Below are 55,588 nucleotides of genomic sequence, written 5' to 3'. Positions count from 1 at the left end.
TCGACGTACAGGCCGCACACTTCGGAGGCGCGGGCGCCGCAGACATAGGCGGTCTCGAACAGCACCCGATCCCGCAGCCGGTCCAGCGGCAGGTCCTTGCGCGCTGCGCCGGAGGAAGGAGCCGGCGGTCGGAAAGAGACCTTGGAATGGAATCCGGCGTTAAGGCGGTTCCCGCAGGTCAGTGACTCCCTGCCGGCCAAATCTTCCCGACGTGGTTAACGCCGGATTCCGCGGTCGAGGGAGCCGGCAACGTCGCGATTCGGCGCGCACAGCGGCAAGCACGCGCTGGTAGATGACCGGTTTGACCCTGACGCAGGGTCAGGGTTGCACCCTTTAGGGCATGAACACCTCACTCGAAGTCCCGTTGGGGCGGCGCTACCAGGTCGGCGCACGGCAGCTTTTCCTGCACAGGTCGGGCACCAGAGGCCCGGCGGTGGTGTTCCTGCCCGGGGCGAGCGCCCTGGGCCTGGACTACCTCAACCTGCACGACCGGATCAGCGCGTTCACCACCAGCGTGCTGTACGACCGGGCCGGCACCGGCTGAGCGACCCGGTCGAGCTGCCGCGTCCTCTGGCCGAGGTCGCCTCCGAGTTGCGGCTGCTGCTCCAGGTGGCGGACGTGGCACCGCCGTACGTCCTGGCGGCGCACTCGCTCGGCGGCGCGTACGCCCGGCGTTTCCTGCAGTTGTTCCCCGACGAGGTGGCCGGAGTGGTCTACCTGGACTCCTTCGCCCACGAGGAGTGGGACATCCACCACACTGACGAACGCCTGCGGCTCAAGCCGCAGCCGGTCCCCGGCGCCCTGATGGTGCGCCTGATCACGCTGCTGTCTCGCGGCCTGTACCGGAAGATGTTCGCCGCCTGGCCAGGTGAGCTCCGTGATGCGCTCATCGCGCGGCACCTCACCGTCGACGCGCAGCGGGCCGGTGCGCTCGAACGCAGCAACCAGCACCAGTGGGGCGAGGAGCTCAAAGGCGCCGGACCGGTGCCCGGCAAGCCGGCGGTCGTGCTCACCGCGCCGGGCATCGACGCCGCCCTGAGACTCACGATGCCCAAACGGCTCCTGCAGGAGATGACCGAGGGCAAGATCCGCATGCACCAGGCCATGGCCGCGTCCGTCGCCCACAGTGAGCACCGGATTCTCGCGGGAGCCAAGCACAGTACGATCGGCACCGACTGCCCGGACGAGGTCGTGCAGGCCATTTTCGACCTGTGGCGGCGGGTGCGCTGAAAGGGGGCGGCGTTGTTCACCAATGGGCTCACGATCGGCCAGCTGGCGGCGCATGCGGGCGTCACCGTTCGCACCGTCCGCCACTACCACCAACTCGGCCTGCTGCCAGAGCCCGAGCGTGACGTCTCCGGATACCGGCGCTACCAAGCCCAGGCCGTGGTGGATCTGATCCGGATCAAAACCCTCGCCGACACGGGCGTGCCACTCGCCCGCATCGACCAGTTGCTCCAGGCGGGGGAAGAGCAGTTCGCCGCGGCCGTCGACGAGATCGACCGCGCGGTGGCGGCCAGGATCAAAGAATTGCGGCGGCACCGCGCCCGGCTGGCCACGCTCGTCGCCGGGGATCGGCTGTTCCTGCCGCCCGAGGTGATCGAGATCCTCCAGCGGCAGCGTGCGCTGGGCTTCAGCGAGCGCCTGATCCTGGTCGAACGCGACTCCTGGATCATGGTGGCCGCGCTGGCCCCGCAGTCGATTCCCCAATGGGTGGCCACCAAGAACGCCGCCCTCGACGACCCCGAGTTCGTCCAGCTCTACCTGGCGTGTGACCAGGCGATGGACTGGGCGCCCAATGACCCACGCCTGGGTGAGCTCGCCGACGCGATCGTCGCCTGGAACGCTCGCCACCCCCGCGACAACGATCTCGCCGAGAGCACGGCCGCCCTGCTGAGCTCGAACACCGTTGAGTCCTCGCCCGTCTGGGCGCGCCTGCAGCAACTGGTGGCCGCCAGAATGGCTTGACCTTGACGCTGCGTCAGGGGTCCAGCATCGAGGCCATGAAGAAGACCATGATCGCGGCCGGCCTGGCCGCCATGACGCTGGCCGCCACCCAGACCCCTGTGGCCGCCGCCACCTACGACCGAGCAACACTGCAGGCAGACGTGGACGCCATCCACGCCATGAAGGTTCCCGGCGTCCTCGCTGCCGCGCACACCGGCCGGGGACCGCTGACCGCTCGCAGCGGCCTGGCGGACCTGACCGCCAAACGCCCGGTCCCGTACGGCGGCTATTTCCGGATGGGCAGCACCAGCAAGACCTTCACCGCCACCGTCGTGCTTCAGCTTGCCGGCGAGGGACGGCTCTCGTTGGACGACACGGTCGAGAAGTGGCTGCCCGGCGTGGTCCAGGGAAACGGCAACGACGGCTCCAAGATCACCGTACGGCATCTGCTGCAGCAGACCAGCGGCCTGGCCGAGTATGTCCTCGACCTGCCGGGCTGGACCGCGAAGGATTATCGAGAGCACCGGTTCGACTCCTACACGCCGGAACAGCTCGTGGGCATCGCCATGCGGCACAAGCCCAGTTGGGTGCCACGATCAGGCGAGCAGCGCTGGGGCTACTCCAACACCAACTACGTCCTGGCCGGGATGATCATCAAGAAAGTCGCCGGCCGCGCATGGTCCCAGGAGGTCCGGGAGCGGATCATCCGCCCCCTCGGCCTGCGCCACACCTTCTCACCCGGCACGAACCCGCACCTGCCGAAACCGCACGCCAGCGGCTACACCGAGTTTCCCGACAGCACCGAGCCGGTGAACACCACCGACCTCAACGTCACCTTCGCCGGGGCCGCAGGCGACCTGATCACCACGGCCTCGGATCTCACCCGCTTCTGGAAAGCGCTGCTGGGCGGCAAGCTCCTCAAACCGGCGCAACTCACCGCCATGAAGCAGACAGTCCCCGCGCCCGGCTGGAACTACATCTATCCCGGCGCACGCTACGGCCTGGGAATCGCGCAATTCCAGTCGAGCTGCGGCAGCACGTACTGGGGACACCCGGGCAACGCCCCGGGGTATGCGACCCGCAGTTCCTTCACTGAGGACGGCCGTCGCGGAATGGTGGTGTTCATGACGCTCTTCATCCCCAACGAACGCGCGATCGAGGTGGACAAGCGCGTCAACGAAGGCGTCGATCACCTGATGTGCGACACCAGAACGGAATCCGGCGCGAGCCGCGTTCGGACGGGTGCCACCCCGACCGGTGGCACCCGCGGAAGAGGAGACGGCTGGAGTGATGACTGATGGTGGTCTGATTCCGGGTGCCGCGCGCCCTCATCTGGTGGAAGGCCTGCCGTTGCTGCGCCCTGACGAGCTGCCGTAAACCCGATTCCCGTAGACGCCGTCCTCGTCCAAGACGGCGGACGACGCGTCCTGGGGCAGCGCCGCCGCTCCGAGCGGCCGCAGGCCCTCCTGGACCGACAACTGCTTGCCCAGGCTGCGGCGGTAGCTGGAATCCATCGGATCCAGCATGCTGAGCAGGTGCAAGGTCTTGTCGATGCGGCCGTACTCGGCGAACGCCTGCCCCAGCGGAGTCGGATGACCTTGGCGGGCGAACATACGCAGCAGGTCGTAGGCACGGACCTGGCTGGTCACCAGCGACCCGGTCACCCGGAGCATGTCCGGCCATTGCGTGAGCACCTTCCTGGTGTTCACCTTGTTCCGGGCGATAGCCTCCAGCACCCCGTATTCACCGCTGCTGCCGTCGGGCAGCTCGGCGCGCCAGAACCGCTGGTCGCCCAGATCGGCGAAGCGGGGCGCGAACCGGTAGCCGAGCATGGAGAAGATCCCGAACACCATGTCCGAACCGCTGGCCTGGTCCGTCGTGACCACCTCGGGTTTCGGCCCGGCGTCCAGGTTGATCAGGCAGTCCAGGATGTAGAGCGAATCGCGGGGCGTGCCCGGCACCACCATCTGGACGATCCCCGCCACTTGATCATTTACTGCGTTGAGCCAGGTGATACCGCGTTTGTAGCCGTAGTACCTAGGTGAGGGCCCGGCGTTGATGGTCTTGACCGGGACGACGAACCGCAGCCCGTCCACCGAGGCCGGCAGCCCGCCGCCCCACGCCGCCACGATCGGCACCTGGGCCTGGTGCTCGATCAGGATCGCGTTGGCCGCGGCATGCGTTTCGCCGCGCACATAGTTCTGGTCCACGTGCGAGAGCCGGCCCCGGGTCAGCGCCTCGTCCCCGGCCTTGATCACAGGCGTCGATCCGACGTTGCACGCCTCGCTGATCAGCAGCGCCACCAGAGTCCTGCGCAGGTCGTTCATGCGGGTGGAGATGTCGGCCAGGTGCACGTAGGCGTCCAGGAAGGAGGTCCAGGCGTGCACCTCCAGCAGCAGCTCGGGCAGGTCGATGCGGGGCAGCATGGCCTGGCAGGCGGCCCGTAGCCACGCCGGCGACTCGCTCTCGCAGAGCGCGCCGAGTTTCTCCACCGACAGCCGGGCCCGCCCGCCGCCGGCCGGGGTCACCACCGAGACCAGCGCGTCCTCGCCCGCCTCCTCCAGCCGGGCGGCCATCTGCCGCCAGGCCGCGTCCAGGGCCATGACCTTGCCGTTCGGATGCTTCTGGACGGGGTCGGTGAGCGACAGGGAGGCCAGCACATCCTCGGCGATCGCCTCCCACTGCGCCCGGCGGCAGGTCCGGGTTGGCATACACCGTCCGCTTCCACGACGCGGTCACCAGCGCGGCGTCGATCTCCTTGGGCAGCAGCGGCTTCTTGCTCACCTGCCGCCCGCGACAACTCCGGCAACCGGCGCACCGCGGCCAGCACGCGCCGCCCGCCCGGTGCCGCCGACAGGGCCTTCGACTCGCCCAGCAGCCGCAGGAATGGGCGCACCGTGTGGTACTTCTCCACCAGCGCGGCCCGCATCGCCGCCTCGGCCGCTCCATCCTCCTCTGGGACCAGCTCCTCCACCACCTGTAGCGCCGCCCGGACCTGCTCCTTGCCGACGCCGGCGATCTCGGCCACCGCGGTCCACATCGCCGCCACATCGAGGTCGGCGCCCTCCTGGTCGACCAGGTCGAGCCGGCCGACCAGCACGCGGCCGGCCTTGGCCACCAGCTTGGAGGCCCGCTCCAGCCGAGGCAGCATCCGCAGGCGTTCGTCGGCGGACTTGCGGCGGGCCGGGCTGATCAACCCGGTGGCCATCAGCAGCGCGAACAGATCCAAAGCGTCGTCGATCGCCTCGGCCTCCAGGCTCCGGGTGACCGCCAGCAGCGTCGCCGTGCGGCGCGGCTCGACCAGCCGGTCCAGCGCCGGCGCCTTGCTGCCCGCCCCGTACTTGGCCAGGGTCTTCATCCGCCGCACGGGCACCTTCGACACGTTGACCCGGCCCAGTCCGAAGCCGGCCAGGTTGTCCACCCGCTGCAGCGCCCGCACCATTTCCGTGCCCGACGTGCGCTTGGGCGCCTGCGGCAGCTTCTCCAGCTCCGAGACCCGCGACCCTGGCGGCACCACCAGCAGACCCGACAACGCCACCGGCCCCTCGGCGTGCGTCCACGCCCGACCGTGCAGGAAGGCCCGGAACTGGCGCGTCAGCTGCCGCCCGCTCCAGCTGTCGGTGTCATCGAAGGTGTGGTAGCCGTAGGCGTCCCGGATCATCCACGCGTGCTCGTACGTCGTCTTGGCCCGCTCGGCGTACTTCTTGACCTGCGACACATCGCCTATCTCCAACTGCTCGGCCAGGTAGTCCACCACCGGCCACGGCACCGCCAGCGGGTCCTCCAGGAATAGCCCCTTGTATCGAACTGTCCCGATCTGGATGGCAACGCCCAGCCGGTGAGAATCGGCCCTCGACTGGGCGATCACATTCCGGTCGAAGCCGTCCAGGAAGAAGAACTTGTCCAGGTCCGACAGCGATGGCATCTCGGTAAATGCCCCGTAGGCCGCCCTCTGCTCGTCAGACAGAAACTCCGCAGGCATAGCTCGCACGGTACGGACAGAACGCCAACAAGCAACTCAGAGTGATCTGTGCGTTACAGATGAGAATATCTCACTCTTCCGCAGTTCATGATCGTTCTCAGCGCCAACGGCCGTCCGCTCGTTCCTCAACCCCGTGACCACCCGCCGGGGCCGCCTATGTGGCCGGAGAGGCCAGAACCTGCCGGCTGGTGCCCGAGGTCCGCACTGACCATCAGGCCTCGTCGTCCAGGCGGCGGATGTGGATCGGGGTGTCCCACGTGATCGAGGTGTCCTCCGGGTGCCGGTCGTTCAGGTACGCCCGGCGCAGCAGCGCCTCCGTACGGTGATTGCCGTCGAGCACGACCCGGCCCCTGACCGTGATGTACATGTCGTCGCCCGGCTTGAACACCGCTTCGAGCAGCTTGTGGTCCGGCAGGCGCGAGTAGTGGTCGGTCTTCCCCCGGCTCAGCGCGCTGCGGTCGAGGTCGGGACAGCTGAGGTCCTTCAGCTGGCGCACGGTCGCGTTCGGCGCGACGGGCGACTTGCCGCGCCGCGCCGCCGCGGCCTCCCGGGGCGCACGAGCCTCGAGGAGCGGCCGCAGCCGGTCGCGCACCTTCTGGGCGAGCGTACGGCCGAAGAGGCGTTCGAGGGCGCGGCGGAAGGCCGCGACGGCCCGCTGCACGATGACCCGGCGCTCGGCCACCTGCCGGTACGCGGCCACCATCGCCGCGCCGCCCGCGATCGCAGCCGCCGCCACGGCGGCCACCACGTACGCGGCGGAGGCGGCCAGGAAGACCTTCAGGTGCTCGACGACTGTGGCGGCCTGCTCGTGGCCTTCCGCGAGCAGGCGTGACAGGGTGGCGAGCGTGGCGAGGTGCCCGCCCTCGTGGTGGTAGTCGGCCGTGTAGGCCCGCATCGCCGCAATGTCGTCGCCGTCACCGGCCGCGGCGGCCGTCGCCGCTCCCGCCGTCATGACTGGGACGGCCTGCGTGTCGAGCGTGTCGGCGAACGCCCGGTACGCGGCGGCGACCTCGCGCAAGGCGTGCTCGTCCTCGTCCGGCCAGGGCACACCGAGCAGCCGAAGCCCGGCCTCAAGCCCCGGCCCGGCCGTCAGCACCACCGGGGCCGCCCTGCCCAGGCCGTACCTCGCCCCGCCAAGCCCAAGCGCAGGCGCGCTCCCCAGGCCGTATCTCGCCACCTCGCCAAGGCCGAGCGCGCTCGCGCTCCCCAGGCCCCATCCCGTCGCCTCGCCAAGGCTGAGTGTGGTCGCCCTCCCCGGGCCGTATCTCGTCGCCTCGCCGAGGTCGAGCGCGGTCGCCCTCCCCGGACCGTGCCCGGAACCCCGCTACCGGTCACGCTTGGGAACCGCCGCGGCGTCGGCATCGACGGCCTCCACCGCCATCCCCCGCATGGCCACGCCCGTCCCTGCCAGGTTGTCCCCCAGGTGCGCGCACGCCTCCCCCATGAGGTCCCGTACGGCGGCCATCGCCGTGCCGACCGCCCCCGAACCCCACGGTTCCAACCCTTCGGTCCCGGCCCGCAGCGCAGCGGCCGCCCCCGCCATGATCCCCGCGGCCTCCTCCACCCGGCGTGCCCCATCCTCCAGAGCCGCCGGCTGAATCCGCCACTCGCGCCCCACGTCGGCTCCCCGTCCCTCGTCCGTCACCGCCGCCGGAACCGTAGCGCGCGGATATCCGGACAAGGCCCCTCTTCAACGAAGCTGAAAATGTATAAACAAAGGTCAGAAGCCGTTCACCGTCCCGATTGCGCGACGTTCACGAATCACCGAATGGGGACGTGGCACCAGACCACGCGTTCCTCTCGCTCGGTGAGGTACGTGCCCCACGTCCCCTCGCAGATCGCGGCGACGGTGGCGATACCCATGCCTCCGGGCCGCCTCATATGCGGGATCCAGTCATTCCAGTCGTCCGGGAGCGGCAAGCATTCCGGCTCCGACATGGGATTGCCTGGATCGGTGACGACGAGGCGGACGCAAGACGCCGCTCCGTCGAGACCTTCGTCCAGACCTTCGTCCAGACGGAGGCGTACCCAGTCGCGACCAGGACCCTTGAGCGCGTGCCTGACAGCGTTGGTGACCAGCTCCGAGGCGACGAGCTCGGCGTCGTACAGCGCGGAATGCGCCGATCCCAGCCAGGCTCTCACGGCCAGCCTGGCGCGGTGGGGTGCGTACTGATCCTGCCGCAGCATGGTACACCGCAATCGCCGAGGCACTGTCGCGCCTTGCCGCATGGAAATCACCTCGAAGCACACAAGAGCAGTCGGAAGGTGGAGGGCTACACATGCCTAAAACTCTGTAGCCACTGCACAGCATGGCGTCATGCGGTTACGTTGTGTTTCGAAAAGGCGGCTCCACTTTCCGTCAACCACCGGTGAAGTGTGTGTGGGCCTTGTAGGGACGTGCGGAGACAGAGGCGAAGGGTCGTGATATGACCGTAAACGGGGAAGAACCTGGCCTACGCGCACGAGCGGAGTATGGCGCGCGGATGCGGAAGTTTCGGACACGTCAAGGGCTGTCGCAGGAACGCCTTGCCGCAGCTCCCGGGGTCACCTACAGCGAGAGCCAGATAGGGGCCGTCGAACGCGGTAAGCGCACGCCGAGCGAGGCTTTCACGGAGGAGATCGAGCGCGTTCTCGGGCTTAACGGGGAGCTGAAGGAACTGCTGCCCGAAATCCACAACGACTTCGGCCCCAAGTGGTTCAGGCCCTGGCCCGGCATCGAGGCCGCCGCCCACACCATCCGCACGTCCGAGCCATTGGTGATCCCCGGACTCCTCCAGACAGAGAGGTATGCCGAACAAGTCCTTCTGGGCGAACCTGGGACCACAAGGGATCAGGTGCAGAAGGCGGTCAAGGTTCGGCTCAAGCGTCAGGCCGTGTTCAACCAGCCGAAGGCACCCATGTATTCAACTCTCATCGACGAGAGCGTCCTTTCTCGGCCGATTGGCGGGGCAGAGGTGATGCGCGAGCAGCTCGCACATCTCCTCACCGTCATGAAACATCCGTGCATCACAGTCAGGATCGTGCCCCTGGCCGCAGGGCTCACCACCGGGTTGCTGGGCGCGTTCGAGATCGCGCAGGCGGATGGCTCACCTGACACCGCCTACTTGGAAAGCTCCCTGGCGGGAGAGGTGATCACGCACATCGACAAGGTCCGGGCCCTTGGCGTGCGCTGGGATGCATTGAGCAGCATGGCCCATCCGGTGAACGTCAGCGAGCAGGTCATTCGCGAGGTGATGGAGAGGTATGGAGACTGACAACGAACTCGTAACCGCCGCGTGGCGCAAGGCCAAGGCATCAGGAAGCAACGGCGGCAGCTGCGTCGAAGTTGCCCCCCTCAGCAGTGGACGCGTCGCCGTGCGAGACAGCAAGGACCGCAGCGGCCCCGCCCTGATCTTCACCGCATCAGAGTGGGCCGCCTTCAAGGACGGCATGGCCAAGGGCGAATTCGACTTCTAGCCGAAAGCACGGAGGAGGGGCCGAAATCCCTTCCAAGCCCCTCCTCTTTTCTCCTGCACACCAAGATCCCTACACCGAGATGATGGAAGCCTCCACACACGCCCGGAGGGATGTGTGACTACGACGGATGACCGTAACGTCGCAGGTGGGAAGACGTAGAAAGGTCTCTGTCGTGAGAGTTTCCGCAATCAAAGAAGAGGGCGCTCCGAAAAATCGCCCGCCGCGCCCCGAAGAGAAACCCCACCTCACTGAACCACAGACGCCGAATCGGGACGCTGATGGTCACGCGCGTCAGCGAGGGCCATCGACGGAGCGGCCCGACGGCGCCCGGATATCGCGGAATCTGCGGGAAAGCCTGCGGTTCCTCGCCGAACACGACCCTCGCTAGTTCGCAAGCCGACCCAGGCCGACCAGCACGGGGGTTGCTCGGGGCGGGCGCCAAAGGCCCGCTTAGGGGTAACGGCGTGAGCGGGTGCCGCCTCTCCTCGGACCAGCAGGCGCGTGACGGGGAGCTGTGACGCATGAGCTGCTGAGGGCACCTCATACTGACCCGTCCCGCCATACCTTCCGCCAGCCTTCTGGCGCATTCTCGATACTTTCCGTGTTCATCGTGTGACAATGAGTGCCATGCCGTCCCCCCGACATGACGCCCTCATCGAGCTGTTCCACGACAGCCCCCAACTGGCGGTGGACATCCTGCGCGATGTTCTGGAGGTCGAACTGCCCGCCACTCCAGTGGTCCGGCTGGAGAGCACGACCTTCAACACCCGCCCCTCCGACGACATCGAAGCCGACGTGGTCATCATCCTGGGCCCACCACAGACCCCCATGCACGCCATCATCGTGGAGATCCAGCAGGACAAGTCCAAAAAACCCCAGCAACTCGCCCGCTACGCCGCCGCACTCTGGCTGCTGCTCAACTGCGACGTCACGGTCCTGCTCATCTCTCCCGACCGCAACGCGGCCGCCTACTACGCACAGCCGATCGACTCGGGCCTCACCGGCTACCGCCTGCAAGCCCAGGTGCTGGGCCCGGACAGCATCCCGGTCATCACCGACCCCCAGCAGGCCGCCGCACAGATGGGGCTTTCGACCATGGCGGTCATGGTCCACGGTCGCGACCGCAAAGTGGTCGAAGCTTTCACCACGGCACTGGCAGAGCTGCCCAATGAACACGCTCCGAAGTACTATGAATACGCTTACAGCATGTCCGGACCGGATGTGCGACGCCTCCTGGAGGAGATCATGACGTCCACCACCTGGCCCGTCTACAGCCCCTTCGCCCGCGAACACTTCGGAAAGGGCAAAGCTGAAGGCAAAGCTGAAGGCAAAGCCGAAGAGGCAGCCAGGATGGTCCTGCTGTTTCTGATCGCCCGCGGCCTCGACGTCCCGGATGACACGCGGGCACGGATCACCGCCTGCACCGACCTTGCCCAACTGGAGACATGGGCCACCCGGGCGGCGACCGCCCACACCCTCCAGGACCTGTTCAACGACATCGACGAACAGCGCGATTAAGCGCGCGAACCACATCCGCGACCGCACCCTGGAAGGCCACGAGTCCGCCCGCAGGAACGGCAAGGCCATCGGCGGCGCCACCGTCACCGACCCCGCCATGCTGTCCATGGCCCTGCACCTGCGCGAGCAGGACATGAGTCTGCGCGAGATCGCCGCCCGGCTCGTCATCACCCAGGGCGCGAAGAAGGGCCGGCATCCCTCGCCCGCCACGGTCCTGCGCATGCTGCGCGACCACGACGAATACCATCCCACTCAGGCGCCCACGCAGGCGCCGGCGGCTGCGCTGTGAATGTGTCCTGTCCCAATTCCACACCGCCCCCGACGCTTCGCTCGAGCTGACGCTCGATCAACCACACGACTCCTATGACATGGACGAGTACGGCCAGGTCACCGTCGGTCCCGCCCCAGACAATTTCCTGATGAGCCGATTCATCGGCCAGCCGATCCGAGCCGTTCACCGCATCATCGACCACCGGATCGAGACGGAGATCGGCCTCCGGCTCGAACTCGATCACGGCGAGGTGCGCATCCTCAACCTGGGCGACGAACTGGTCATCACCGACACCGCCCTGCCGGACGCGCTCGAAGCCGCCCTCCGCTGACACTCCCGCGCGACATTCAGCGCGCTGAACGCACGAGGCGAACAGGCGTTGAGATGCCGAACCCACGTGAGTTCCCGCTCCCGGTGAGCTGTGTGATCGCACGGAGACAGGCGATGGACAAGCAGACGGAGATCCACTGGGTGCTGCCGAACTTCGCCGACCTGTGCGGCACATTGCTCTTTTCCTCGTACTTGGCCTGCCTCATGTACGACAATCGGCTCAAATGCCCCTGCCACCCTGGACTTATACACGTAGCTTTGTCAGACGGTCGGTGGCCTCGTGTGGGGTCAGGTCGGCGCCCCGTTCATAGGCGCTGTCGTAGTCGGTACGGCCGAGCGACTCCGCGAGCATCTCCGAGAGGCAGCGCAGTTCGGTGTCGCCGTGGTCGAAGGCGCCGCGGATGGCCTGACTCAGGCCGAGCGCGGTGGCCGCGCCTGCCGGATCGCCCTCCAGCAACAGTAGCCTGGCCAGGAGTTGAGCAGCCAAGGGGGCATCCATGATCGCCTGCGCCGCCTCGACAGCGCGGGGCATCAGTTCGCGGGCGCGTACGGCGTCGCCAGCGGTGAGGAGGTTGGCTACCCGAGCGAGGAGCAGCCGAGGGTCGATGGCCTCCGCCGACTGGGGCAGCTTGCGCAGGAGCGCCTCCATCCGGTCGAGCGCTTGATCGGCGCGTTCGACCTCTCCGGAGCGGCGGTGCAGTTCTGCCTGGACGCCGAGCACCTCGATCTCCAGCGCCGGCTGGCCACGCCGCCAGGCCGCTCGTTCGGCGGTGTCGATGTCGCGCCTCGCGCCGGCCAGGTCGCCGGCGCGCATGCGTTCCGTGGCGAGCCCGAGCCGGGTGGAGACCTCGTCCTGCGAGCCGAGGTCGGTGGCGATCGCGAGGCTGTGCTCGTAGGCGGTGATCGCCTGGTCGTGGTCTCCGGCGATGGCGTGGATCTGGGCCAGGCCGTACAGCGCCTTCGCCGTCCACCACCGATCGCCCGTCTCCTCGAACAGGCGCAGTGCCGTGGTCATCGCGGTCGCGGAGCTCTCCCGGTCGCCCTGTTCGCGATGGCGCATGGCTTCGATCATGAAGGTGCAGGCGATCGCCCAGCGGTCCGGGCCGCTGCGCACCCGGGCGATCTCTCGATCGAGCAGCTCGTCCAGCCCGAGTATCGCCGCCATCACCAGCACTATCGTCAGCAGCATCGGATAGCGGCGCAGCGCGCCCGTGCGCGCGCAGTCGCCGATGAGCGCGCGGAGCCGCTCGTGGTCAGTGATCGGCCCGCCCTCGACGCCCACCAGGTGGATCGCGGTGAACGCGGCGCGGGCGTCCGCGGGCAGCGCGTCGCCGAACTCGGTGACCTTGGCGATGTAGGTCTCGGCCCGGGCGTCGTAGCGGAGCATGACCCAGTACCAGTACAGCGGTCCGAGCATCCGGGCCGCGGTCTCGGCGTCGTCTCCGTCGATGGCCGTTTGCAGGGCGTACATCAGGTTGTCGTACTCGGCCTGGAACAGCCGCAGCGACTCCGCCTGCTTGTCCGAGCGCAGCAGCGGCTCGTGTTCGTCGGCCAGGTCCGCGAAGTACCGGGTGAGCCCACGCAGGACGGCGTCGGTCTCTCCTGCGAGTCGGAGCTTCCCCGCCGCGTGTGCCCGGATGGTTTCCAGCATCCGGTAGCCGTCGCCGGCCCGCTCCACGATGGATTTGTCGACCAGGGAGTCCAGGAGGTAGACGACCTCGTCCGCGGGAAGCGTCTCATCCGCGCAGACCGCTTCGATCACAGCGATACCCGTCTGCGCCGGAAATATCGATATCCGGGCGGCCAGTGTGCGCTCTTGTGAGGTGAGGAGATCCCAGCTCCACTCGATGACCGCATGCAGCGTCTGCTGGCGGGGCTGGGCGGTCCGGTTACCGGTGCTGAGCAGCCGGAAGCGGTCATCCAGCCGCCGGGCGATCTGCTCGGCGCTCATGGTCCGCAGGCGTGCCGCAGCCAGTTCCAGGGCGAGCGGCAGCCCGTCCAGCCGGCGCACGATGTCCACGACCGGCCGCGCGGTCGACGCGTCCAGTGCGAAGCCGGGTCGTACGGCTCCCGCCCGGTCGAGGAACAGCCGCACCGCGGCCGATGCGGAGGCACGATCGTGATCCGCGTGCGCCGGGGGGAGGACGAGGGGCCCCAGGCGGCACAGCGCCTCACCCATGACGTCCAGCGGTTCCCGGCTCGTGGCCAGGATGGTCAGGTCCGGCTGGCGCTCCAGCAACTGCCCGGCGAACTCCGCGACGGCTCCGGAGATCTGTTCGCAGTTGTCCAGAACCAGCACGCCTTCACCACCGGCGAGCAGGTTGACCACCCGCTCCAGTAGCGTGCCGGCCGGCTGGGCTCCGGCGAGGCTGATCGTGCTCAGCACCGCCTCCACCAGCCCGTCGGCCGTGTTCACCGCGGCCAGGGAGACCAGCCAGGCCCGGCCTCGCTGATGGACCCGATGCCGGCTCACGGCCTCCACGGCCAGCCGGGTCTTGCCCACTCCTCCGGGGCCCACGACGGTGACCAGCCGGGAGGACTCCAGCAACCCGGCCAGCAACCTCAGCTCCTCCTGCCTGCCGACGAAGCTGGTCAGCTGGGCGGGTAGACGTCCTGGCACTGCGTGCGGCCGAGCCTGTCGCGCCTGGGGGTACTTCCGTTCACCCCGCAGTACGGCGAGGTGCGTCTCGCGGAGGTCCTCGGAGGGGTCGACGCCCAGTTCCTCGGCGAGGGTGCCGCGGACCTGGTCGAACACGGCCAGCGCGTCGGACTGGCGGCCTGCCGCGTGCAACGCTCGCATGCGCAATCCGGCCAGCCGTTCGCGCAGCGGGTGACCGGCGGCCATCGCCGCCATATCGGCCAGGATCTCGTCGTGGTGGCCCAGTCGCAGCTCCGCCTCGAAACGGTCTTCCATGGCCGCGACCCGTAGCTCGTCCAGCCGCGCGCCGGCCGTGGCGGCGAAGGGGGTGTCACGCACGTCGGCCAGCGCGTCTCCCCTCCACAGCGTCAGCGCCTCGTCCAGCAGCGAGGCCGCTCGCCGCACGTCACCCGCGGCCAGTTCGCGACCGCCCCGCTTCGCCTTCTCCTCGAACCGACAGGCGTCGACGTCCTCGGCGCATACGTGCAGGCGGTACCCGCCGGCCGCCCTCTCCACGACCTCGGCCTCGCCCAGAGCTTTGCGCAGCCGATGCACCAGCCCATGCAGTGCGTTGACGGTGCCCCCGCGCGGATGCTCCCCCCACAGGCCGTCAACGAGCGCGTCGACCGGCACCATCTCGCCCTCGGCCAGAGCCAGCCGGGCCAGCAGCGCTCGGACCATGACGCCGCCGACCTCGATCGGCGTGCCATCGTCGGCACAGGCCCGGACCGGTCCCAGCAACTCCATCCGCATGCACAAAGGCTATGAGCACAAAGACGCGCACGTGCCGCTTGAAAGTGGCGCCATTCCGGCTAAAAGAGCGTTCTAAGACGCATGTAAGCGCCGGTGGACACCGTGGAGGACGTACGGAAGAAACGTCCGAAAGGCAGTGCAATGGCAGCCCACGAGAACGTGCAGCAGGTGCTCGACTGGTCAGTGGCCGAGGTCGGCATTCCCGGCATCGTCGCCGAGGTCAAGGACGGCGACCGCACCTGGTTCGGCACCGCCGGCGTGGCCGACATCAAAACCGGCTCCCCGCGCGTGCCGGGCGAGTACTTTCACGCCGGCAGCAGCGGCAAGGCCTTCACGTCCGCGACGCTTCTGGTCCTGGAGGCCGAGGCCGGCCTCAGCCTCGACGACACGGTCAACGCCCACCTGCCCGGCGTGCTGGACGTCAACGGCTACGACGGCGACAAGATCACCATCAGGCACCTGCTCAGCAACACCAGCGGCCTGTTCGCCACCGGCCTGGCCCCGGAAGTCAGCCACCGCTACGCCACCCGCTCCGGGTTCGACCGGCATCGCTTCGACACCTTCAGCACCGAGGAACTGCTGCGGGTGGCGGTGTCCCAGCCGCCGGTCGGTGCGCCCGGCGAACGCTTCGAGTACGCCAACGGCGGCTTCTACATCGCCGGCGCGATCATCGAGAAGGTCACCGGCAACAGCTACGCCGACGAGGTCGACCGCCGGGTCGTCCAGCCGCTCGGCCTGACCCACACCCGCGTGCGCCCCACCACCGAGACCGGTTACCCCAGTCCGCACCCGCGAGGCTACTCCCACCAGTTCCTCAAGGACGGCGCCGACCCGGCCGCGGTCACCCCGGAGAACTGGGAATCGCTGATGGAGGAGCCCGGCCTGCCGCCTCTGGACGTCACCGAGCTCAACTCCTCCCTGGGCTACGCGGCCGGCAACGTCGTCTCCACCACGACGGACATGATCCGCTTCTTCAACGCGATGACCACCGGCAGCCTGCTGCCGCCCGCACAGCACCGGCAGATGTGGACCACGGTCTCCACCGAGGGCGGCTACTGGATGCCGCACGCCCGCTACGGCCTGGGCATGTTCGAGTTCGACGAGCAGGCGACCGGCGGCCGGACGCTGCGCGGCGTCGGCGGCAGCCTCTGGGGCTCCTATTTCTTCGCGGTCGGCACTCCCGATGGCCGGCACACCGTCGCCGTGCACACCAACACCGAGTGGAAGTCCTGGGACCCCATGTTCAAAGTCATCGAAGCGGAGTTCGGCGTTTCCATCGGTGCGTAAGCACGCCGCCCGCCACCGACCCCCGCTGAAAGCGAACCACCCATGGATACCTTTGACACACCGGAGCCGATCGTCGCCGCCTTGTCATTCACCGCGGCCGACATCCGCATCAGCGCGACCCAGCGCACCGACACCACCGTCGAGGTACGGCCGGCCGATCTGGCCGACGCCACCGACGTCGCAGCCGCCGAACGCGCCCGCGTCACCTACGCAGGCGGCCGCCTGACGGTCAAGGACCGCTCGAGCATCCGATCCCTTCCCGGACGCGTCGCAGTGACGGTCGAACTGCCCAACGGCTCGGCGCTCGACATCAGCCTCCGCGACGGGCACCTGAACGGCCAGGGCCGCCTGGGCGAGGTACGGGCCCACGTCTCCCGTGGCCACATCCACCTCGCCCGCACCGGCGAGTCGCGCCTGAGCACCGACGACGGCGACATCACCGTGGCCACGTCCGGGGGCCCGGCTGCCCTCACCACCGCCCACGGCCAGATCAAGGTCGGCGAGAGCATCGGCGCCACCGTGATCGGCAACGGCGCCGGGAACGTCACGGTGGACCGGGCAGAAGACGGCCTGCGCGTGACCGTCGAGCAAGGCGCCGTCAAGGTCGGCGCGATGGCGCGCGGGCGCGCCGATCTGGACGTCGGCGCCGGGACGATCAACGTCGGGATCCCGAACGGCACCGCCGTACTGCTGGACGCCAGGACCGCGCTCGGCAGCGTCCACGACAACCTGGGCGACGACTCCGAGGTGTCCGACGGCAACACCGTCGAGCTCCACGCCCACGTCGCCCAGGGCGACATCCTGCTCCACCGTGTCACCGGCTGACTCACGTATTCCCCTTGCGCGAACACTCCACTTGAAGGAAAGGCGATCTACCCATGACCAAGACCCTCCGCACTGCCGCCTGCCTGCTCGCCGCCGCAGTCGCCGTGACCGCAAACGCGTCGGCGGCGGTGGCCGACGACCACGCCGAAGTCCAGCAGGTACTCGACCAAGCCGTGGCTGACGGCATGCCGGGCGCCATAGCTGACGTCCGTGATGGCCGCGGGTCATGGTTCGGTACGGCAGGCGTGGCCGACACCGACACCGGCCTCAAGCGCCGACAGCAGGAATACTTCCGGGCCGGCAGCACCACCAAGACGTTCGTCGCAGTCGTGGTGTTGAAGCTGGCGGCCGAGGGCCGGCTCAGCCTGGACGACACTGTGGACAAGTGGCTGCCCGGCGTGGTGAAGGGCAACGGCCACGACGGCAGCAAGATCACCATCAGGCAACTGCTCAACCAGACCAGCGGCATCTTCCCCTACACCTCGGATGAGGGCCTGGCGACCGAACAGTGGAGCACCGCCTTCCTCAAGGGCCGTTTCGACAGCTACCGCCCCGAGCAGCTGGTGAAGGTGGCCATGGCCAACCCGCCCTCCTTCGCGCCGGGCAAGGGCTGGGGCTACTCCAACACCAACTACACGCTCGCCGGGATGATCATCGAGAAGGTCACCGGCAGGTCCTACGCCGAAGAGATCACCCAGCGCATCATCCGCCCGCTCGGCCTGAGGAAGACGTACCTGCCGGGCGAAGGCACGAAGCTGCGCCGGCCGCACGCGCAGCACTACGTCAAGTTCCTGGTCGGCGAGGACACCACAACCCCCTACGACCTCACCGACATGAACGCCTCCTGGGCCGGGGCAGCCGGCAGCATCGTCTCGACCATGAGCGACCTGCACACCTTCTATCGGGCAGTGCTGAGTGGCCGTTTGCTGCCGCCCGCGCAGCAAAAGGAGATGTTCACCACCATCTCCACCAAGGGCGTGCAGTGGATCGACAACACCGCCTATGGGCTCGGCGTCTTCTCCCAGAAGCTGTCCTGCGGCGTGACGATCTGGGGCAACGGTGGCAGGATCCACGGCTCCTGGACCTATGCGATGGGCACCCGAGACGGCAAGCACATGGTCGTCTCCAACATCAACGGCGACTGGGGCAACCCGATCAACATCCTCACCAAGGAAATGGAAGCCGAGATGTGCCCGCCGAGATCACGATGACCGCTCAATAGCACCGGCTCATCCGGCCTCACGAGCACGAGGCCGGATGAGACCTTCCCGGCCATGCCGAACCTGGAGCGCGCCGGCAGCAGCCAGGCTGTGAGTCCCGGTGGTCAATGGCCAGGAAATTCCGGCGCGGTCTCGGCGCGGCGGGCGGCGTCCTGGTTGGGATGCTCCGGCGCGCCGGCGACGAACCGCTGGTTGCCCTCCAGCAGCATCGCCAAGTCATCATCGGGCGTTAGCGTCAGCATCTCGGTCATGAGCGCACGCTACCGGGACTGCTGAACCGGCTCCGCGCAGACGCCCCGCCAGCGCCTCGGAGATCACGCGGCCAGTTCGACGTCGGTGAAGTCGACCTCCTTCAGCAGGGGGTCGAACGGATCCGGCCGATGGCGCAGCTCGTCGGTGGCGTACGCGCCGAAGCGGCTGACGTGGGCCCGCAGGTAGGGCTCGATCTGGCCGAGCTGATCGGCCCGTGATCTGCCAGCCCTCGGCAACCAGCTGCCGCACGACATCGGAGATGTCCAGGGCGTTGTGGAAGACGACCAGGTTGGCCAGCAACGTGTTGAACTTGATCAGTTTCTCCTGCTCTTCGGGGCCGTTGTCGGCCAGGACCCCGCCGAAGCCGAGCCACTTGGAGAACCCGTTGTAGGACTCGACCTTGTTGGTCGCCGCGGTGACCCGGGCTCGCAGCGCCGGGTCGGCCAGATACCGCAGCAGGGCGACGGTCCGTACGCTGCGGCCGACCTCACGGAAGGCCTTGTAGATGCGGTTCTTACGGGAGTTGGACCGCAAGAACCGCATCAACGTGGCCGAGGACAGGCGGCCCTCGCTGATCGAGATCGCCACCTGCATCAGATCGACCCAGTGCTTGTCGATCAGCTTCCAGCCGATCACGTTGCGGCCGCTCTCGCCGAACAGCTGGTCGATGTGCGGGTAGGCGATCTTCTCCGAGGCGCGGAAGAAGATCAGGTCCTTGAAGTTGCGGATGCGCGGCATCAGGTCGAACCCGAACAACGTGGCCAGGGCGAAGACCGGGAAGTTCTGGCCCTGGGTGTCGGCGTGCACGGTGGAGGGCTGGAGGTCAGAGGCATTCGCCAGCAGCCCCTCGACCAGGTACACCGCCTCCCACACCCCGCACGGGATGAACCGGGAGAACAGCGCCACGTAGGTGTCGGAGATGTAGTGGTAGGCGATGCCGCCGAATCCTCCGTACCGGATGCTGGTCTCGGCCAGGAGATTGTCGATGTAGGTGTCCACCTGGGTGCCGCCGGCGGCCACCGCGCTGCCGTCCCCCCATGCCTTGACCACGTCCAGCTCGGCGAACGCATTGACCACATCCGCGATGGCGGCGTTCAGCTTCTTCAGGGTGATGTGCCGGTTGCGGACCATGGACAGCTCGCGGGCGGTGACGGCGGCGATGTGCTTGGCCGCCTCGTACGGGCCGATGTTGATGCCGCCGGTGAACACGGCCAGCGAGTACCGCCCCAGCTTGTCCTTGATCTTGGAGGCGGGGCCGAAGTGGCGATACCAGCTCAGCCAGTGGGCGGTGCGCGCGACGATGGACAGCAGCGAGCGTTCGGGCATACGCCGCTCGATCGCGGCCGCCAGCCGTTCGGCCTCGGCATCGGTGCCCTTGCCGCGGCGGCGTTTGAGGGTGGGCACGCCATTGTCGTCGATGACCAGGTCGGGGTTGTCGAGGTAGCCGGCGTCCAGATGCGCGGCCGCGCTCAGGTGGGCGTCCTTGAGGTGGGCGACGAAGCCGGCGGGGGTGTCGGGCAGCCCGACCTTCTCGCAGAAGGCGACCAGCCTCGGCTGGCAGTCTTCCCAGGGCAGCAGGTGTGCGCTCGGGTCGGCGTACTCGTTCGAGCCGAGCACGGCCACGTCGCCGGTGCGCAGTTCCTCGGCCAGGTAGCAGAACACCATCGCCTCGAAGTGTCGGCGCGCCACCATGCCGGGACGGCGCCGGTCGGTCACCGCGCGCCGCCAGTTGCCCGAGGCGAACGCGAGGCCCGACTCCGGCTTGTCCTCCTCCACCGGGAGCGGCAGCGGGATGAAGCCGCGCCGCCTGGGTGAGTGCTCACGGGCGTGCGCCAGCGCGGCCAGCATCGAATCGTCGCTGGAGGTGGCCTTCAGCCGCAGCTTGCCCGCCAGCTCGAACAGCGCCGGCCGGTCCTTCTTGAAGAACCGGTACACCAGCAGCTCGTGCGCGTCGCCATGGAAGGCGGCCACCTCCTCGATGTCGGCCAGCTGCGCGGCGAACCCGCCGGCCTGCTCCACCGCCGCCCGCACCGCCTGCACGCTGTGGGTCTGCACCACGAGCGCCGACAGCACCTCGTCCAGCGGCCGGACCTGCCCGGCGCCCGCCGCGCACGAGGTCACCGCCTCCATGGCCCGCGCCACCGCCTCGGCCCCGGCGGCCGAGGTCTCGCTACCGGGGTTGAGACGTTCCAGCACCTGACGGTAGGTACCGATCAGCCGCTCCCTGGTCGCACGCTGCCGAGCGCGAATCTCCTCCAGCTCCGCCTTGGCCCGTTTGACGTGGGAGGCCATCCGCTTGCACAACATCTCGGCCAGGTCATCGCGCGCCCGCATCCGGGCGGTGTGCGTCAGGCAGGCCAGCAACGCCACCTGCTCGACCGGGTCGTAGCGCGACAAGGTGTCGGCGTCCTGGGCGTCGGCCTCTCCCGCGAAGTCGGCGATCTTCCACGCCGCGATGCCGTCCAGCCACGCGTCGGTGTCGCCGAGCGCGTCCACCTGATCCAGCCACGACACCTGATCCCGTAGCCGCGACCAGGTGGCCCGCTGGGCGGGCTTCTTGAGCGTTGAACGTCGATTTGCCGTCCGGCCCGACGACGAGCAAACCCCTCCATCCGGGCCCGGCCGGCCTCGCCCATCCGCCGCAGGATCGTGGCGAAGATGGCGGCGTTCACCTCGGCGCGGACACTGGTGGCCAGGTCCTCCAGCGTCGTGTATCCGAGCAGTTCCAGCCGCAGCCGGAGCAACTCCTCGATCGCCGCGTTGATCAGGTCCGCTGGATTGTTCTTGGCCTGGGCCGCCTTCCGGATCGCCACCGCGGCGATCGCCCTGGCCCGGCCCGCGTCGTACTTCACGTCCTGACGCTGGCGCACCAGCTTGCGATGCGCCTTCGCGCTGCCGGAGGAGCCATGGCCCGGCCAGACGTCCTCGGCCAACTCCAAGCAGCGCCGGACGTGGTCAATCACCACCTCGGGAATCTCGTCCCAGGACGGAAAGCGCGCCATCTTCTGAAAGCACTTCAACGCCAGCACCAGCGCGAAACACGACTCCGGGCTGCCGGTGCGCTGTTCAGCCCAGTCCACCTCCTCCGGCGACGGCGTGAAGAACACGTGCAGCACCCGCGCCGACGTCAGCCGCTTGAACTGCGGATAGGCGGTCCGCTCGATCCACGTCACCTCAGGCCGTCTCTCGCCTCGATCCCGGCGTCCAGACCCCGGAAACCGTAGCGATGATCAACCCTGCCGAACGGCCGTGTTCATCAAACCGCAACCAAACCCAAGCGGAGGGTCACATCACCCGACAAACGAACCCTCTGAGCAGCACCTCAACACCCCACTATCCCTTTCTCCCGTACTTGGTCTGCCACCCGAGTACGGCCAGGGCCAGGGTGGCGACCGCGCCGATCCCGGCGACGAGGTTGAGGCCGGCAGTGAACGCCTCCTGGGCGGGGGCGAGTACGGCTTCCGCCTGTGCGGGCGGAAGGTGTGCGACGGCGGTGACCGCGGCCTCGATCGAGTCGCGGGCGGCGGAGGTCGCCTCCGACGGAAGGCCGGCGGGAATCGCGGTGGGCACGGCCTGACGGTAGACGGCGGCTCCGACGCTGCCCAGGACGGCCACACCCAGGGCCAGGCCGAGTTCGGTGCTCGTTTCGGACATGGCCGCAGCGGATCCGGCCTTCTCGGGCGGGGCGGAGCCGACAACGAGGTCGGTGCCCAGCGCCATGATCGGGCCCTGGCCGATGTAGACGACGACGATGCCGGCAATCAGGAGGGGAAGCCCGGCTGCCTGGTCGAGCAGGGCCAGCAGGAGGAAGCCAGCCGCCGATACCGCCAGGGACCCGGCGACCACGACCCGCTCGGGCAGTCGCCGTACCAGGATGGGGGCAGCCAGGGAGGTGAGGATCATGGCAACCGACGACGGCACCAGCCACAGGCCCGCCGCAAGCGGGGACAGGCCCTCGACTCCCTGGAGGAACCGCGTGACGAACAGGTAGGTGCCGGCGGTGGCGGCCAGGCCCAGGAGCAGGACGAGCAGGGCGCCGGTGAGGGCACGATTCCGGAAGAGCGTCACGTCGAGCACCGGGTCGGCAAGCCCGCGCTGGCGCCGCCAGAACACCACTCCCGCGGCCAGACCTGCCAGGACGATCACGCCGCTCAGGACGGGGTCGCCCCCGTGGGACAGCAGCTTGACGCCGTACACGATCGTCAGCATGGCGACCAGGGAAAGCGCGACGCTGGCCAGGTCGGGCCGCCCTGCGGTGGTGTCGCGGTACTCCGGGAGCAGCAGCGGCCCGCCCATCAGCAGCAGCGCCATCACCGGCACGGCGATCAGGAACGCCGCCCCCCATCCGAACGATTCCAGCAGCGCCCCGCCGACCACCGGCCCCAGAGCGACTCCGCCGGACATGCTCGCCGCCCAGATGCCGATGGCGGTCCCCCGCTGGCGCGCGTCCCGGAACATGTTGCTGATCAGCGCCAGCGTGGAGGGCATCAGCGTCGCCCCCGCAATCCCGAGCAGCGCCCGGGCGGCGATCAGCGCCTCCGCGTTGGGGGCGTACGCGGCGGCCGCCGATGCCATGCCGAACGCCCCCGCTCCCCACATCAGCAGCCTGCGTCGCCCGATCCGGTCGCCCAGCGTCCCCATCGTCACGAGGAATCCGGCGATCATGAACCCGTAGACGTCAGTGATCCACAACATCTGCTCGCTGCTGGGCTGCAGATCCGCCACGAGATGTGGCACTGCGAGGTAGAGCACTGTGACGTCCATGGCCAACAGCAATGTGGGCAGAGCCAGCATCGCGAGCCCGGCCCACTGTCGCGCCCCAGCAACATCCGGTCGCCGACCTGCGACTTCTCGTTTATCTGGCGATGTCATGCGGTCAAGCTAAACTGTCACATCGATGTGACAGTCAAGCCATACGCCGGAGGAAACATGCGCATCGGGGAACTCGAACGACGCACCGGGGTCAACCGCCGCCTCCTGCGCTACTACGAGGAGCAGGGCCTCCTCCGCCCCGAGCGCAAACCCAGCGGCTACCGGGAGTACGTCGAAACGGACGTGGCAACCGTCCGCCACATCCGCAACCTGCTCGCCGCCGGACTGTCCACGACCACCATCGCCGACCTGCTGCCTTGTATGGGCAAGGACGGTGACGCTCTCATCGCCGACTGCCCCGAGCTCCTGCTCGACCTCCACCGCGAACGCGCCCGTATCCAGGCCGCCATCCACGAGCTGGAGACCGCCCGCACCACTCTGGACGCGGTCATCGCCACCGCACCCCCCGAGGCCGAGCAGGCTGCCCGCGCCTTGCTCGCCCCAGCGTCCTGACGGATCCGGTACGGCAGGCGCACGGGCTGCTGGTGCTGGCCATCACCCACCACAAGGGCAACCTGTCATGGATCTGCGGCCCCTGTTCTTGATCGGCTGGCCAGACACCGACGATCATCAGGGGACGCGTTCGTCAGGTGCACACCGAGGTGCCCCCAACACCTGCCTCATCGAGCCGGCGAGCGTCCATCAACCGAGAACGCAACGGCCTTGAGTTCACCGCCGTCAAGCCGGTCGCGGCGACGCATGGCTCGTTCGCCGGCGGTGACCCGCACGCCCACCGATAAGGAATGGGAAGAGTTTCTCGGCCACTTTGAGTGCCGAAAATCGCTTGCGTGAGTGTGGTCGTGCATACAGAACAGGCTGCATTCGTGAGCATGATTGCTCAGCCGAACTGATCTTGCTGGAGGTCGAAGCCATGAGAACCGGGTCGATGACGGAAGGTGACGGTGAGGTGATCTCAGAGAAATAATGAGACGCCTGTGGTCACGTTTCGGGCCTTCCGGGAGAAGTCGCCGAAGGCCGGAAACAGACGTGGAGCCTCCGGTAGACGAGTTCTCACCACAAGAACCCCCGCCGGCCGAAAACATAACGGTATCCCAAGAGAGCTCTACCCGATCTCCCACGCGAAATCGGGTCAGAAGCCGCCAGAATTTGAGGGATGTGATCGACCAGAGGTAGACCCCGAAACCAGAGGGCTGTCCTCGGATAGCGCGCCCTTATCGCTCCTGAACTTCCCGCTGAGCACGATCCAGGCGCTGATCGCGGCGAGCGGGGCGGTGACGAGCAGTGTGATGGTGTTGATGTCGAGGTTGGGCAGAAGCATGCCGGTCAGCAGGAAGAGCACCATGTTGTTACCCGCGTGGGCCAGACTCGATGTCCAGATGGTGCCGCTGCGCAGCCGTAGCCAGGCGAGAATGACCTCCTGAAAGAGGAATGTAACGGTCCAGATGAACAATCCAAGGGGGATGTTCTCGAACTCGATGTAGCCCACGAAGGCCAGCGGGTAGTGCCACACCGCCCAAATAAGTCCGGTGGCGGTCACGGACAGAAGCGGGCGGTCGGTGAAGATACGCATCCTCAGATAGCTGGTCCAGCCGAATTCCTCGCCCCAGTAGACGGGGATGAGCAGGACGACGACCGCCATCAGCAGAGAAAGAGATGCCCAGGCGGGCAGCCCCACCACTATGGTGTCCAGCGGTGACAGGTCCGGACTCCACAATCCCAGGGCCGCTGCTAACCCGACGGCCGCCATGACAACGAGTAGCGGGCCCACCCAGGCGACGACATAGTATGGCCAGCCGCTGCTGAGCCGGAGTGCCAGTCCCGCGTCGCGGAAGCCCTCTCTGGTGATCCAACGGCGGACAATGATAGCCGCTATGGCTGGAAAGAAAGCCATCGGCAGTTGCACCAGGGGATTGACCAGGGACAAGTCCAAGAGGAACCGCGCCCCGAAGATGTATGCCCAGGTCGTCCCGAAACAGATGACAAGAAACGCCACGGTGCCTTTGTTTTTCGTGCCCATCCGCAGTCCTTTCAGCGCTTGGTCTGACGACGAGCACAGATCGTTTCAAAGATGATTGCGCACTCAACTCGACTCTTTGACCGAGATCCTCCTGGATATATCAGCCGTTCGGCCGAGAATGGTCCGAGCAGGGCGAACCCGCGTTCGCCGAGGCATCGCAGGGCGCTCAGGAGTCGGTTGTAGGTGCGGTTGTCCGGGCTGAGGATCTGGTTTCCCTCGGACTGTTTGATCGGGTGTGAATGCCGATCCCGGCGCCGTCGTAGCCGCTGTCGGCGAGAGTGGGCAGGCCGGCTGTGGCTGCGGCGCACAGCGCGCCCAGCACGTGCATGCGAGCGGCGGTCAGATCGTGAACCGATCCTGGTTCGATCTCGTTGAGGACGTCCCCATGAAGGTGAAGGCTTGGGGGTACGCGCTGGAGCGGCTGCGGAGGGGCGAAGAGGCACGTGTCATAGACACGGTTGGCCGGACAAGCACCATCAACCCGAATGTCGACCTGCAGGTGGTCATCGCACCGCCCCAGACCCGCCAGCAGAGGGATGCATTCGAAGAATGCCCAGCAGGTGTTCCAGAATCTGTCCGCTGAAGTTCATGACCTCACTGAGGTGTCAGCTGTCACGGCGAAGGCCGCAGAGTTGGCGCAGACGCTTCGATAGCTGGTGTGCATGGCCCTCGCTGGATGGCGAGTCGACCGGGAATCGGATGTTGAGGAGGCGCCGCCTTTAGAACACAATGAGGTGGTTCGGAGCTCTTAGCAGGCTGGAATCGGCACGACCGACGGCTGCCACTCTCGCCTAATCAACCCGAACACCCACGAGTCGGACACATCGCCGTTTACGATGCAGTCTTCCCGCAACGTCCCTTCACGTACGAATCCGATCTTCTCCAGAACCCGGGCAGATGCCACGTTGCGCGTATCGGTCTCGGCCTGAACACGATTCAGGTCCAGTGTGTCGAATGCCCACCGCAGCAACGCGTGCGCGGCCTCCGTCGCGAAGCCGTGGCCCCACATCGCCTCATCGAGGCAGTAGCCCAGCGACGCACTGCGGTAGTCCGGGTTCCATCCGGTCAGACAGCACCAGCCGACGAAAGCCCCGTCAGAAACACGGTCGATGGCCACCCGCGCCCCGGTGCCTTCGTCCGCCATCTTCCGGCACATCATGATGAAGCGCTCGGCGCGGGCCCGTTCGGTCCACGGCGGGGAGTCCCAGTAGCGCATCACGTAGGTGCTGCTGTGCAGCGCGAAGAGGGCATCCGCGTCGGCGTCGGTAAAGGGGCGCAGTCGCAGGCGAGCGGTGTGCAGCATGGGGGTGGCCAGAGTCATGCGCCTCATCTTGCGTCCTCAGGGGGCGGGCAGACCACCGAATATCGGCCCCGGTCCGGTCCTCACGACTAAGGACCTCCAACCCAATGATCAGCGGGCGAGGCGCCGCCAGCAGATGATGGCGGCGCCGAGGGCCATGAAGGCCTCGTGGATGTCGTCGCGGATCTCCCAGCGGATGCGCAGACGACCGAACCAGTGCAGCAGTGCGATGGTCTGCTCGATCACCCAGCGGTGGACGCCCAGGCCGGAGCCATGCCCAGAACCTCGGCGGGCGATCATCGGCTTCACGCCGGTGGCCCAGACCAGCCGTCGGTACTTGTCGTGGTCGTAGCCTCTGTCGGCGTACAAAACCTTGGGCCGTCGGCGGGGGCGGCCACGCCGCGCCCGCACGGGCGGAATCGACCTCAGCAGCGGCATCAGCTGGGTGACGTCCTTGCGGTTATCACCGGTCAGACTCAGAGCCAGAGGGATGCCGTTGCCATCGGCGATCACGTGATGCTTGGAGCCCGTCTCCCCACGGTCGACCGGGCTCGGACCCGTTTTTGGACCCCCTTCAGCGCCCGGACGTGAGAGCTGTCGATCACCGTCTTGGACCAGTCCAGCCGACCCGCGGCGTGCAACTCCGCCACCAACAGCTTATGCAGGTGCTGCCAGACCCCGGCGGCATGCCAGTCCCGCAGCCGCCGCCAGCAGGTCATCCCCGAACCGAAGCCCAACTCCTGCGGCAGATGCTCCCACGAGATCCCGGTGTAGAGCACAAACAAGATGCCCGACAGCACCTTGCGATCCTCCAGGCGCTTGCGCCCAGGGCGATCGGCACGACGAGGCGCCACCGGCAACAAAGGCTGGATCCTTGCCCACAACTCATCCGGAACTGCCCATGGCGGCTGCGTGCCCTTCGTCACGCCGCGATCAACTCGGGAGCGATCAGCCGTATTCCTAGATCATTTGTTAGAAGTTCTTAGCCTCATGACTTGAGGTGAGGACCCGCTGGGTAACCGGGCAGCCGGTGGGGCCTGAAGCGAGCGAAGCGAGCGGGGTTTTCGGGGTGGGCTCCAGCAGGCCCACCGGGTAACAGGGCAACGGGCGGGGCTGGCGAGCGAAGCGAGCAGGGGGATCGAAAGGGGGGCGGAGCCCCTCTTGGAAGGCAGTGTCTGGATTCTCGTGCGCGAAGCGCCCCCCTGTGGAAGGCCGTGCTTTCAGGTGCCGCCGCGGCCTGACCACTTGATTTCGTGGGGTTTCAGGGTTACCTGGCGGCCGTCCACCGTGGCCGTCACCTCGCGGTCCGAGGTGTTCACCATGACCACCTGGCGTTCCTGGCCGATTGCCTTGATTTTGGGGTCCGAGGTTGTCACGGGCTCGACGCGTACGCCCGCGGGGAACCATTTGGTGAAGCCGCTGAGCAGGCCCGCCATCGGCATCTCTCCGCCCACCTTGGGGCTCCAGAGGCAGCCGGCGCACTCGCCTTCGCTCTTCTGCTGCGGGTTCCAGTAAAGGGCCGTCGTCACGCCGCTCTTGGCGAATTCCATCAGCGCCGTCGCCTGCACCGCCGTGCGCTTCTCCTCCGACCAGCCGGAGTTCTCCGGCTCGACGTACCATTCGGCCCACCACACGGGCAGGTCCTTGCTCTTCTGCCGCAGCCACGTCGTGATGGTGGCGAATTTGGCCTGGGCGGCGAAATCGTCGGGGACGTTGCCCCGATCGTTCGTCATGGACGCGCCGTCCACCACGATGAAGTCGGCGCCCTTCTTGTGGTCCAGCCAGTACGTGACCGCGTCCAGCGCCCGCTGGTCCACGGTGCCCCATGGGCCGGTCAGTTCCGAGGGGCCGCCCTTGGAGTTGGTCTCGATGGGGATGTACGGGCCGCCGACCTGGATGTCCTTGTTCACCTTCTTCAAGGCCGCGTAGACCTTGTTGTACAGCTCGGTGTATCCCTCGGCGTCCCAGCGGTTGGTGGACGGGTCCCAGAAGCCCTTGAACTCGTTCCACACCATGTAGTGCTTGACCGTCGGATACTGCTTGGCGACCCTGGCGGCCAGTTTGGCGTAGTCGTCGAAATTCTCGCGCTTGGGCGCGACCGTGTGGTTCTTGCTCCAGTCCGTACGCCCGGCCTGTCCGCCCTTCATCCAGTCCGGCGCGCAGCACAGCGTGATCACCGGCACCGCCCGCGACGAGGCCATGAACTTCAGCCGCCGGTCCAGATCACGGAAGTTGAACTGTCCGGGACTGGGCTCCGGGTTGCCGACGCCCCAGCCCATGATGTGCTGGTTCTGCAGCATGGGGACCCGGCCGAGCACGCCCCTGGCCTCCTCCACGACCTGCTGCGGCTCGTTGTCGGCGCTGTACTGGGTGTGGGTGACGCCCCAGCGCGGCCAGCTGGCGAGCGCGGGCGGCTGCTCCAGCTGCGGCGCGGGCTCGCTGGGGAGCGTCGTGGCGACGTCGTCGCCCTTGAACACGTCCCGGGACTTGCTGCGCATCGACGCGTAGACCATGATGCCCGCCACCAGTACGACGGCGAGGATGCCTGCTCCCAGCGCGAGCGGCCACGGCGATCGTCTTCGCGCGTGCCGGCCGTCAGTCGGAATCACCGAACGCTCCTCATGCTGCGGCGAAGGTACAAGGACTCACGAACCTACAAGGGCTCAGGATTCTGCGAGGGCTGCGAACGTTCCAGAGAGTGCAAACGTACAAGAGCCTGACCCTTAATACGCTAATCGCCCCACTTGCAAGGCACTTGCCGTTTCCGTTCAGGAGACAGGGGGGCGCTGGCCTCCCGCGGGGCCCGGGACCCCGGCGTAGCGGTACGGGACCGGCGGCCGGCCGGGCTGCACGACCAGGAGCGTGCCGGGGGTCTCGGCGTAGAAGGCGGACTCGACGGCGGCGGCCACGTCCTCGGCCGTGAGCAGCGGGAACCCGGCGTTGACGAACATCTCCCGCGACTCCGCCACCAGCGGCGTGTCCGTGAATCCAGGGCAGACGGCACCGATCCGGATCTTCTGGGCGGCCAGTGGCTCGGCCAGCGCCCTGACCAGGCCGACGACGGCGTGCTTGGTCATCGTGTAGATCGGGTCGCCGGCGAAGCCCACGAGCCCGGCCAGCGACGCGGTGGCCACGATGGCGCCCCCGCCCGACCGCTTGAGCACCGGGACGCTGGCCCGCACGCCGAAGACGACGCCGTCCACGTTCACCCCGACCACCTGGCGGTAACGCGCCGGGTCGAAGTCATCCAGGTCGACCCGGCCCGGGATCCCCGCGTTCAGGTGAACCAGGTCGAGCCGTCCGTAGCGCTGCTCGGCCAGCGCCACCGCCTCCAGCGAGGCCTCCTCGCGGCTGACGTCGGCGGCCAGCCAGGCGCCGTCCACCTCCTTGGCCAGCCTCTCGGCGCCCTCACCGTCGAGGTCGACGAGGACGCACTTGACGCCGCCCGCCGACAGCCGCCGTGCCACCGCGGCCCCGATGCCGCTGGCCGCTCCGGTGATGAGTGCAACTGTGCTCATGGCGTGCTCCTAGCGTCGGGGGTCCTCGCGAAGGCCGGACCGATCAGGGCTGGTCGAGCATGCGGTGCGCACGGGAGATCAGCGTGGGCACCGCGGACCCGATGCGGTCGAATCCCTCCCCAACGGTCTTACCCTGCCGGAACCGGGCGTGGATACCCTCCACGATGACAGCGAGCTTGAAGTTGCCAAAAGCCACATAAAACCCAAGATCCGAAATATCCCGCCCGGAGACCTTGGCGTAGTGCGCGGCGAACTCCGCCGCGTTCATGAACCCCGGCGCCACCGTCACGTCCCCCGCCACGGGGATCCGCGCCCGTTCCTCGTCCCCCTGATCGTGCCAGTACGTCAGCGTCAGCCCCAGGTCGGCCAGCGGATCCCCCAGCGTGGACATCTCCCAGTCCACCACGGCCATGATCTCGATCGGGTCCCCGAACCGGATCAACGTGTTGTCCAGCCGGTAGTCGCCGTGCACCAGCGTGCTGTCGGAGGCGGCGGGCAGGCGCTCCCGCAGCCGCTCCACCAACCGGTCGTACTCGGGCAGGTCGGCCGTCTTCGACCGCTCCCACTGCTGCCCCCACCGTTCGAGCTGCCTGGCCATGTAGCCCTCGGGCCGCCCGAAGTCCCCGAGCCCCACCTCGCGATAGTCCACCGCGTGGATGGCCGCCAGCACCTCGGCCAGCCGCTCCGACAGCCGCCGCGTCTGCGCCTGCGACGGCGAGCCGAGCTCCTCCCGGTTCCGTACGGCGGCCCCCTCCACGTACCCCATGAGATAGAACGGCGCCCCGACGACGGACTCGTCGGCACAGAACACGACCGGCGAGGGCACCGGCACGGGCGTGGCCGCCAGGGCCGAGATGACCCGCCACTCGCGCCGCATGTCGTGGGCGGTGGGCAGCACGTGGCCGAGCGGCGGCCGGCGCAGCACCAGCCGCCGGTCGCGGGCCTCGATCAGGTAGGTGAGGTTGGACCTGCCGCCCGAGATCAGCGAGACGGACAGCGGCTCGCCCGCGTCGGGCACGTTCCGGCCCATCCACGCGATCAGGGCGGGCCAGTCGATGCCAGGTACGGTCATGAACACAGATTAGAACGCCACTCGGTCCTGAACACCACCTGAGAGTTCGGTAACGTTCGGGACCTGCGGTTACGCCTGGTCTGGTAATAACCTTTACCCTGGCTGTACAGGTCCCCCCTCAAGCTTGAGTCACAGTGGCATGCCGACGGTAGGAGCCCATGCGCGTCACCCTTGCCCTGCCCCGTGAGCTGGGACAATCCGAAGTGAGCCGCTGGAGGGAGCTGCAGGAGGCGGACCCCGCGCTCAACAGCCCCTTCTTGTCTCCGGAATTCACCATCACGGTAGGCGAACTCCGAAATGTCGTAAGGGTCGCGGTCCTCTACGACGGCCCAGACATCGTCGGCTTCTTCCCCTTCGAACGACATCCGCTCGGCATCGGCAAACCGGTCGCCGCGGGGTTGACCGACGCGCAGGGGATGGTACGTGCCAAAGGCTTCTCCCTCGACCCGCGCCGCCTCATCAAGGAGTGCGGGCTGGCGGTGTACGAGTTCGACCACCTGGTCTCCGGCCAGCCGCTGCTGAACGAGCGGCACGAGAGACATCCGTCGCCGATCATCGATCTGCGCGAAGGCTACGAGCACTACACCGACATCCTCCGGGAGCACTCCGGCAAGACGTACAAGACCACCCTGGCCAAGTCCCGCAAGCTCCAGCGCGAGGCCGGGACGATGCGCCACGACTACGCGACCACCGACCTGGCGCCCCTGCACACGCTGCTCGGCTGGAAGACCGACCAATACCGCCGCACCGGGCGCACCGACAGGTTCGCGCACCGGTGGATCGTGGAGCTGGTCGAGCGGCTGCTGGCCACCCAGTCTGAGAGCTTCGCCGGGGTGCTCGACATGGTCTACGTGGACGGGCGGCCGGTGGCCGGGCATTTCGGTCTCCGTACGCGTACGACGCTCGCCGGGTGGTTCCCCGCCTACGACACGCACTTCGCGAAATACTCCCCCGGCCTCATCCACCACCTGGCCATGGCCGAGCAGGCCGCGGCCAACGGCATCGAGGTGATCGACATGGGCCGGGGCGAGAAGGAGTACAAGGACAAGCTCAAGACGGGCCAGCTCGAAGTCGCCGAGGGTCGGGTGGCCAGGATCGGCCCTGCGGCCGGGGTCCACTGGATGATGCGGGTGCCGGTGCGCAAGACGCGCGCCACGGTGATGGCCAACCCGTTCCTGCTCAAGACCGCCGACAGGGCGCTGAAGACCTACGGACGGCTCCGTACCGTCCTGCAGGGGTGAGGCTCATCGAGGAGCGCACAGGCCGTCGCTGCCTGGCGCTCCCCTCCAACCGTCTCGGCCTCTACCTGGCCTTACGCCACTGGTGCGAGCCTGGCCAGCGGCTGCTCATGTCGCCGATCTCGGCCGACGAGATCCTTTTCCTGGTGCTCGCGGCCGGCCTGCGCCCGGTGATCGCGCCGCTGTCCCCGCGCGACGGCAACATCGACGTCTCCCGCGTCGACCTCGCCGCGGTGGACGCCGTCCTGACGACCAACCTGTACGGCCTGCCCGACGACGCCCCCTCCTTGTCCGGAAAAATCCTGATCGAGGATGTGGCGCACGCCATGGAGACGAGCGTCGGCGGCCGGCCGCTGGGGACGTTCGGCCAGGCCGGGGTGTTCAGCCTCTCCAAGCATCCGGGGGCGGGCTCGGGCGGCGTCCTGGCCGTCGAGCACGAGTCCGACCTGCGCGCGCTCCAGCGTGCCCGTGACGCCCTGCTGGCCCCCGGCTCCCTGAGGGCCGACCTGACCGGCGTGGCCACCTCGATGGCCCGCCAGGTGGCGCTCAGGCTCGACCTCGTACGCCCCGCGCTCAGGCTCATGCGGGCACTCGGCATGCAGGAGGTCCGCGAGGGCTACCGCATCGCCCTGGAGCCGGAGGCCCTGAAGCAGGCGCTCGAGCGGATCCCCGAGCTGCCGCCCTTCGACCCCTGGGTACGCGCCGACCTGCACGACTACCGCGCCCGCCGCGGCCGCGTGGCCCGCTGGTACCAGTCCAGGCGCCTGGCCAAGGTCTCCGCCGACCGCGGACGGCGCCTCGCGGGCGTCGCCGCCCTGGCCGAGCTGCCCACGGTCGCGCCCGCCGTGCGCGACAACGTGCTGCAGCCACTGTTCCGCGTGCCGCTGCTGGTGCGCGACAGAGACGCGGCCATCGCCGAGCTGGAGCGACGCGGGGTGGCCACGGGCTACCTGTACGACCCGCCGTACGACGACTACGCCCCCGCCTTCACCGAGCTCTCCCCCGACCCCGGGCCCGCGCGCTGGTGGGCGCGGCACGTGCTGCCCGTCGACCCGGTGTACGCCGCCCGCGCCCTGCCCGTCCTGCGCGACCTCGAACCCCCTACGCCAGGTCCGCCCTGATCAGCCGCAGGAACGCCTTCAGCCCGGTGATCACCTCCTGGTTGTCGTTCAGCCCGTCCACGGTCTCGTCGAACCGGCGGGCCATGAGGGTCATCCGGCGGCCCAGATCGTGGTCGGCCAGCTCCAGGCCCTGGCGGGCGGCGTTCAGGTCCTCGATGTCCCTTCTGAGGGCCTGCGTGACCGTCTCCAGCTCGGACACCCGCCGGCGCAGGGCGATCACGTCCTCGCGCGGGTAGTTCACCTCCTGCCCGAGCGTCCTGACCCGGTCGCGCAGGTGCTTCGTGTACGCCGCGATCGGCCGGAAAGCGGTGGCGAGCAGGTAGAACCCGGAGAAGTAGTAGCCGAGCTGGGCTCCGGCGAAGAACGTGACGACCGCGATCACGGCGGCGGAGACGAGGTGGCCGGAGATCGCGAGCACGAGCATGCGCCGGGCGATGCGCCGCGCCTCGTCCTCGCGGTGCTGGGCCACCTCGATGCCGGCCTCCCTGGACAGCTGGATCTCGTGGAGGACCTGGCGGGCGGCCAGGCACAGGTTCCACGGGACGGTCAGGACGACGACCAGCCAGAGCAGGCTGACCGCGCCGGCGCCCAGGGAGAGGAGCGTGGACGGTGCCACGCCCGCGTAGAGGATCAGCCAGACGGTGAGCAACGTGACGATCAGGGACGCGAGGAGTAGCCACCATTTCATGGGGTTCAGCATGCTTCGGGGGTGGGGTGGGGGGCGAGAGCTCGGCTACTCAAATCCGCCCTGAGCACCCGTGGAGCGGATGAGGTCGGCGAGGATGCGGCAGCCGCGGCGGACGTCGGCGAGCGAGGCGGAGCCGTAGCCGATCACCACGCCGTGCAGCCGCGCCCGCCCGTGGTGGTGGCGGCCGATGGAGTCGAGCAGGACGCCGCGCTCCCTGGCCCGCTCGACCACGTACGGCTCGACCGACGCGGGCAGTTCGGCCACCACGTGCAGCCCCGCCGTGTCGCCGCGCAGATGGCAGACGGGCCCCAGGAGCTCGACGACCGCGGCACGGCGGCGGGCGTACTCCAGGCGCATCCGGCGCAGGTGCCGGTCGAGGTCGCCGCACTCCAGCAGGTTGATCACGGCCTGCTGGACGGGCCCGCTGGTGCGGTCGCCGACGCTGCGGCGCAGGCGGGCGATGCCGGCGACCAGCTCGGGGTCGCCGACCAGCCAGCCGACGCCCACGTCGGGCGCGAGCGTCTTGGAGAGCGTGCCGAGGAGCACGACCCGCGCGGGGTCCAGGCCGTAGAGGGCGGGCAGCGGGGCGACGTCGTAGCGGAACTCCGCGTCGTAGTCGTCCTCGACGATCGTCGCGCCCGTGCTCCTGGCCCAGGCCAGCAACCGCTCCCTGCGCGGGATCGGGAGCCGGCCCCCCAGGGGGTACTGGTGCGCGGGCGTGGTGTAGAGCACGCGGAGGTCGCCGGGCAGCCCGTCCACGATCACACCGTCCTCGTCCACCGGGCACGGCACCACCTCGGCGCCCCTGGCCGCGAAGACCGTGCGCGCCACGTGGTAGCCCGGGTCCTCGACGCCGGCCCGCGTCCCGTTGCCGAGCAGGGCCAGCGCGCACAGGTCGAGCCCGTTGCCGGTGCCCCTGGTGACCAGGATGTTCTCGGGGCCGACGGCCATGCCTCTGGCCCGTCTCAGGTGGTCGGCCAGCAGCTCTCTGAGGCGCGGCAGGCCGTACGGGGTGGGATCGGCGCCCGGCGGCAGGTCGGCGGCCTTGCGCCAGGCCCGCCTCCACGCCGCCAGGTCGTAGTCGCGCACCCAGGGCTGGCCCGGGGTGAGGTCGATCCAGTCGGCCGGGGCGGGCGGCGGCGCGGGCACGTACGGCGTCTGCTCGCGGGGCGGCGGGGAGACCTCCATGTCGGCCACGAACGTCCCGGAGCCGTGCCGCCCGTCCAGCCACCCCTCGGCGTACAGCTGCTGGTACGCCTCCGTGATCACGGTCCTGCTCACCGCGAGCTGGGTCGCCAGGGAGCGCGTGGAGGGCAGCCGCTCGCCGGGCGCCAGCGTGCCGTCCAGCATGGCGCGCCGCAGCCAGTCGGCGAGCTGCGCGGTCAGCGGCGCGTCCGAATCACGGGAAAGAGAAACGGGCAGGTCAACATGGGTACGCACGGAAGTGGTCTCCGCGAAGGGCTCGATAGTGGCCCTACAGGATAGGTCCACTTCGCGGTTACGGTCGAATCATGCTCTCCACCACTTCCCGTACCGCGCTCGGCCGCTCGAAGGAGCGGAGCAGCAGCGACAGGAACGATCTCCACGAGGTGCTCGACACCGGCCTGGTCTGCCACCTGGGCGTGGTCGTGAACGGCCACCCCATGGTCCTCCCCACGGGCTACGGCCGCATCGGCGAGACCCTCTACCTGCACGGCTCCACGGGGGCCACGACGCTGCGCGCCGCCGACGGAGGCGAGGTGTGCGTCACGGTCACGCACGTGGACGGGATCGTGCTGGCCCGCTCCGTCTTCCACCACTCGGTCAACTACCGTTCGGCGGTCATCTACGGCCGCGCCAGGCTCGTGACGGACCCGGAGGAGCGGATGGCGGGGCTGCGGGCCCTGTCCGAGCAGCTCGCGCCCGGCCAGTGGGACTACGTCAGGCAGCCCAACCGCAAGGAGCTCGCCGCCACCGCCGTGCTGGCCCTGTCGCTTGAGGAGGCGTCCGTCAAGATCAGGCGCGGGGCGCCCAAGGACGAGGAAGAGGACTACGACCTGCCGGTTTGGGCCGGGGTGCTGCCCCTGGTCACCACGTGGGGCGAACCCGAGCCAGATCCGATGCTCCAAGAAGGTATCGATGTGCCTGTTCACATCCTCCATCGGGAGTAGTTCCATTGAGCAGGCACCACCTGCTCCTGATGGTGATGGGAGACGGCGATGGAGTGGAGCGCTCCCGGATATACGGAAGTCAAGCAGCTCGGGGCGGGCGCCAGCGGGCGCGTGACGCTGGCCGTACACGACGAGACCGGCGTCAAGGTCGCGATCAAGTACCTCTCCGAGGAACTGCTGCGCGATCCCGCCGCGCTGGGCAGGTTCCAGGCCGAGGCGCGGCTGCTGACCACCCTGCGCGACCCGAACATCGCCACGATGTGGGAGTACGTCCAGGACACCGGTGGCGCGGCCATCGTGATGGAGCTGGTCAACGGCGTCTCGCTGCGGGCCCTGCTGCGCGAGAACGGCACGACCGAGCCCGAGGCGGCGCTGGTGGTGCTGAAGGGGTCGCTGCTCGGGCTGGCCAGGGCGCACGATCTCGGGCTGGTGCACAGGGACTACAAGCCCGAGAACGTGATCGTCAGGGACGACGGGGTCAGCAAGCTCGTCGACTTCGGCATCGCGGTGCGGCAGGGCACGCTCACGCACCCCGAGGGCACGCCGCCGTACATGGCGCCCGAGCTGTGGGAGGGGCTGCCCGCCTCGCCCGCGACCGACGTGTACGCGGCCACGGCCGTCTTCTTCGAGTGCCTGACGGGGCACCGGCCCTACCGCTCCACCGAGCCGAGCGTGCTCGGCTACCAGCACGTGCACGCGCCTGTGCCGTTCCACGACGCGCCGCAGCCGGTGCGCGAGCTGGTCAGGCGCGGGCTGGCCAAGGACCCGGCGCGGCGGCCGGCGAGCGCGCACGCGTTCGTGGCGGAGCTGGAGGCCATGGCCAGGGCCGCGTACGGCGAGGACTGGGAGGAGCGCGGAAAGCGCCGCCTGGCCGCTCTCGTGGCCCTGCTGGCCCTGCTCCTGCCCACGGCCCAGACGCCCGTCCCCGAGGTGACGACCTCGCTGGCCCGGACGGTCTTCCGCGGCCTGCGCTCCAACGTGGCACGCGTGGCCATGGCCGGCACCGTGGCCGTGGCGACCGCCGTGGCGGTGGTGGTCGTGCTGGCCAACCGCCAGTCGCCGCCCACGGAGCCGATCGGCGCGGCGGCGGCCGTACCGCCGTCGCAGTTCACGACGGAGCCGGCGGCCGACCCGCCGACCACGCCGGAGCCGACACCCGAAACGACATCCGAAACGACGCCTGAAACGACGCCCGAAACGACACCTGAGGCCGCCCCGAAGGCGACGCCCGCGAGCACGCCCAAGGCGGTCGTTCCCATACAAACCCCCGCAAAGACCCCAACCGCCACCAAACCGGTCAAGACACCCAAGCCCACCAAGAAGGCCACCCCGACGCCCACCCCCAAGCGGACGCCGACGCCCACGCCGACCCCCACCCCCACTCCGACGCCCACCCCGACCCCCACGCCCACTCCCACACCCGAGCCCGTGACCGAGGTGCTCGGGGTGAACGTGGGCGGCCTCACGGTCGACGAGGACGGCGACGCCGCCGCCACGGTCACCGTGCGCACCAACGGCACCGCCGCCATCACCGCCACCGCGACCTGGTCGGCCGCCGGCACTGGCGGCCGCACCCAGCGCCTGCGCCTGGCCGGCGCCAGGTCCTACACCCGCACGCTCTCCTGGTCCATCGGCGAGCGCCCGTGCGGCAGCACGGTGACGCTGACCGTCGCCACCTCCCCGGCGGCCCCAGGAGGCGCCAGGACGGCCTCGCTGGCCGTGCCGCCCTGCCCGACGAGGGTGACCGGCCTGCGCGTCTCGCTGGACCTGCCCGCCGCGCCGGGCCGTACCGCGGAGGCGGCGGTGCGGGTGACCGCGAGCGGCACCGGGGAGATCCCCGTCGAGGCCCAGTTCGCCGTCAACGGCGATCCGGTCGGCACGCGTTCCGCGACCCTGTCCGGCCGGACCTCCTACGCGCGCTCGTTCGCCCACACCTTCAGGTCCCGCCCGTGCGGCGCGACCCTGTCGGTGCGGGTGCGCGCCGGTGACAGGACCGCCACCGCGCGGGCCTCGGTGCCCTGCCCGCCGCAGGTGGAGCGGGTCTCGATCGTCAGGGCCGGTCCAGGTGAGGGCGGGCTCGTCGCGACCGTCTCGGTGACCACGTCGAGCACCCAGCCGGTACGGCTCGTCGTGTCGTTCTCGGCCGGCGAGGGCGGGGGCACGGAGTCGGTCACCCTGTCCGGCGACACGTCGTACACCAGGACCCTGAGCCGCTCCGTCAAGCTCCCCTGCGGCACGAAGTGGTCCGTGACGGCCTCCACCGACCCGGCGGCCGGAAACGGGAGCGACAGCGCGAGCGGAGCCACGCAGGAGTGCCCAAGGGAAGAGGAACCCCCCAAAGAGGAGGAGCCCAGCAAGACCCCCAGCCCCGGCACAGACGACAACATTGGGTGACATTGCTGACTAATAGGGATATCGGTAGCGGGAAAGCGGTTCCCTCTGGTTAAGCTACGGCCGGTTGATGAGGGTGGGGGCCCGGCAGACTCCAGAGGAGACCGTTATGCACGGTGAAGGCCAGTGGGGGGTCCCCGGCTACACCGAGATCCGCGACCTGGGCTCGGGTGCGTCCGGGCGCGTGGTCCTGGCCAGGCGCGACCACGACGGCGTCGAGGTCGCGATCAAGTACCTCAGCGACGACCTGAAGTCCGACATGGGGTTCGTCGCGCGCTTCCGGCACGAGGCCCGGCTGCTCGGCACGCTCCAGAGCCAGTACCACGCCCGGTTGATCGACTACGTCGAGTCCGGCCGGGGCGCGGCGATCGTCATGGAGCTGATCAACGGGGTCTCGCTGCGCGAGATCCTCAGGTCCGAGGGCCCGACCGGCCCTGAGGCGGCGCTGACCGTCCTCAAGGGCTCGCTCCAGGGTCTGGCCTCGGCGCACGCGCTCGGCGTCGTCCACCGCGACTTCAAGCCCGAGAACGTCATGGTCCAGGGCGACGGCACCAGCAAGCTCGTGGACTTCGGCATCGCGGTCAAGGCGGGCGAGGGCGCGAGCGCCGCGGGCACGCCGCCGTACATGGCGCCCGAGCAGTGGTCGGGCGGTCCTCCCGCGCCCGCGACGGACGTGTACGCGGCGACCGTCGTGTTCTTCGAGTGCCTGACCGGCACCCGCCCCTTCCGCGCCCCCAACATCGCCGCCCTGGCGCGCCAGCACCAGAGCTCGCCGCCTCCGGTGGACGAGGTGCCCGCGCCGCTGCAGAGCCTCGTCGAGCGCGGCCTGGCCAAGGACCCGGCCCAGCGGCCGCCGTCCGCGGAGGCGTTCCTGACCGAGCTGGAGGCGGTCGCGGCCGAGGGGTACGGGCCCGACTGGGAGGAGCGCGGACGCCGCCGCCTGGCCGCGCTCGCCGGCCTGCTGGTCCTGCTCTTCCCGATGGCCCTGGACGAGCCCGCCCAGACGCAGACCTCGCTGGCCGAGACCCGCTTCCGCGACCCGTCGCGCGTCCTCGGCAAGCTGCCCGCGAAGATCGCCGTCGGCGCGACCGCCGTCGGCGTGCTGGTCGCCGTGGCCGTGATCATCGCCAACGCCTCGTCGGACGAGCCGGTGCTGCGGGCGCAGACCAGTACGGTCTCCCCGACCACGGCCGTGCCCGCGACGCCGGAGCCCGAGGAGACCGACGAGACGGACGAGACGGACGAGACGGACGAGGAGCCGACGCCCACCCCCTCGGCCGAGGCGACCACCCCGGAGGCGACGCCGACGCAGAGCGCCGCGCCGCCGCCCGTACAGCCGACCGTCACCACGCTCCACACGCGGCGCCCGACGCGCAAGCCGACGCCCAAGCCCGTCTCCACCCCCGTCAAGACGCCCTCCAAGATCAAGAAGCCGACCCCGACTCCGTCTCCGGAGCAGCCCCAGATCACCGGCACGCCCCACGACCCCGAGGGCAACACCCCGCCGACCACGGCCGCGCCCACCCCGACGCCTCCCGCCACCACGACCCCGCCGACCCGGCCCACCCCCAGCCAGCCGCCCGGAGACGGCGGTGAAGGCGGGAGCGGCGGTGAAGGCAGCGGTGAAGGCAGCGGCGAGGAGCCGTCGCCGGAGGTGCCCCGGGTCGATCGCGGGAGTGACGCGCAGGCCGCGCTGATCGCCTTCGGCCTGATGACGTCCGGCGCGGTTCCGGTCACACTTGCGGTGAGACGCCGTATGGCGGGACGCCACAGGAAGAAGCGCTGAGACGCGCCGGGGGGACGGCGGATGAACGAACATGGGATCGCCGGTTTCCGGCTCACTGAACACACCTGGATGACCGAGCTCGGCAACTGGATCGACGCGATCTCACCCGATGGCCGCAGGGCCGGGGCCCTGCTGTTCGATCCGAAGATCATCGCTCTGCCCGGCGTGCGCGATCGGGTGGTGCACGTGGTCATGACCGACCAGCGGCTGGTGCTGGGCGGGCTGACCGGGCTGATCCCGGTGGCCGACGTGGTGGCGGCGGGCGACCAGGTGTGGCTGCTGACCGCGCAGGCGGTCAGCCCCACTCTTTCCGACCTGCTCGCCGCCGGGCCGATCGACCCGCCGGGGGCGGCGTCCGTACTGGTGGAGACCGCCCAGACGCTCATCGCGCTGCACGCGGCCGGGGTCACGCACGGGTCCGTGCACCCGGGCACCGTGGTGATCACGGCGGAGGGCGCCGCGCTGCTGTCCGAGCGTGGGCTGTCCGACGCCATCCGCGGCCGGGTCGCGCCTCGCGAGCGGGACGCGGCCGGGTGGGCGTCGCTGGCGCGCGGGCTGGCCGCGTCGTTCGGGCAGGGCCGCCAGGAGGCCGCCGAGCTGTTCGAACGCGCCGCGGTCACGGCCGGGACCCTGGGCCTGACCGCCGCCCGCGACATGCTGGCCGGCCAGGCCACCGGCCGTGAGGGGCTGGCGCAGGCCGCCCGCGGGAGGTCGGCGTTCGCCCAGTCGCGGGCGTACGCGCCGCCGCCCGTCCTGCCGCCCAGGGACGAGGGCGACATCGTCACGCTGCTGCACGTCCCGGGCCGCTCCTCGGGGCCGGTGCAGTTCGGGCCGGGGATCGGCACGCAGGAGCAGCGGCCGGAGACGACGGCCGAGCGGATCTGGCGGGCCGGGCGCGACCAGGGCGCCACCGAGCACCGTCCCGGCGTCCGGCTGGCCAAGGCCTCGCGGGCGCGGCGGCGGCGCACGATCACCTCCGCGGCCCTCTTCGCGGTCATCATGGCGGGAGCGGTCCTGGCCTGGCTCTACGCGGGGAACACGCCGGAGCTGGCGGTCAAGTCGATCGACGTGGTGGCGCCGAAGAAGACCCAGGGCTGCAACAAGGCCGTCCTGATCACTGGAACGGTGGTCACCAACGGGGCGGCCGGCGAGATCACCTACGAATGGCGCAAGAACCTGGACAAGGAAGTCGTCAAGGGGACGCTGCGCACGAAGGCGGACCAGACGACGTACGAGGTGCCGCTCCGGTGGACCCTCCAGGGCAGGAGCAACGTCAAGGCCACCGCCACGCTGCGGATCCTGACGCCCGGCCCGGTCCGCAGCGACAAGGCCAGCTTCACGTACAAGTGCTGATGCCCTCGCGACAATGCATATCAATGAGGTTCTTACTAATCTGGCGAACATGACCACGCAGACCCCCGCGGGCTGGTACCCGGACCCGTACGGAGAGCCCCAGCTCCGCTGGTGGGACGGCACCCAGTGGACCGACGCCCTCCACGCGCAGCAGGCCGGGCCGGGCGCGCCCCCGCAGCAGCCCTCCGGGCCGCAGCCGCAGCCCCCGTCGCAGCCCCAGCCCCAGTCCCAGCCCCAGCCCCAGCCGCAGTCGCAGCCCCAGGCGCAGCCCCAGTCGAGCCCCGACTGGTCGGCGACGCCCGCGAACCCCACGCTCCAGTTCGGCCAGCCGACCTACGGACAGGGGACCTACGGCCAGCCCACGGGGCCCACCCAGTGGGGCGGCCCGCCCCTGCCCGGGGTGACCTACGGCCCGCCGCCCAAGCAGTCCAACCCGCTGCCCTGGGTGTTCGGGGGTCTGGCGGCCCTGGTGGTGGTCGCGCTGATCGTGGTGGCCGGCATCTTCTTCATCAACCGGAGCACCACGCCGACGGCGTCGCTCCCGACGCCGGCCGACACGTTCGAGCAGGAGGACCCGCCGAGCCAGGAGCCGCCGTCCAGCGAGCCGCCCTCCCAGGGCGTCACCGAGCTGCCCCAGCCGGTCGGCGGCCGCATCACCGACCCGCAGGCCGGCCTCTCCTTCGAGGTGCCCGACAGCTGGACGGTGCCCAAGGCCGCCGAGGTCAACGGCCCCAACCCGACCCCGACCCAGCAGCTGTGGTCGGGCGGGGTGCAGGCCGTCTCGCAGGCGAAGTACGACGGCGAGGGCGACTGGATCGGCAACATCTACTCGGGCCTGCTCAACGAGCTCTATCCCTATTCCGGCGCCTCCGGCATGGGCGACACGGCCAAGGCGGTCTTCGTCGACTTCTCCACCAAGTTCTACCAGGTCGCCCACGAGACCAAGGTCGTGGAGGACAAGGCGATGAAGATCGGCGACAAGGACGCCTGGGTGCTGCAGTTCCAGCTCGACTTCTCCAAGGTCTCGGAGGAGAAGGGCTACAAGTGGAAGAAAGAGAACGGCGCGATCGTGCTCGTGGACCGCGGCGCCGGGCAGCGGCCGGCCATCGTGTACGCCTCCGTTCCCGACAATCTGGGCGCCGACGTGCTGGCCAAGGTTCTCGGCTCGCTCAAGCCCGCCTAATCGGTGGCACTAGGCTGGTGGGGTAACAAGCGGGCGGATTGCTCCGAGCCGCTGGGCGAGGAGATCGAATGAGTGACTTGCTGGTCTGGATCGACTGCGAGATGACCGGGCTCGACCTGGGTCGCGACGCGCTTATCGAGGTGGCGTGCGTCATCACCGACAGCGAGCTCAATCAGCTGGACGAGGGCGTCGACGTGGTCATCAAGCCGCCGCCGGAGTCGCTGGAGCAGATGTCGCAGGTCGTACGCGAGATGCACACCGCCTCGGGGCTGCTGCCCGAGCTGGCGGGCGGTGTGACGCTGGCGGAGGCCGAGTCGGTCGTGCTCGACTACATCCGGCGGCACGTCCCCGAGGCGAAGAAGGCGCCGCTGTGCGGCAACTCGATCGGCACCGACCGCACGTTCATCTCGCGCGACATGCCCGGGGTCGACGCCTATCTGCACTACCGGATGATCGACGTCTCGTCGATCAAGGAGCTGGTACGCCGCTGGTACCCCCGCGTCTACTTCGCGGCGCCCGAAAAGCAGGGCGGACACCGGGCTCTGGCCGACATCACGGAGAGCATCAGGGAGCTGCGCTACTACCGCGCGGCGATCTTCGTCGCCCAGCCGGGGCCCGACTCGGCGACCGCGAGATCCCTGGCAGAGCGTGTCAGCGGCTAAAGGAGTGGCGTAAAGACTCCCGAACCCCGCTACACTTTTCCTGTGCCACCACACAGCGGTGGCTCATGGTGGGTGTAGCTCAGTTGGCAGAGCGCCAGGTTGTGGTCCTGGATGTCGAGGGTTCAAGTCCCTTCACTCACCCCAGCGAGGCACGGCCGGTCCTTCGGGACCGGCCGTTGTCGTTTTCTCCCAACAACGGCCCCAAATCATGACATTGCGAGTTATGCTCGCTGTCTACCGCTAACGCCGGAAGCACGGGGGCCATCGGCGATCTGACCGTCTGCGCGCCCCCCGGAGGCCGGATGAGAGTCGACGACGCAGCGTTCGATAGCGTGTTCACGTCCCTGAGCAAGCGTGAAGCCGAGGTCATGGATCTGATCGCCACCGGTCAGTCCAACGGGCAGATCGCGCAACGGCTGTTCCTCAGCGAGAAGACGGTCAAGAACCACGTCAATCGCATCTACGCCAAGCTAGGGGTGGACTCCCGGGTCACCGCCATCGGCCTGTGGCTGTCCCGCCAGCAGTAACCCGCTTCCCGCGAGCCGGCCCGAGCGACCCGGCGGGCCGGCCACGGACATGCCGTCGCGGGCCGCCGGTTCCATGAGCACATTCAGGGGCAGACCCCTTGGCATGGTTCAGAGACCGCGAGTCGTGGTGGTGGGCGGCGGATTCGCCGGGCTCGCCGCCACCAAGGAGTTGGCCAAGGCCGGAGCGCTGGTGACGCTCATCGACCGCAACCCGTACGCGACTTTCCAACCCCTCCTCTACCAGGTGTCCACCGCCAGCATGGGCAGCGCGGACGTGTCGTACCCGATCCGCACGTTCGCCGCGCGGTGGCCCAACGTGCGGGCGCGCCGGGCCGCGCTGACCAAGATCCTCCCTGGCGAGCGGCGGGTGGAGCTCGACGACGGCAGCGGGGTCGACTACGACTACCTCGTGCTGGGCACCGGCGTGACCACCAACTGGCTCGGCATCGAGGGCGCGCAGGAGAACGCGCTGCCCATCTACTCGCTCAGGGACGCGGGGGTGCTGCGCCGCCGGTTCCAGCACTACCTGGAGGACACCGCGGCGGGCCGGCGCAAGAGCATGCACGTCGTGGTGGTCGGCGCGGGCGCGACCGGGGTCGAGATGGCGGGCACGCTGGCCGAGCTGCGGCGGCGCACGCTGCCGCTGACGCATCCCGAGATCAAGCCGGACCAGACCAGCGTGACGCTGGTGGAGCGGTTCGACTACGTGCTGGCGCCGTACAAGCCGCGGCTGCGCGACCGGGCGGCGGCCGCGCTGCGCAAGAGAGGGGTGCGCCTGCGGCTGGGCGCCACGGTGGCGTCCGTCGAGCCGGACGCCGTGCTGCTGACCGACGGCACGCGGCTGCCGTCCGACGTGACCGTGTGGGCGCTCGGCGTCACCGCCCCCAAGCAGGCGGGCGACTGGGGCCTGCCGCAGGGCAAGGGCGGGCGGATCACGGTCACGGAGGCGCTGAACGTACCGGACCATCCCGAGATCTTCGTGGCGGGTGACCTGGCGGGGCCGCCCGACCCGCTCCCCCAGCTCGCCCAGCCGGCGATCCAGATGGGCGAGCACGTGGGCAGGCAGATCGTCGCGGTGCACCAGGGGCGGTCACCGGCGGCGTTCAAGTATCACGATCCGGGCATCATGGCCACCGTCGGCAAGGCGGAGGCCGTGTTGCAGCTGGCCAACGGGATGATCGTGTACGGGCTGCCCGCCTGGCTGGCGTGGATCCTCATCCACGTGGCGTACCTGCTGGGCGGGCGCAACCGCATGACCGTCCTGCTGAACTTCTTCTGGCGCTACTTCGGGCCGCGCCGCGCGGCCACCAGCGTCACGCAGTAAGAGCCTCGGACAGGGCCCGGAGGCCGTGGTCGACGTCGGCCTCCGGGATGTTCAGCGCGGGCCTCAGGCGGATCGAGCGGGGGCCGCAGGGCAGCACCAGCACCCCGTGCTCCTCCCTGAGGCGCGTCACCAGGGCGTCGCGCTGGGCCTGGTCGGGCAGGTCGAAGGCGCACATCAGGCCCCGGCCGCGGACGTTCGAGATCGACTCGGGGCGCTCGGCCTCCAGCTTGGTGAGGCGTTCGAGCAGCACGTTGCCGAGGGCGCCGGCGCGGGCGATCAGACCGTCGCGTTCGACGATCTCCAGGATGCCGCGGCTGCGCACCATGTCCACCAGGCCGCCGCCCCAGGTCGAGTTGATCCGCCCGCTCTGCTGGAACACGTTGTCCGGCACCAGGTCGACCCGGCGGCCCGCCATGATCCCGCCCACCTGCACCTTCTTCGCGAAGGCCACCACGTCCGGGGCGAGACCCAGCTGCTGGTACGCCCACGGCGTCCCGGTCGTTCCGCCGCCCGTCTGGACTTCGTCAAGGATGAACAGGGCGTCGTACTCGTGGCACAGGTGCTGCATGGCCTGCAGGAACTCGGGCCGCAGGTGGTTGTCGCCGCCCTCGCCCTGGATGGGCTCCGCGATGAAGCAGGCGATGTCATGCGGATTCCGCTCGAAAGCCTCGCGGGCCTGGGCCAGCGCGCGCTCCTCGGCCGCCTCCACGTCTCCGAAGTGGATGGCGGGCACGTCGATCCGCGGCCAGTCGAACTTGGGGAAGCGGTCGGTCTTGCCGGGCTCGGTGTTGGTGAGGCTCAGGGTGTAGCCGCTGCGACCGTGGAAGGCCTTGGTCAGGTGCAGGACCTTGGTGCCCAGGTCGCGCGAGCGTCCGGCGGCCTCGTTGCGGCGGCTCTTCCAGTCGAAGGCGGTCTTGAGCGCGTTCTCGACGGCCAGGGCGCCGCCCTCGACGAAGAACAGGTGCGGCAGGTCGGGGTCGCCCAGCACGCGGACGAAGGTGTCGACGAAGTCCGCCAGATGCTCGGTGTAGATGTCGGGGTTCGCCGGTTTGTTCCGGGCGACCTGGCCGAGCAGGAGGGAGAAGTCGGGGTCGAAGGGCGGGTTCACCCCGAGCGGGGCAGAGGCGAAGAACGTGTAGAAGTCGAGGTATCGGCGGCCGTTTCGGGCGTCGACGAGCCAGGAGCCGCGGCTGAGCTCGAGATCGAGCACGAGCCGGTATCCGTCGACGAGCAGGTGGCGGGCGAGGCGGGCGTGTACGTCCATAGCGACTCCACATGCGTCGGTCTGACCGGATGTTCCTCTTGAGGAACACGGACATCTACGCAAAATTTACGGCATACCTACCCCGTGAGTGAAGTTCTTCACGCGGAACGACAGAGCGATCATGGCGATGCCGTGCAGGATCGCGAAGACCCCGACCAGCCAGACGAGGCTGAGCAGTCCCGCACCCGGCCAGATGAGCAGCAGGATGCCGAAGATCAACGACAGGACGCCGCCGATGATCAGCATCCATTCGTTGTCGATGGCCTTGCGGAGTTTGATGCCGGCCATGATCTCCGAAACGCCGGCGAAGATGGCCCAGAAGGCCACGACGTAGAGCAGAGCCAGCGACGTGATGCCCGGCCAGATAAATGTCGCGATACCGGCCAATATCCCGATAATTCCCGAGAAGATCAGCCAAGCTCGCGACTCGGCCCCGTGCCGGAATCCGGCGAACAGCTCAGCGACACCGCCGACCAGCGCGTACGCACCGAAGAAGATCACCAGTACGAGGAGCGTGATCGCCGGCCAGATGAGCGCCAGGATGCCGAAGATCAGCGATGCGAGGCCGCGTATGAGTAGAAGCCACCACGACCGTGTGATATCTCCCATACTGGTCTGATTTCCAGGTAATGCCCGAAATCAGACCAGTGCGGGGTCAAATGTCGGTGATCCGCACTCCAACGGTGCCGGTGCTCCCCCTGCGGATCCTGCTGCCGAGCAGCGTGATCCGCCCCAGGAGCCCGTACTTGCGCCGCAGCAGCCCGCGCACCCGCTCGGTCTCCGCCGCGTCCAGCACCACGGCCCGGCCCTTGACCGGCTCGGTCTTCAGATTTCCCCTCAAGTCGCACCCGGCCACGCCGACCTCGGGGTTGTTCCTGATCCGCTTGATCTTGCCGGAGTCGGCGACGGTCCAGAAGACCACCGCGTCACCGTCCTGCGCGGCCCACACCGGCGTCGCGACGGGGGTGCCGTCCCTCCGGTACGTGGTCACCGAGATGTACTGCTCTGTCCCGAGGTTCATCACACGTGCGAATAAACCACAATCGACACCGCGATGTACTGGACCAGGTACGCGGCGAGGGTGAAGGCGTGGAACACCTCGTGGAAGCCGAACCAGCGGGGCGACGGGTCCGGGCGGCGCAGGCCGTACACGACGGCCCCGGCCGAGTAGAAGACGCCCCCGACGGCCACCAGCACGACGGCGGCCACGCCCGCGCCCTCCAGCAACTGCGGCATCACGAAGATCGCGGTCCAGCCCAGCGCCAGGTAGAGGACGGTGTAGAGCCAGCGCGGCGCGCCCATCCAGAACACCCGGAACAGCACCCCGGCCAGCGCGCCGCCCCAGATCACGGAGAGCACCGCGATCCTCGCCATCCCGTCCAGCGCGAGCAGGGCGAAGGGCGTGTACGTGCCGGCGATGATCAAATAGATGTTGGCATGGTCGAACCGGCGCAGGAACTCCGCCAGCCGCGGCCCCATCGTGCCCCGGTGATAGGTCGCCGAGATCCCGAACAACAAACCGGACGTGATGGCATAAACAGCGGAGGCCATCCGCGCCTGCAAGGTCGGGCCGAGCGCCACGAGCACGAACCCCGCAACCAGCGTCACGGGCAGCGCTCCAGTGTGCAACCAGCCTCGCAGCCTGGGCTTAACGGTGATGGTCGTCATGAAACCTACGGTACCGTAGGTTAGCGGCGCCTCCCCGCGCCGGGCCCGCCGGACGCGGCCCTTCCACAGGTCAGAGGCCGTTGAAGAAACGCGCGGCGATCGGGACGGCGGCCTGCCGGCCCGAGCCGCCGTGCCGTACGAAGACGCAGAAGGCCAGGTCGTCCCGGTAGCCGATGAACCACGCGTGCGACCGCTCCTCGTCCGGCACCTCGGCCGTCCCCGTCTTGCCCGCCATGCCCTCCGGCAGCCCCATGTCGCTCGCCGTGCCGTGATCGACGACGGCGGCCATCATGTCCCTGAGCGAGGCCACGATCCCCTCGTCCATCCGCACGTCCTTGTGCGGGATGCCGTCGATCCGGCGCACCTCCGCGTCCGACAGCAGCCGGGGCGAGCGCCAGGTGCCGCTCTGCACGGCGGCGGCGAGCGCGGCCATGCACAGCGGCGTCGCGACCACCTGACCCTGGCCGATCGCGTCGAGGCCGAACATGTCCGGATCGTCGGTTTCCTGCATGGTGCCGCAGGTTCCGCCGATGCCGGTCGCTATCTGCCGGCCGAACCCCCACTCGTCCGCCGTCTCACGCAGCTGGTCCGCGGTGAGCCTGGTGGTGGCCTGCTCGACGAACGTCGTGTTGCAGGAGTACGCGTACGCGTCGGTGAAGCTGATGAGCCCGCGGTCCACCTCGCCGTCGTTCTTGAAGGGCGCGTGGAAGGGAATGGTGTACGTGCCCGGGCACCGGACCTCCGCCGCCGGTTCGAGCCCGCTCCCGAGCAGCGCCGCCGCCGTGATCGTCTTGAAGACCGACCCCGGGGGGAAGACGTCCCGGACCGCGCTGTAGTTGTTCTTGAGCCGGTCGGCCAGCGCCAGGATCTCACCGGTGCTCGGCCGGATGACGACCATCGCGGAGTCGTCGACCCCGTCCAGCGCCCTGGCGGCCGCCGCCTGCACGGGACGCGACAGCGTGGTGCGCTCGACCTCCGCCTTGGGCCGGCGCGCCAGCAACTGCCTGACGGGCTGCCCCGGCACCTTCGACACCAGCTCCCAGCCGCGGGACGACGACCCGAACTCGGGTTTGAGCTGGTCGAGATAGGCATCCGCGTAGCTGTCGTTCGGGATCCGCTCTCCCTCGCTGGTGACCAGCTCGGTCGCCGACGCGTCGACCTCGTCCAGCTCCAGCGTGCCGCCGTCCTTGAGCAGGGGGTGCAGCGTCTCGGGGGCCCACAGCACCTTCCAGGCCCGATCCCGCACGCCGAGCCGCAACGTGCTGTCGAACGGCCACGCCCCGAGGTCGGCGAGCTGCCGCACCCCGGCGAACGGCACCTCGGCGGCGCCCTCCCCCATGCTCTTCAGGCGCCCCGGGGCCAGCCGGATGGACTCGATGTGGAGTTCCTCCGTCAGCCGGTGGTGCCTGATGGCGAAGTCGGCCGGCGGCTGGTACACCAGGCGCGCCATGCGCGACACGTCACCCTTGCGCCAGGCGTCGAAGTAGTCGGCGGCGGTCTGGGAAGCGCTCCCCTTGACCCGGTTCGACGCCATGACCGCGAACGTACCCGCCCCAACTACCGCGACAAGTGCGATAACGAGCACAATCAGCCTTCGTCGTCGCATACGGTTTCTCCCAGGAGGGGATCAGCGTGGCACGAGGACAGCGGGAACCGATGCCCGGCCTGTATCCGGTGACGTTCGGCGAGGTCGAGCTTCTCCGTGACCTGGACAGGCAGGACGGCTGGGTGCTGTCCAAAGATGGCGTACCTCAGTCGTATGTTGATCTACAAGACCCGACATTTCTGGAATTTGAGTATGTACGACTCATGGCGGATGTGATCGACCTTTTGTCGGAAGGGCCGCTGAGCTGCGTACACGTGGGCGGCGGCGCCTGCACCATCCCCCGCTACATCGCCGCCACGCGGCCCGGCTCCCGCCACATCGTCGTCGAGCCGGACGGCCTCCTCGTCAACCTGGTACGCGAGCAGCTGGACCTGCGTTCGGTGCCCCGCCTGAAGGTCATCGTGGCCGGAGGCCGCGAGGGCACCGCCAAGGTCTGGGACGACTCGGCGGACCTGGTGGTCCTGGACGCCTTCACGGGGGCGACGATGCCCGTCGACCTGGCCACGACGGAGTACATGGGGGACATCGCCAGGATCCTCCGCCCGGCCGGGACCCTCCTGATCAACATGGCCGACGGCAAGGGCCTGGCCTTCGCCAAGCGCCTGCTCGCCACGGTGACCGGCACGTTCGGCCACGTGGCCCTGCTGGCGGAGCCGGGCATCATGCGGGGCCGCCGCTTCGGCAACCTGATCGTGGCCGCGTCCCGCACGGGCCTGCCGCTGGACCTCCTGACGCGGCGCGCGGCAGGCGGGCTGACGCAGGCGAGGTGCGTGCACGGCGAGGCGCTGACGAACTTCATCGCCGGCGCCGCCCCCATCAAGGACGGCGACCCGGTCCTCGCCCCCGTCCCCCCGCCCGCCGTCTTCGGCTGACCGGTCCGGTTCTCCTGAGTCGAGACCCCTTTCCCGTGCGCTCAAAAAGTGATATCACTTTGATAGCAGGCAAGGTGAGCTGGACAAGGGGGACGGGCGATGACAGACACATCGCTTGAGGGGGCCGTCGTGGACATGCCGGCGCCGCGCACGAGCGAGCACCCGGTGCGGGCGGCCAACGGGTTCGTGCTGCTGGGGGTCGCGGCGCTGCTGATCCTGGGCGGGGCGGCGGTACTCGCCCTGGGGATCGTCATGCTCGCCGACGGGGCCGGACAGGGCGGTTGGCTGGTGGCGGTGGCCGGCCTCATGGTCAGCGTGGGGGCGACGCTGTGCGGCGGGTTCACCGCCGTGGCGCCGGGCGAGGCCAGGGTGGTGCAGCTGCTGGGCCGGTACGTCGGCACCCTGCGTACCCCCGGCTTCCAGTGGGTCAACCCGATCACGGCGCGCCGGCGGGTGTCCACGCGGATCCGCAACCACGAGACCGAGGTGACGAAGGTCAACGACGCCGACGGCAACCCGATCCAGATCGCGACCGTGGTGGTCTGGCAGGTGCGGGACACGGCGCAGGCGGTGTTCGAGGTGGACGACTTCATGGAGTTCGTCGCGATCCAGGCGGAGACGGCCGTGCGGCACATCGCGGGCAGCTACCCGTACGACTCGCACGGCGAGCCGCGGCTGTCGCTGCGGGACAACGCCGACGAGATCAACGAGCGGCTGTCCGCGGAGATCGCGGCCAGGGTGGCCTCGGCCGGGGTGAAGGTCATCGAGTCCCGCATCATCCACCTGGCGTACGCGCCGGAGATCGCCCACGCGATGCTGCGCCGCCAGCAGGCGGGCGCGGTGGTGGCGGCCCGGCAGCGGATCGTCGAGGGGGCGGTCGGCATGGTCGAGACGGCGCTGGCCAGGCTCGCCGAGCACGACGTGGTGGAACTGGACGAGGAGCGCAAGGCGGCCATGGTCAGCAATCTCATGGTGGTACTGGTCGGCGACCGCGACACCCAGCCGGTGGTCAACACCGGCACGCTCTACCAGTAATCACCGTGGAGCGGAAGAAGATCCTGCTGCGGCTCGACCCGGTGGTCCACGACGCGCTGGCGAAGTGGGCCGCCGACGACCTGCGCAGCACGAACTCGCAGATCGAGTTCCTGCTACGCAGGGCCCTCTCGGAGGCCGGGCGCCTGCCTGACGGGGTGGGGCGGATGCGCCCCCGCGGGCGCCCGCGCAAGGCCCCGGAGACGGAAGAAGCTCTGGAAGGAGGGGAGGCGGCGGATGAAACCGCGGACGACGACACAGCAGGGTGAGTCCCCGCCGAGGTCGGTTTTCCTGCTGGCCTTCGACCTTCGTAAGGAAAGGCCGGCCAACCGCCGCGAGCTGGGCTACCTCCTGCGCGCGGCGGCCCTCGCCGAGCTCATGACGAGCGGCAGCCTGGCGGACGAGTCGGGCAAGGCGCGGGCGGTCACCGCCCCTGCCGACCCCGGTCCGCTGCAGGCGGCCGTCTGGGAGCAGATCGCCGGCTCCCCGCCCCGGTCGTGGCGGAGCTGGATCCACAAGGACCGCTCGCAGGCGTACCGGCTGGTCCGCGACGAGCTGGCGGCCGCCCGGCTGATCCGGGTGGAGCGGCACCGGGTCCTGCTGTTCCCGGTCGAGCGGGTCACGCCGCGCAAGCCGTACCTCTCGCGCAGGCTCGCCGAGCACGTCGCCCGCGCGGTCCACGGCGGGCGGCCCGTCGGCCGGCTGAGTCCGGACGTCCGCGTCCTGGCCGCCCTGGCTGCGGCGGTCCGGCTCAAGACGGTCCTGCCCGCCCGGGAGTGGCACCTCCACCGGCGCAGGGTGGAGGAGCTGTCGGCACCGATCGAGCCGATCACCACGGCGCTGCGGCAGAACGTGGAGGCCGCCGCGAGCTCCGACGCCGGCGGCTGAGTGGCAAATTATGGAAGTACGTAATAAAGTACAGCTTCATTATGAAGCTAGAACATGATGACACCGGATTGCTCTACGACCCCCACGCCAGAGCCGCCATGAGCAGGCTCGCCGGCGACGACACCCTCACCTTCGAAGCCGCCGCCGCCGTCCGCACCGCTTTCCAGGCCGTCGAGCGCATGCGCGCCCACGGCAGCGAGGGCCGCGGGCTCAGCTCCGGGGCGATGGACCTGCTGTTGCGATTGAGCGAGGCGGGCGACGACGGCGTCAGCATCGGCGAGCTGGCCCAGTCGGCGGGCGTGAGTTCGAGGAACGTGACGGGCCTGGTCGACACCCTGGAGAAGGACGGGCTCGTGCGGCGGGTCCAGGACCGGCGCGACCGGCGGTCGGTGCTGGCCCGGATCACCCCCGAGGGGCTGGCATGGATCGAGGCGTTCAGGAGGCCGTCGCAGCTCGCCATGGCGGCGATCTTCCGGGGGTTCTCGCCCGAGGAGCTGTCGTCGCTGCGCCATCTGTGCCTGCGACTGGCCGACAACCAGCAGCGGCTGGCCGAGCACCTGGCCGCCCAGGAGGCCCGATGAGCACGCGCGAGGTCGTCAGGGCCTATCACGACGCCCGCTTCCGGGGCGCGGTCGAGGAGGCGGCGGCGCTGGTCGGCGAGCCGTTCTCGTTCAGGAGCCCGTTCATCTCCTCCGCCGACCCGGCCGGTCACCTGGCGGGGCTGGAAGGCTTCCTGCGGGTGGTGACGGAGGTGGAGATGATCAGCGAGCTGTACGGGGAGTCGGAGGCGACGCTGGTCTACGACGTGCACACGGCGACGCCGGCCGGGATCCAGCGCACGGCCGAGCACTTCCGGCTTCGCGACGGGAAGATCACCGAGATCATGCTGATCTTCGACGCGGCGCCGTGGCAGCCGATGGCGGCCGCGATCAGGTGACCGGCGCGGCGGCCGCCGTCTGGCGCCAGATCCTGCCGTCCCTGATCACCAGGGTGCCGTACGTGGTGACGCGGTTCCCGGCAATGGTCATCAGGGCGTTGTAGAAGATCACGTCGTCGGTCGTCCGCACCGAGACGATCTCCTCCACCTTGGGCTCCGCCGAGAGGTACGCGGTGAACAGGTCCCTGATCTCGGCGGGGCCCCGGGCGACGCGGTCGAAGCGGACGACCGTGGCGTCGTCGTGATACTGGCCCAGCAGTGCTTCCAGGTCGCGGTCGGCGATGGCGGCCAGCTGGCGGTCGAACAGGTCCTTGGCGGTCATGCGGCACCTTCCGGCTGCGGGCGGAACAGGTCGTACGCCACCTGCGCCGCCGCGTACAGGAGGATCAGAGGCAGCGCGGCGGCCACGGGAAGCGCCGAGGTGGCGAGCGTGAGCGCCGCCACGCCGAGGCGGATGACGCCCGCCCGCCGGTCGGACGAGCACAGGTGTTGCAGGCCGAGCACGGCGAGCACCACGGCGGCGGGCAGCCCGACGGACCAGCTCGACGAGGACGGGTGCATGATCGCGTGTTCGATCCCGATCCCGAACGCTACCAGTCCCAGCGAAAGCGGCAGATGCGAGTAGACCCACACCTGTCCGGCCAGCCGGGTACGCAGCACGACGGACTCGTCGGTGTGGCCGAAGTACAGCCACCAGAAGCCCATCGCGATCGCCACCCCGGCCAGGGCGATCAGCAGCGTGCCCGGCGTCACGTCGTGGCCCTTCAGCCCGAGGACGACCGCCGCGACGACCTCGCCCAGAACGATCACCACGAACAGGCCGAAGCGCTCCGGAAGGTGCTCGGTCTGTGGCGGCAGCTTGCCCTGGGCCCTCCTGGTCAGCAGGGGCGTGACGAGGTCGATCGCGAGGGCGACGGCCCAGAACACGTAGCGCTGGGGCGGGTCGACGGCGAGCGAGGCCAGCCAGATGAGCGCCGCGACCGTGAACCCGATGGCGTAGCGGGTCGTCAGGGGCCTGGCCTCGGGCACGTGGCGGCCGGCCCGGACATAGGCCACGATGAGCAGCACCCTGGCCACCGCATACGCGACGGCGAAAAGCCCGGAGCGCTGGTCGATGTCGCTCACGCTCGCCGCCATGGTCGCCACGGCCAGGATCTGCGGCAGCGCGAGCAACCGATGGCTGACGTCGTCGGTGTCGAACCTGTTGGCGTAGAAGACGTAGCCCAGCCAGGCCCACCAGATCGGTACGAACAGGCCCACGAACGCCGGCAGGCTCGTGGGGAGCACATCGGCCAGTTCGGCGACGGCCACGACGAAGACGAGGTCGTACAGGAGCTCGAGCCACGTCGCCCTGCGGTGCGCGTCTTCGAACAGCCGTAATCTAGGTGGCTGCCACTGGGTCACAACTACACCTTCCGTTATGTAATTGTGTAATTATGCCCGTGGCTGGGCGGTTACGACACCTTTTTCAGGGTCAGGCAGGCCACGCGATCCCCCGCCGTACCCACCTCCGGGCCCGAGGTCTTGGTGGACTTGGCGTGGATGACCAGCGCGCCGGGCAGCTTGGCCGGGTCGAGGACCCAGTCGTTGCGGGCGGACGAGCGGCCCGCGCCCTCTCCGTTGGTGGTGAAGTCGAGCCAGACCTCGCTGGCCGGGCTGATCTCGCCGGCCTTGTGCTG

At 69.1% G+C, this 55,588-nt stretch carries 54 protein-coding genes, 1 tRNA gene and 2 pseudogenes (2 of these 57 only partly in view); 30 read left to right on the top strand and 27 right to left on the bottom strand.

Annotated features, from left to right (window positions below):
- Positions 1-200, bottom strand: partial view of a tyrosine-type recombinase/integrase gene (locus tag ACIBI9_RS43925; RefSeq protein ID WP_397231743.1) — the start only. The gene continues 271 nt to the left of window position 1, outside the view; 200 of the gene's 471 nt are visible here — the first part of the coding sequence; its start codon is at positions 198-200; its stop codon lies beyond the left edge, outside the window.
- A gap of 140 nt (positions 201-340) precedes the next feature.
- On the opposite strand from ACIBI9_RS43925, the gene ACIBI9_RS43920 reads away from it, so the two are divergent.
- The 4 genes from ACIBI9_RS43920 to ACIBI9_RS43905 are packed head-to-tail and all read left to right on the top strand — an operon-like array spanning position 341 to position 3,245.
- A complete protein-coding gene (locus ACIBI9_RS43920; protein ID WP_397231741.1) occupies positions 341-544 on the top strand; it encodes a hypothetical protein in 204 nt (67 codons plus the stop codon).
- A 47-nt stretch (positions 545-591) separates the two neighbouring features.
- Positions 592-1,230, top strand: a complete 639-nt coding sequence (locus tag ACIBI9_RS43915) for an alpha/beta fold hydrolase (RefSeq protein ID WP_397231739.1) — start codon at positions 592-594, stop codon at positions 1,228-1,230.
- A gap of 12 nt (positions 1,231-1,242) precedes the next feature.
- Positions 1,243-1,968: a MerR family transcriptional regulator gene (locus ACIBI9_RS43910; RefSeq protein ID WP_397231737.1), complete on the top strand. Its 726-nt coding sequence runs from the start codon at positions 1,243-1,245 to the stop codon at positions 1,966-1,968.
- 35 nt (positions 1,969-2,003) lie between these two features.
- On the top strand, positions 2,004-3,245 hold the full coding sequence (locus ACIBI9_RS43905) for a serine hydrolase domain-containing protein (RefSeq protein WP_397231735.1): 1,242 nt from the start codon (positions 2,004-2,006) through the stop codon (positions 3,243-3,245).
- A gap of 165 nt (positions 3,246-3,410) precedes the next feature.
- On the opposite strand, the pseudogene ACIBI9_RS43900 reads toward ACIBI9_RS43905, so the two are convergent.
- The 4 genes and pseudogenes from ACIBI9_RS43900 to ACIBI9_RS43885 all read right to left on the bottom strand — a co-directional run.
- A pseudogene (locus tag ACIBI9_RS43900) lies at positions 3,411-5,929 on the bottom strand (Tn3 family transposase); the annotation flags it as partial.
- Positions 5,930-6,140: 211 nt separating this feature from the next.
- The gene (locus ACIBI9_RS43895; protein WP_397231733.1) at positions 6,141-7,028 is read right to left on the bottom strand and encodes a hypothetical protein; all 888 of its coding nucleotides are present in this window, start codon (positions 7,026-7,028) and stop codon (positions 6,141-6,143) included.
- A 225-nt stretch (positions 7,029-7,253) separates the two neighbouring features.
- Positions 7,254-7,574: a hypothetical protein gene (locus ACIBI9_RS43890; protein ID WP_397231731.1), complete on the bottom strand. Its 321-nt coding sequence runs from the start codon at positions 7,572-7,574 to the stop codon at positions 7,254-7,256.
- Positions 7,575-7,690: 116 nt separating this feature from the next.
- Positions 7,691-8,116: an ATP-binding protein gene (locus ACIBI9_RS43885; protein WP_397231729.1), complete on the bottom strand. Its 426-nt coding sequence runs from the start codon at positions 8,114-8,116 to the stop codon at positions 7,691-7,693.
- Between the two features lie 239 nt (positions 8,117-8,355).
- On the opposite strand from ACIBI9_RS43885, the gene ACIBI9_RS43880 reads away from it, so the two are divergent.
- The 5 genes from ACIBI9_RS43880 (at position 8,356) to ACIBI9_RS43860 (ending at position 11,505) form a co-directional block, all read left to right on the top strand.
- Positions 8,356-9,183, top strand: coding sequence for a Scr1 family TA system antitoxin-like transcriptional regulator (locus ACIBI9_RS43880; RefSeq protein WP_397231727.1), 828 nt, complete (start codon positions 8,356-8,358; stop codon positions 9,181-9,183).
- A complete protein-coding gene (locus tag ACIBI9_RS43875; RefSeq protein WP_397231725.1) occupies positions 9,173-9,385 on the top strand; it encodes a DUF397 domain-containing protein in 213 nt (70 codons plus the stop codon). The genes ACIBI9_RS43880 and ACIBI9_RS43875 overlap by 11 nt, the downstream gene beginning before the upstream one ends.
- 618 nt (positions 9,386-10,003) lie before the next feature.
- Positions 10,004-10,903 (top strand): hypothetical protein, encoded by a 900-nt coding sequence (locus ACIBI9_RS43870; RefSeq protein WP_397231723.1) that lies wholly within the window; start codon positions 10,004-10,006, stop codon positions 10,901-10,903.
- A 97-nt stretch (positions 10,904-11,000) separates the two neighbouring features.
- Positions 11,001-11,192 (top strand): hypothetical protein, encoded by a 192-nt coding sequence (locus tag ACIBI9_RS43865; RefSeq protein ID WP_397231721.1) that lies wholly within the window; start codon positions 11,001-11,003, stop codon positions 11,190-11,192.
- A gap of 79 nt (positions 11,193-11,271) precedes the next feature.
- The gene (locus tag ACIBI9_RS43860; RefSeq protein ID WP_397231719.1) at positions 11,272-11,505 is read left to right on the top strand and encodes a hypothetical protein; all 234 of its coding nucleotides are present in this window, start codon (positions 11,272-11,274) and stop codon (positions 11,503-11,505) included.
- 243 nt (positions 11,506-11,748) lie between these two features.
- Here ACIBI9_RS43860 and ACIBI9_RS43855 read toward each other — a convergent pair whose 3' ends face one another.
- Entirely contained in the window at positions 11,749-14,895 is a 3,147-nt protein-coding gene (locus ACIBI9_RS43855; protein WP_397231717.1) for a BTAD domain-containing putative transcriptional regulator, read from the bottom strand.
- Between the two features lie 141 nt (positions 14,896-15,036).
- On the opposite strand from ACIBI9_RS43855, the gene ACIBI9_RS43850 reads away from it, so the two are divergent.
- The 3 genes from ACIBI9_RS43850 to ACIBI9_RS43840 all read left to right on the top strand — a co-directional run bounded on the left by ACIBI9_RS43850 (position 15,037) and on the right by ACIBI9_RS43840 (position 18,218).
- Positions 15,037-16,182, top strand: coding sequence for a serine hydrolase domain-containing protein (locus tag ACIBI9_RS43850; RefSeq protein ID WP_397231715.1), 1,146 nt, complete (start codon positions 15,037-15,039; stop codon positions 16,180-16,182).
- Between the two features lie 81 nt (positions 16,183-16,263).
- Positions 16,264-17,007: a DUF4097 family beta strand repeat-containing protein gene (locus ACIBI9_RS43845; RefSeq protein ID WP_397231713.1), complete on the top strand. Its 744-nt coding sequence runs from the start codon at positions 16,264-16,266 to the stop codon at positions 17,005-17,007.
- Positions 17,008-17,060: 53 nt separating this feature from the next.
- Positions 17,061-18,218, top strand: coding sequence for a serine hydrolase domain-containing protein (locus ACIBI9_RS43840; protein WP_397231711.1), 1,158 nt, complete (start codon positions 17,061-17,063; stop codon positions 18,216-18,218).
- 113 nt (positions 18,219-18,331) lie between these two features.
- On the opposite strand, the gene ACIBI9_RS43835 is transcribed toward ACIBI9_RS43840, so the two are convergent.
- The 4 genes from ACIBI9_RS43835 to ACIBI9_RS43820 form a co-directional block, all read right to left on the bottom strand.
- The gene (locus tag ACIBI9_RS43835; RefSeq protein WP_397231709.1) at positions 18,332-18,478 is read right to left on the bottom strand and encodes a hypothetical protein; all 147 of its coding nucleotides are present in this window, start codon (positions 18,476-18,478) and stop codon (positions 18,332-18,334) included.
- Positions 18,447-19,805, bottom strand: coding sequence for a transposase (locus ACIBI9_RS43830; protein WP_397231902.1), 1,359 nt, complete (start codon positions 19,803-19,805; stop codon positions 18,447-18,449). Before ACIBI9_RS43830 ends, ACIBI9_RS43835 begins: the two co-directional genes overlap by 32 nt.
- A 1,022-nt stretch (positions 19,806-20,827) precedes the next feature.
- Positions 20,828-21,652 (bottom strand): DUF4158 domain-containing protein, encoded by an 825-nt coding sequence (locus tag ACIBI9_RS43825; RefSeq protein ID WP_397231707.1) that lies wholly within the window; start codon positions 21,650-21,652, stop codon positions 20,828-20,830.
- A gap of 160 nt (positions 21,653-21,812) precedes the next feature.
- The gene (locus ACIBI9_RS43820; RefSeq protein ID WP_397231705.1) at positions 21,813-23,351 is read right to left on the bottom strand and encodes an MFS transporter; all 1,539 of its coding nucleotides are present in this window, start codon (positions 23,349-23,351) and stop codon (positions 21,813-21,815) included.
- A gap of 57 nt (positions 23,352-23,408) precedes the next feature.
- On the opposite strand from ACIBI9_RS43820, the gene ACIBI9_RS43815 reads away from it, so the two are divergent.
- Positions 23,409-23,804, top strand: coding sequence for a MerR family transcriptional regulator (locus tag ACIBI9_RS43815; RefSeq protein ID WP_397231703.1), 396 nt, complete (start codon positions 23,409-23,411; stop codon positions 23,802-23,804).
- 637 nt (positions 23,805-24,441) lie between these two features.
- On the opposite strand, the gene ACIBI9_RS43810 is transcribed toward ACIBI9_RS43815, so the two are convergent.
- The 7 genes and pseudogenes from ACIBI9_RS43810 to ACIBI9_RS43780 all read right to left on the bottom strand — a co-directional run bounded on the left by ACIBI9_RS43810 (position 24,442) and on the right by ACIBI9_RS43780 (position 31,219).
- On the bottom strand, positions 24,442-25,329 hold the full coding sequence (locus ACIBI9_RS43810) for a type II CAAX prenyl endopeptidase Rce1 family protein (protein ID WP_397231701.1): 888 nt from the start codon (positions 25,327-25,329) through the stop codon (positions 24,442-24,444).
- Between the two features lie 125 nt (positions 25,330-25,454).
- Positions 25,455-25,705: pseudogene (locus ACIBI9_RS43805) on the bottom strand (transposase family protein); the annotation flags it as partial.
- A 372-nt stretch (positions 25,706-26,077) separates the two neighbouring features.
- A complete protein-coding gene (locus ACIBI9_RS43800) occupies positions 26,078-26,650 on the bottom strand; it encodes a GNAT family N-acetyltransferase (protein WP_397231699.1) in 573 nt (190 codons plus the stop codon).
- 90 nt (positions 26,651-26,740) lie between these two features.
- Positions 26,741-27,555 (bottom strand): IS5 family transposase gene (locus ACIBI9_RS43795; RefSeq protein WP_397231697.1). Its coding sequence is split into 2 segments (ribosomal slippage): positions 26,741-27,207 and positions 27,207-27,555, totalling 816 coding nucleotides; the frame shifts between segments, so codons are not numbered across the junction.
- Between the two features lie 294 nt (positions 27,556-27,849).
- Positions 27,850-29,238 carry a xylan 1,4-beta-xylosidase gene (locus tag ACIBI9_RS43790; protein WP_397231695.1) on the bottom strand — a complete coding sequence of 463 codons (1,389 nt, stop codon included), beginning with the start codon at positions 29,236-29,238 and terminating at the stop codon, positions 27,850-27,852.
- 159 nt (positions 29,239-29,397) lie between these two features.
- Entirely contained in the window at positions 29,398-30,147 is a 750-nt protein-coding gene (locus ACIBI9_RS43785) for an SDR family oxidoreductase (RefSeq protein WP_397231693.1), read from the bottom strand.
- 43 nt (positions 30,148-30,190) lie between these two features.
- Entirely contained in the window at positions 30,191-31,219 is a 1,029-nt protein-coding gene (locus tag ACIBI9_RS43780) for a phosphotransferase family protein (protein ID WP_397231691.1), read from the bottom strand.
- A 158-nt stretch (positions 31,220-31,377) separates the two neighbouring features.
- Here ACIBI9_RS43780 and ACIBI9_RS43775 point away from each other — a divergent pair, with 158 nt between their 5' ends.
- Positions 31,378-32,460 carry a GNAT family N-acetyltransferase gene (locus ACIBI9_RS43775; RefSeq protein ID WP_397231689.1) on the top strand — a complete coding sequence of 361 codons (1,083 nt, stop codon included), beginning with the start codon at positions 31,378-31,380 and terminating at the stop codon, positions 32,458-32,460.
- The gene (locus ACIBI9_RS43770; RefSeq protein ID WP_397231687.1) at positions 32,457-33,578 is read left to right on the top strand and encodes a DegT/DnrJ/EryC1/StrS family aminotransferase; all 1,122 of its coding nucleotides are present in this window, start codon (positions 32,457-32,459) and stop codon (positions 33,576-33,578) included. The genes ACIBI9_RS43775 and ACIBI9_RS43770 overlap by 4 nt, the downstream gene beginning before the upstream one ends.
- On the opposite strand, the gene ACIBI9_RS43765 is transcribed toward ACIBI9_RS43770, so the two are convergent.
- Positions 33,559-34,266 (bottom strand): hypothetical protein, encoded by a 708-nt coding sequence (locus tag ACIBI9_RS43765; RefSeq protein ID WP_397231685.1) that lies wholly within the window; start codon positions 34,264-34,266, stop codon positions 33,559-33,561. The genes ACIBI9_RS43770 and ACIBI9_RS43765 overlap by 20 nt on opposite strands.
- Positions 34,267-34,311: 45 nt before the next feature.
- Positions 34,312-35,706, bottom strand: coding sequence for a PLP-dependent aminotransferase family protein (locus tag ACIBI9_RS43760; protein ID WP_397231683.1), 1,395 nt, complete (start codon positions 35,704-35,706; stop codon positions 34,312-34,314).
- A 71-nt stretch (positions 35,707-35,777) separates the two neighbouring features.
- Here ACIBI9_RS43760 and ACIBI9_RS43755 point away from each other — a divergent pair, with 71 nt between their 5' ends.
- From ACIBI9_RS43755 to ACIBI9_RS43715, 9 genes are all read left to right on the top strand, one after another.
- Positions 35,778-36,416, top strand: coding sequence for a pyridoxamine 5'-phosphate oxidase family protein (locus tag ACIBI9_RS43755; protein ID WP_397231681.1), 639 nt, complete (start codon positions 35,778-35,780; stop codon positions 36,414-36,416).
- A 48-nt stretch (positions 36,417-36,464) separates the two neighbouring features.
- A complete protein-coding gene (locus tag ACIBI9_RS43750; RefSeq protein ID WP_397231679.1) occupies positions 36,465-38,810 on the top strand; it encodes a serine/threonine-protein kinase in 2,346 nt (781 codons plus the stop codon).
- A gap of 106 nt (positions 38,811-38,916) precedes the next feature.
- Positions 38,917-40,593 carry a protein kinase gene (locus tag ACIBI9_RS43745; RefSeq protein ID WP_397231677.1) on the top strand — a complete coding sequence of 559 codons (1,677 nt, stop codon included), beginning with the start codon at positions 38,917-38,919 and terminating at the stop codon, positions 40,591-40,593.
- A gap of 21 nt (positions 40,594-40,614) precedes the next feature.
- Positions 40,615-41,946 (top strand): hypothetical protein, encoded by a 1,332-nt coding sequence (locus tag ACIBI9_RS43740; protein WP_397231675.1) that lies wholly within the window; start codon positions 40,615-40,617, stop codon positions 41,944-41,946.
- Between the two features lie 49 nt (positions 41,947-41,995).
- Positions 41,996-43,129 (top strand): DUF2510 domain-containing protein, encoded by a 1,134-nt coding sequence (locus ACIBI9_RS43735; RefSeq protein WP_397231673.1) that lies wholly within the window; start codon positions 41,996-41,998, stop codon positions 43,127-43,129.
- A 68-nt stretch (positions 43,130-43,197) separates the two neighbouring features.
- Entirely contained in the window at positions 43,198-43,791 is a 594-nt protein-coding gene (orn, locus tag ACIBI9_RS43730; protein WP_397231671.1) for an oligoribonuclease, read from the top strand.
- Positions 43,792-43,859: 68 nt separating this feature from the next.
- Positions 43,860-43,935, top strand: a tRNA-His gene (locus ACIBI9_RS43725).
- Positions 43,936-44,093: 158 nt separating this feature from the next.
- Positions 44,094-44,318, top strand: a complete 225-nt coding sequence (locus tag ACIBI9_RS43720; RefSeq protein ID WP_397231669.1) for a LuxR C-terminal-related transcriptional regulator — start codon at positions 44,094-44,096, stop codon at positions 44,316-44,318.
- 49 nt (positions 44,319-44,367) lie between these two features.
- Positions 44,368-45,642, top strand: a complete 1,275-nt coding sequence (locus ACIBI9_RS43715; RefSeq protein WP_397231667.1) for an NAD(P)/FAD-dependent oxidoreductase — start codon at positions 44,368-44,370, stop codon at positions 45,640-45,642.
- Here the strand turns inward: ACIBI9_RS43715 and lat are convergent.
- The 5 genes from lat to ACIBI9_RS43690 form a co-directional block, all read right to left on the bottom strand.
- The gene (gene lat / locus ACIBI9_RS43710; protein WP_397231665.1) at positions 45,632-46,906 is read right to left on the bottom strand and encodes an L-lysine 6-transaminase; all 1,275 of its coding nucleotides are present in this window, start codon (positions 46,904-46,906) and stop codon (positions 45,632-45,634) included. The two genes, ACIBI9_RS43715 and lat, sit on opposite strands and share 11 nt — an antisense overlap.
- Before the next feature lie 66 nt (positions 46,907-46,972).
- Positions 46,973-47,515 carry an HdeD family acid-resistance protein gene (locus tag ACIBI9_RS43705; RefSeq protein ID WP_397231663.1) on the bottom strand — a complete coding sequence of 181 codons (543 nt, stop codon included), beginning with the start codon at positions 47,513-47,515 and terminating at the stop codon, positions 46,973-46,975.
- A gap of 46 nt (positions 47,516-47,561) precedes the next feature.
- Complete coding sequence (locus tag ACIBI9_RS43700) at positions 47,562-47,927, bottom strand: PPOX class F420-dependent oxidoreductase (protein WP_397231662.1); 366 nt, start codon at positions 47,925-47,927, stop codon at positions 47,562-47,564.
- The gene (locus ACIBI9_RS43695; RefSeq protein WP_397231661.1) at positions 47,927-48,574 is read right to left on the bottom strand and encodes a hemolysin III family protein; all 648 of its coding nucleotides are present in this window, start codon (positions 48,572-48,574) and stop codon (positions 47,927-47,929) included. The genes ACIBI9_RS43700 and ACIBI9_RS43695 overlap by 1 nt, the downstream gene beginning before the upstream one ends.
- A 70-nt stretch (positions 48,575-48,644) precedes the next feature.
- The gene (locus tag ACIBI9_RS43690) at positions 48,645-50,108 is read right to left on the bottom strand and encodes a penicillin-binding transpeptidase domain-containing protein (RefSeq protein ID WP_397231660.1); all 1,464 of its coding nucleotides are present in this window, start codon (positions 50,106-50,108) and stop codon (positions 48,645-48,647) included.
- Positions 50,109-50,230: 122 nt separating this feature from the next.
- Here ACIBI9_RS43690 and ACIBI9_RS43685 point away from each other — a divergent pair, with 122 nt between their 5' ends.
- The 6 genes from ACIBI9_RS43685 to ACIBI9_RS43660 all read left to right on the top strand — a co-directional run bounded on the left by ACIBI9_RS43685 (position 50,231) and on the right by ACIBI9_RS43660 (position 53,909).
- Positions 50,231-51,052: a spermidine synthase gene (locus tag ACIBI9_RS43685; protein ID WP_397231900.1), complete on the top strand. Its 822-nt coding sequence runs from the start codon at positions 50,231-50,233 to the stop codon at positions 51,050-51,052.
- A gap of 99 nt (positions 51,053-51,151) precedes the next feature.
- Positions 51,152-52,087, top strand: a complete 936-nt coding sequence (locus ACIBI9_RS43680; protein ID WP_397231659.1) for an SPFH domain-containing protein — start codon at positions 51,152-51,154, stop codon at positions 52,085-52,087.
- On the top strand, positions 52,087-52,353 hold the full coding sequence (locus ACIBI9_RS43675) for a hypothetical protein (RefSeq protein ID WP_397231898.1): 267 nt from the start codon (positions 52,087-52,089) through the stop codon (positions 52,351-52,353). Before ACIBI9_RS43680 ends, ACIBI9_RS43675 begins: the two co-directional genes overlap by 1 nt.
- Entirely contained in the window at positions 52,322-52,972 is a 651-nt protein-coding gene (locus ACIBI9_RS43670) for a GPP34 family phosphoprotein (RefSeq protein ID WP_397231658.1), read from the top strand. Before ACIBI9_RS43675 ends, ACIBI9_RS43670 begins: the two co-directional genes overlap by 32 nt.
- A gap of 41 nt (positions 52,973-53,013) precedes the next feature.
- Complete coding sequence (locus ACIBI9_RS43665) at positions 53,014-53,553, top strand: MarR family winged helix-turn-helix transcriptional regulator (RefSeq protein WP_397231656.1); 540 nt, start codon at positions 53,014-53,016, stop codon at positions 53,551-53,553.
- Entirely contained in the window at positions 53,550-53,909 is a 360-nt protein-coding gene (locus ACIBI9_RS43660) for a nuclear transport factor 2 family protein (protein WP_397231654.1), read from the top strand. Before ACIBI9_RS43665 ends, ACIBI9_RS43660 begins: the two co-directional genes overlap by 4 nt.
- Here ACIBI9_RS43660 and ACIBI9_RS43655 read toward each other — a convergent pair.
- The 3 genes in view from ACIBI9_RS43655 to ACIBI9_RS43645 are tightly spaced (at most 50 nt apart) and all read right to left on the bottom strand, a layout consistent with a single transcriptional unit that may run on beyond the window.
- Positions 53,902-54,231, bottom strand: a complete 330-nt coding sequence (locus tag ACIBI9_RS43655; protein ID WP_397231652.1) for a nuclear transport factor 2 family protein — start codon at positions 54,229-54,231, stop codon at positions 53,902-53,904. The genes ACIBI9_RS43660 and ACIBI9_RS43655 overlap by 8 nt on opposite strands.
- Positions 54,228-55,313: a low temperature requirement protein A gene (locus ACIBI9_RS43650; protein ID WP_397231650.1), complete on the bottom strand. Its 1,086-nt coding sequence runs from the start codon at positions 55,311-55,313 to the stop codon at positions 54,228-54,230. The genes ACIBI9_RS43655 and ACIBI9_RS43650 overlap by 4 nt, the downstream gene beginning before the upstream one ends.
- A 50-nt stretch (positions 55,314-55,363) precedes the next feature.
- Positions 55,364-55,588 carry the 3' end of a hypothetical protein gene (locus tag ACIBI9_RS43645; RefSeq protein ID WP_397231648.1) on the bottom strand. It continues 336 nt past the right edge of the window, so only the last 225 of its 561 coding nucleotides appear in the window; its start codon lies off the right edge, out of view; the stop codon is at positions 55,364-55,366.

The organism is Nonomuraea sp. NPDC050451, from assembly GCF_044458585.1.
Note: the sequence above shows the minus strand (reverse complement) of the source record. Positions and strands in the feature narration are given on the sequence as shown.

What these genes read in the sequence shown, in the direction of transcription:
- ACIBI9_RS43735 (WP_397231673.1), top strand. Translation starts at nt 41,996, where the DNA reads ATGACCACGCAGACCCCCGCGGGCTGGTACCCGGACCCGTACGGAGAG.
- ACIBI9_RS43715 (WP_397231667.1), top strand. Translation starts at nt 44,368, where the DNA reads ATGCCGTCGCGGGCCGCCGGTTCCATGAGCACATTCAGGGGCAGACCC.
- ACIBI9_RS43685 (WP_397231900.1), top strand. Translation starts at nt 50,231, where the DNA reads ATGCCCGGCCTGTATCCGGTGACGTTCGGCGAGGTCGAGCTTCTCCGT.
- ACIBI9_RS43755 (WP_397231681.1), top strand. Translation starts at nt 35,778, where the DNA reads ATGCTCTCCACCACTTCCCGTACCGCGCTCGGCCGCTCGAAGGAGCGG.
- ACIBI9_RS43920 (WP_397231741.1), top strand. Translation starts at nt 341, where the DNA reads ATGAACACCTCACTCGAAGTCCCGTTGGGGCGGCGCTACCAGGTCGGC.
- ACIBI9_RS43690 (WP_397231660.1), bottom strand. Translation starts at nt 50,108, where the DNA reads ATGGCGTCGAACCGGGTCAAGGGGAGCGCTTCCCAGACCGCCGCCGAC.
- ACIBI9_RS43855 (WP_397231717.1), bottom strand. Translation starts at nt 14,895, where the DNA reads ATGCGGATGGAGTTGCTGGGACCGGTCCGGGCCTGTGCCGACGATGGC.
- ACIBI9_RS43810 (WP_397231701.1), bottom strand. Translation starts at nt 25,329, where the DNA reads ATGGGCACGAAAAACAAAGGCACCGTGGCGTTTCTTGTCATCTGTTTC.
- ACIBI9_RS43695 (WP_397231661.1), bottom strand. Translation starts at nt 48,574, where the DNA reads ATGACGACCATCACCGTTAAGCCCAGGCTGCGAGGCTGGTTGCACACT.
- ACIBI9_RS43880 (WP_397231727.1), top strand. Translation starts at nt 8,356, where the DNA reads ATGACCGTAAACGGGGAAGAACCTGGCCTACGCGCACGAGCGGAGTAT.
- ACIBI9_RS43835 (WP_397231709.1), bottom strand. Translation starts at nt 18,478, where the DNA reads ATGACCGAGATGCTGACGCTAACGCCCGATGATGACTTGGCGATGCTG.
- ACIBI9_RS43800 (WP_397231699.1), bottom strand. Translation starts at nt 26,650, where the DNA reads ATGACTCTGGCCACCCCCATGCTGCACACCGCTCGCCTGCGACTGCGC.
- ACIBI9_RS43680 (WP_397231659.1), top strand. Translation starts at nt 51,152, where the DNA reads ATGACAGACACATCGCTTGAGGGGGCCGTCGTGGACATGCCGGCGCCG.
- ACIBI9_RS43785 (WP_397231693.1), bottom strand. Translation starts at nt 30,147, where the DNA reads ATGAGCACAGTTGCACTCATCACCGGAGCGGCCAGCGGCATCGGGGCC.
- orn (WP_397231671.1), top strand. Translation starts at nt 43,198, where the DNA reads ATGAGTGACTTGCTGGTCTGGATCGACTGCGAGATGACCGGGCTCGAC.
- ACIBI9_RS43840 (WP_397231711.1), top strand. Translation starts at nt 17,061, where the DNA reads ATGACCAAGACCCTCCGCACTGCCGCCTGCCTGCTCGCCGCCGCAGTC.
- ACIBI9_RS43875 (WP_397231725.1), top strand. Translation starts at nt 9,173, where the DNA reads ATGGAGACTGACAACGAACTCGTAACCGCCGCGTGGCGCAAGGCCAAG.
- ACIBI9_RS43815 (WP_397231703.1), top strand. Translation starts at nt 23,409, where the DNA reads ATGCGCATCGGGGAACTCGAACGACGCACCGGGGTCAACCGCCGCCTC.
- ACIBI9_RS43655 (WP_397231652.1), bottom strand. Translation starts at nt 54,231, where the DNA reads ATGACCGCCAAGGACCTGTTCGACCGCCAGCTGGCCGCCATCGCCGAC.
- ACIBI9_RS43850 (WP_397231715.1), top strand. Translation starts at nt 15,037, where the DNA reads ATGGCAGCCCACGAGAACGTGCAGCAGGTGCTCGACTGGTCAGTGGCC.
- ACIBI9_RS43885 (WP_397231729.1), bottom strand. Translation starts at nt 8,116, where the DNA reads ATGCTGCGGCAGGATCAGTACGCACCCCACCGCGCCAGGCTGGCCGTG.
- ACIBI9_RS43765 (WP_397231685.1), bottom strand. Translation starts at nt 34,266, where the DNA reads ATGAAATGGTGGCTACTCCTCGCGTCCCTGATCGTCACGTTGCTCACC.
- ACIBI9_RS43660 (WP_397231654.1), top strand. Translation starts at nt 53,550, where the DNA reads ATGAGCACGCGCGAGGTCGTCAGGGCCTATCACGACGCCCGCTTCCGG.
- lat (WP_397231665.1), bottom strand. Translation starts at nt 46,906, where the DNA reads ATGGACGTACACGCCCGCCTCGCCCGCCACCTGCTCGTCGACGGATAC.
- ACIBI9_RS43670 (WP_397231658.1), top strand. Translation starts at nt 52,322, where the DNA reads ATGAAACCGCGGACGACGACACAGCAGGGTGAGTCCCCGCCGAGGTCG.
- ACIBI9_RS43775 (WP_397231689.1), top strand. Translation starts at nt 31,378, where the DNA reads ATGCGCGTCACCCTTGCCCTGCCCCGTGAGCTGGGACAATCCGAAGTG.
- ACIBI9_RS43820 (WP_397231705.1), bottom strand. Translation starts at nt 23,351, where the DNA reads ATGACATCGCCAGATAAACGAGAAGTCGCAGGTCGGCGACCGGATGTT.
- ACIBI9_RS43860 (WP_397231719.1), top strand. Translation starts at nt 11,272, where the DNA reads ATGGACGAGTACGGCCAGGTCACCGTCGGTCCCGCCCCAGACAATTTC.
- ACIBI9_RS43905 (WP_397231735.1), top strand. Translation starts at nt 2,004, where the DNA reads ATGAAGAAGACCATGATCGCGGCCGGCCTGGCCGCCATGACGCTGGCC.
- ACIBI9_RS43665 (WP_397231656.1), top strand. Translation starts at nt 53,014, where the DNA reads ATGAAGCTAGAACATGATGACACCGGATTGCTCTACGACCCCCACGCC.
- ACIBI9_RS43740 (WP_397231675.1), top strand. Translation starts at nt 40,615, where the DNA reads ATGAACGAACATGGGATCGCCGGTTTCCGGCTCACTGAACACACCTGG.
- ACIBI9_RS43865 (WP_397231721.1), top strand. Translation starts at nt 11,001, where the DNA reads ATGCTGTCCATGGCCCTGCACCTGCGCGAGCAGGACATGAGTCTGCGC.
- ACIBI9_RS43830 (WP_397231902.1), bottom strand. Translation starts at nt 19,805, where the DNA reads ATGCCCGAACGCTCGCTGCTGTCCATCGTCGCGCGCACCGCCCACTGG.
- ACIBI9_RS43750 (WP_397231679.1), top strand. Translation starts at nt 36,465, where the DNA reads ATGGAGTGGAGCGCTCCCGGATATACGGAAGTCAAGCAGCTCGGGGCG.
- ACIBI9_RS43870 (WP_397231723.1), top strand. Translation starts at nt 10,004, where the DNA reads ATGAGTGCCATGCCGTCCCCCCGACATGACGCCCTCATCGAGCTGTTC.
- ACIBI9_RS43780 (WP_397231691.1), bottom strand. Translation starts at nt 31,219, where the DNA reads ATGACCGTACCTGGCATCGACTGGCCCGCCCTGATCGCGTGGATGGGC.
- ACIBI9_RS43700 (WP_397231662.1), bottom strand. Translation starts at nt 47,927, where the DNA reads ATGAACCTCGGGACAGAGCAGTACATCTCGGTGACCACGTACCGGAGG.
- ACIBI9_RS43705 (WP_397231663.1), bottom strand. Translation starts at nt 47,515, where the DNA reads ATGGGAGATATCACACGGTCGTGGTGGCTTCTACTCATACGCGGCCTC.
- ACIBI9_RS43720 (WP_397231669.1), top strand. Translation starts at nt 44,094, where the DNA reads ATGAGAGTCGACGACGCAGCGTTCGATAGCGTGTTCACGTCCCTGAGC.
- ACIBI9_RS43745 (WP_397231677.1), top strand. Translation starts at nt 38,917, where the DNA reads ATGCACGGTGAAGGCCAGTGGGGGGTCCCCGGCTACACCGAGATCCGC.